General features: G+C 72.1%; 56 protein-coding genes and 1 pseudogene. 25 read left to right on the top strand and 32 right to left on the bottom strand.

Features of this window, described 5'->3' with window-relative positions:
* From NMK44_RS35230 to NMK44_RS35220, 3 genes are all read right to left on the bottom strand, one after another.
* A partial coding sequence (locus NMK44_RS35230; protein ID WP_254744297.1) for a putative T7SS-secreted protein occupies positions 1–281 on the bottom strand: 281 nt, incomplete at its 3' end.
* Positions 278–844, bottom strand: coding sequence for a hypothetical protein (locus NMK44_RS35225; protein ID WP_254750893.1), 567 nt, complete (start codon positions 842–844; stop codon positions 278–280). The genes NMK44_RS35230 and NMK44_RS35225, both read right to left, overlap by 4 nt.
* A complete protein-coding gene (locus NMK44_RS35220) occupies positions 841–1,230 on the bottom strand; it encodes an SseB family protein (RefSeq protein WP_254750891.1) in 390 nt (129 codons plus the stop codon). Before NMK44_RS35220 ends, NMK44_RS35225 begins: the two co-directional genes overlap by 4 nt.
* 359 nt (positions 1,231–1,589) lie before the next feature.
* On the opposite strand from NMK44_RS35220, the gene NMK44_RS35215 reads away from it, so the two are divergent.
* Complete coding sequence (locus NMK44_RS35215) at positions 1,590–2,837, top strand: DUF1266 domain-containing protein (RefSeq protein WP_254750889.1); 1,248 nt, start codon at positions 1,590–1,592, stop codon at positions 2,835–2,837.
* A gap of 58 nt (positions 2,838–2,895) precedes the next feature.
* On the opposite strand, the gene NMK44_RS35210 is transcribed toward NMK44_RS35215, so the two are convergent.
* Positions 2,896–3,516 (bottom strand): cyclodeaminase/cyclohydrolase family protein, encoded by a 621-nt coding sequence (locus tag NMK44_RS35210; RefSeq protein WP_254750887.1) that lies wholly within the window; start codon positions 3,514–3,516, stop codon positions 2,896–2,898.
* A 278-nt stretch (positions 3,517–3,794) separates the two neighbouring features.
* Here NMK44_RS35210 and NMK44_RS35205 point away from each other — a divergent pair, with 278 nt between their 5' ends.
* Positions 3,795–4,655: an RICIN domain-containing protein gene (locus NMK44_RS35205; protein ID WP_254750885.1), complete on the top strand. Its 861-nt coding sequence runs from the start codon at positions 3,795–3,797 to the stop codon at positions 4,653–4,655.
* A gap of 20 nt (positions 4,656–4,675) precedes the next feature.
* On the opposite strand, the gene NMK44_RS35200 is transcribed toward NMK44_RS35205, so the two are convergent.
* From NMK44_RS35200 to NMK44_RS35190, 3 genes are all read right to left on the bottom strand, one after another.
* Positions 4,676–5,152, bottom strand: a complete 477-nt coding sequence (locus NMK44_RS35200) for a class I SAM-dependent methyltransferase (RefSeq protein WP_254750883.1) — start codon at positions 5,150–5,152, stop codon at positions 4,676–4,678.
* Positions 5,153–5,445: 293 nt separating this feature from the next.
* Positions 5,446–5,607 (bottom strand): hypothetical protein, encoded by a 162-nt coding sequence (locus NMK44_RS35195; protein ID WP_254750881.1) that lies wholly within the window; start codon positions 5,605–5,607, stop codon positions 5,446–5,448.
* A gap of 146 nt (positions 5,608–5,753) precedes the next feature.
* The gene (locus NMK44_RS35190; RefSeq protein WP_254750901.1) at positions 5,754–8,492 is read right to left on the bottom strand and encodes a helix-turn-helix transcriptional regulator; all 2,739 of its coding nucleotides are present in this window, start codon (positions 8,490–8,492) and stop codon (positions 5,754–5,756) included.
* Positions 8,493–8,603: 111 nt separating this feature from the next.
* On the opposite strand from NMK44_RS35190, the gene NMK44_RS35185 reads away from it, so the two are divergent.
* Together NMK44_RS35185 and NMK44_RS35180 are read left to right on the top strand one after the other, a co-directional pair.
* Positions 8,604–9,500 (top strand): MBL fold metallo-hydrolase, encoded by an 897-nt coding sequence (locus NMK44_RS35185; RefSeq protein WP_254750879.1) that lies wholly within the window; start codon positions 8,604–8,606, stop codon positions 9,498–9,500.
* Positions 9,491–10,639, top strand: coding sequence for a carboxylesterase/lipase family protein (locus NMK44_RS35180; protein ID WP_254750877.1), 1,149 nt, complete (start codon positions 9,491–9,493; stop codon positions 10,637–10,639). Before NMK44_RS35185 ends, NMK44_RS35180 begins: the two co-directional genes overlap by 10 nt.
* A 33-nt stretch (positions 10,640–10,672) precedes the next feature.
* Here NMK44_RS35180 and NMK44_RS35175 read toward each other — a convergent pair whose 3' ends face one another.
* From NMK44_RS35175 to NMK44_RS35165, 3 genes are all read right to left on the bottom strand, one after another.
* Positions 10,673–11,671 (bottom strand): NAD-dependent epimerase/dehydratase family protein, encoded by a 999-nt coding sequence (locus NMK44_RS35175; RefSeq protein WP_254750875.1) that lies wholly within the window; start codon positions 11,669–11,671, stop codon positions 10,673–10,675.
* Between the two features lie 2 nt (positions 11,672–11,673).
* The gene (locus NMK44_RS35170) at positions 11,674–12,663 is read right to left on the bottom strand and encodes a Gfo/Idh/MocA family protein (RefSeq protein ID WP_254750873.1); all 990 of its coding nucleotides are present in this window, start codon (positions 12,661–12,663) and stop codon (positions 11,674–11,676) included.
* 236 nt (positions 12,664–12,899) lie between these two features.
* Positions 12,900–13,448 carry a TetR/AcrR family transcriptional regulator gene (locus tag NMK44_RS35165; RefSeq protein WP_254750871.1) on the bottom strand — a complete coding sequence of 183 codons (549 nt, stop codon included), beginning with the start codon at positions 13,446–13,448 and terminating at the stop codon, positions 12,900–12,902.
* 175 nt (positions 13,449–13,623) lie between these two features.
* On the opposite strand from NMK44_RS35165, the gene NMK44_RS35160 reads away from it, so the two are divergent.
* Complete coding sequence (locus NMK44_RS35160) at positions 13,624–13,905, top strand: antibiotic biosynthesis monooxygenase (RefSeq protein WP_254750869.1); 282 nt, start codon at positions 13,624–13,626, stop codon at positions 13,903–13,905.
* A gap of 73 nt (positions 13,906–13,978) precedes the next feature.
* Here NMK44_RS35160 and NMK44_RS35155 read toward each other — a convergent pair whose 3' ends face one another.
* Positions 13,979–15,217: an MFS transporter gene (locus NMK44_RS35155; protein ID WP_374215388.1), complete on the bottom strand. Its 1,239-nt coding sequence runs from the start codon at positions 15,215–15,217 to the stop codon at positions 13,979–13,981.
* Positions 15,218–15,695: 478 nt separating this feature from the next.
* On the opposite strand from NMK44_RS35155, the gene NMK44_RS35150 reads away from it, so the two are divergent.
* Complete coding sequence (locus NMK44_RS35150; protein ID WP_254750899.1) at positions 15,696–16,625, top strand: SDR family oxidoreductase; 930 nt, start codon at positions 15,696–15,698, stop codon at positions 16,623–16,625.
* A gap of 31 nt (positions 16,626–16,656) precedes the next feature.
* Here the strand turns inward: NMK44_RS35150 and NMK44_RS35145 are convergent, their stop codons facing one another.
* Positions 16,657–17,538, bottom strand: coding sequence for a fructosamine kinase family protein (locus NMK44_RS35145; RefSeq protein WP_254750865.1), 882 nt, complete (start codon positions 17,536–17,538; stop codon positions 16,657–16,659).
* A gap of 293 nt (positions 17,539–17,831) precedes the next feature.
* Between NMK44_RS35145 and NMK44_RS35140 the strand changes: the two genes are divergently transcribed.
* Together NMK44_RS35140 and NMK44_RS35135 are read left to right on the top strand one after the other, a co-directional pair.
* Complete coding sequence (locus NMK44_RS35140; protein ID WP_254750863.1) at positions 17,832–18,635, top strand: class I SAM-dependent methyltransferase; 804 nt, start codon at positions 17,832–17,834, stop codon at positions 18,633–18,635.
* 153 nt (positions 18,636–18,788) lie between these two features.
* Positions 18,789–20,159, top strand: coding sequence for a phytase (locus tag NMK44_RS35135; protein WP_254750861.1), 1,371 nt, complete (start codon positions 18,789–18,791; stop codon positions 20,157–20,159).
* A gap of 87 nt (positions 20,160–20,246) precedes the next feature.
* Here NMK44_RS35135 and NMK44_RS35130 read toward each other — a convergent pair whose 3' ends face one another.
* The 6 genes from NMK44_RS35130 to NMK44_RS35105 all read right to left on the bottom strand — a co-directional run bounded on the left by NMK44_RS35130 (position 20,247) and on the right by NMK44_RS35105 (position 25,963).
* Positions 20,247–20,954: a GntR family transcriptional regulator gene (locus tag NMK44_RS35130; RefSeq protein WP_254750859.1), complete on the bottom strand. Its 708-nt coding sequence runs from the start codon at positions 20,952–20,954 to the stop codon at positions 20,247–20,249.
* 105 nt (positions 20,955–21,059) lie between these two features.
* The gene (locus tag NMK44_RS35125; RefSeq protein ID WP_254750857.1) at positions 21,060–22,061 is read right to left on the bottom strand and encodes a proline racemase family protein; all 1,002 of its coding nucleotides are present in this window, start codon (positions 22,059–22,061) and stop codon (positions 21,060–21,062) included.
* Positions 22,062–22,063: 2 nt separating this feature from the next.
* Positions 22,064–22,969 (bottom strand): dihydrodipicolinate synthase family protein, encoded by a 906-nt coding sequence (locus tag NMK44_RS35120; protein WP_254750855.1) that lies wholly within the window; start codon positions 22,967–22,969, stop codon positions 22,064–22,066.
* Between the two features lie 114 nt (positions 22,970–23,083).
* The gene (locus NMK44_RS35115; RefSeq protein ID WP_254750853.1) at positions 23,084–24,529 is read right to left on the bottom strand and encodes an FAD-dependent oxidoreductase; all 1,446 of its coding nucleotides are present in this window, start codon (positions 24,527–24,529) and stop codon (positions 23,084–23,086) included.
* Positions 24,510–24,791: a (2Fe-2S)-binding protein gene (locus NMK44_RS35110; protein ID WP_254750851.1), complete on the bottom strand. Its 282-nt coding sequence runs from the start codon at positions 24,789–24,791 to the stop codon at positions 24,510–24,512. The genes NMK44_RS35115 and NMK44_RS35110 overlap by 20 nt, the downstream gene beginning before the upstream one ends.
* Positions 24,788–25,963, bottom strand: coding sequence for an NAD(P)/FAD-dependent oxidoreductase (locus NMK44_RS35105; RefSeq protein WP_254750849.1), 1,176 nt, complete (start codon positions 25,961–25,963; stop codon positions 24,788–24,790). The genes NMK44_RS35110 and NMK44_RS35105 overlap by 4 nt, the downstream gene beginning before the upstream one ends.
* 165 nt (positions 25,964–26,128) lie before the next feature.
* Here NMK44_RS35105 and NMK44_RS35100 point away from each other — a divergent pair, with 165 nt between their 5' ends.
* The 4 genes from NMK44_RS35100 to NMK44_RS35085 all read left to right on the top strand — a co-directional run bounded on the left by NMK44_RS35100 (position 26,129) and on the right by NMK44_RS35085 (position 29,829).
* Complete coding sequence (locus NMK44_RS35100; protein ID WP_254750847.1) at positions 26,129–26,743, top strand: HAD family hydrolase; 615 nt, start codon at positions 26,129–26,131, stop codon at positions 26,741–26,743.
* Between the two features lie 167 nt (positions 26,744–26,910).
* Complete coding sequence (locus NMK44_RS35095) at positions 26,911–27,369, top strand: hypothetical protein (RefSeq protein WP_254750845.1); 459 nt, start codon at positions 26,911–26,913, stop codon at positions 27,367–27,369.
* 105 nt (positions 27,370–27,474) lie between these two features.
* Complete coding sequence (locus tag NMK44_RS35090) at positions 27,475–29,076, top strand: molybdopterin-dependent oxidoreductase (RefSeq protein WP_374215387.1); 1,602 nt, start codon at positions 27,475–27,477, stop codon at positions 29,074–29,076.
* A gap of 90 nt (positions 29,077–29,166) precedes the next feature.
* Positions 29,167–29,829: a fasciclin domain-containing protein gene (locus NMK44_RS35085; protein WP_254750841.1), complete on the top strand. Its 663-nt coding sequence runs from the start codon at positions 29,167–29,169 to the stop codon at positions 29,827–29,829.
* Between the two features lie 88 nt (positions 29,830–29,917).
* On the opposite strand, the gene NMK44_RS35080 is transcribed toward NMK44_RS35085, so the two are convergent.
* The gene (locus tag NMK44_RS35080) at positions 29,918–30,685 is read right to left on the bottom strand and encodes an anti-sigma factor (RefSeq protein WP_254750839.1); all 768 of its coding nucleotides are present in this window, start codon (positions 30,683–30,685) and stop codon (positions 29,918–29,920) included.
* Positions 30,682–31,266 (bottom strand): sigma-70 family RNA polymerase sigma factor, encoded by a 585-nt coding sequence (locus NMK44_RS35075; RefSeq protein WP_254750837.1) that lies wholly within the window; start codon positions 31,264–31,266, stop codon positions 30,682–30,684. Before NMK44_RS35075 ends, NMK44_RS35080 begins: the two co-directional genes overlap by 4 nt.
* A gap of 278 nt (positions 31,267–31,544) precedes the next feature.
* Here NMK44_RS35075 and NMK44_RS35070 point away from each other — a divergent pair, with 278 nt between their 5' ends.
* Both NMK44_RS35070 and NMK44_RS35065 read left to right on the top strand, forming a co-directional pair.
* Positions 31,545–32,285: an alpha/beta hydrolase gene (locus tag NMK44_RS35070; RefSeq protein WP_254750835.1), complete on the top strand. Its 741-nt coding sequence runs from the start codon at positions 31,545–31,547 to the stop codon at positions 32,283–32,285.
* Between the two features lie 157 nt (positions 32,286–32,442).
* Positions 32,443–33,453 carry a hypothetical protein gene (locus NMK44_RS35065; RefSeq protein WP_254750833.1) on the top strand — a complete coding sequence of 337 codons (1,011 nt, stop codon included), beginning with the start codon at positions 32,443–32,445 and terminating at the stop codon, positions 33,451–33,453.
* Positions 33,454–33,551: 98 nt separating this feature from the next.
* Here NMK44_RS35065 and NMK44_RS35060 read toward each other — a convergent pair whose 3' ends face one another.
* From NMK44_RS35060 to rpmG, 3 genes are read right to left on the bottom strand one after another with little or no spacing between them, the layout of a single operon-like run.
* The gene (locus NMK44_RS35060) at positions 33,552–34,706 is read right to left on the bottom strand and encodes a CobW family GTP-binding protein (RefSeq protein ID WP_254750831.1); all 1,155 of its coding nucleotides are present in this window, start codon (positions 34,704–34,706) and stop codon (positions 33,552–33,554) included.
* Positions 34,706–34,960, bottom strand: coding sequence for a type B 50S ribosomal protein L31 (locus tag NMK44_RS35055; RefSeq protein ID WP_254750829.1), 255 nt, complete (start codon positions 34,958–34,960; stop codon positions 34,706–34,708). Before NMK44_RS35055 ends, NMK44_RS35060 begins: the two co-directional genes overlap by 1 nt.
* Positions 34,961–34,990: 30 nt before the next feature.
* Positions 34,991–35,155 carry a 50S ribosomal protein L33 gene (gene rpmG / locus NMK44_RS35050; protein WP_254750827.1) on the bottom strand — a complete coding sequence of 55 codons (165 nt, stop codon included), beginning with the start codon at positions 35,153–35,155 and terminating at the stop codon, positions 34,991–34,993.
* Between the two features lie 138 nt (positions 35,156–35,293).
* Between rpmG and NMK44_RS35045 the strand changes: the two genes are divergently transcribed.
* Together NMK44_RS35045 and NMK44_RS35040 are read left to right on the top strand one after the other, a co-directional pair.
* Positions 35,294–36,304 carry a permease gene (locus NMK44_RS35045; protein WP_254750825.1) on the top strand — a complete coding sequence of 337 codons (1,011 nt, stop codon included), beginning with the start codon at positions 35,294–35,296 and terminating at the stop codon, positions 36,302–36,304.
* The gene (locus NMK44_RS35040) at positions 36,301–37,098 is read left to right on the top strand and encodes a TIGR03943 family putative permease subunit (protein WP_254750823.1); all 798 of its coding nucleotides are present in this window, start codon (positions 36,301–36,303) and stop codon (positions 37,096–37,098) included. The genes NMK44_RS35045 and NMK44_RS35040 overlap by 4 nt, the downstream gene beginning before the upstream one ends.
* A gap of 44 nt (positions 37,099–37,142) precedes the next feature.
* Here NMK44_RS35040 and rpsN read toward each other — a convergent pair whose 3' ends face one another.
* Positions 37,143–37,448, bottom strand: a complete 306-nt coding sequence (gene rpsN, locus NMK44_RS35035) for a 30S ribosomal protein S14 (RefSeq protein ID WP_254750821.1) — start codon at positions 37,446–37,448, stop codon at positions 37,143–37,145.
* The gene (rpmB, locus tag NMK44_RS35030) at positions 37,448–37,684 is read right to left on the bottom strand and encodes a 50S ribosomal protein L28 (RefSeq protein WP_254750819.1); all 237 of its coding nucleotides are present in this window, start codon (positions 37,682–37,684) and stop codon (positions 37,448–37,450) included. The genes rpsN and rpmB overlap by 1 nt, the downstream gene beginning before the upstream one ends.
* A 158-nt stretch (positions 37,685–37,842) precedes the next feature.
* Between rpmB and rpsR the strand changes: the two genes are divergently transcribed.
* The gene (gene rpsR / locus NMK44_RS35025) at positions 37,843–38,091 is read left to right on the top strand and encodes a 30S ribosomal protein S18 (protein WP_254750817.1); all 249 of its coding nucleotides are present in this window, start codon (positions 37,843–37,845) and stop codon (positions 38,089–38,091) included.
* A gap of 111 nt (positions 38,092–38,202) precedes the next feature.
* On the top strand, positions 38,203–39,159 hold the full coding sequence (locus NMK44_RS35020; protein ID WP_254750815.1) for an aldo/keto reductase: 957 nt from the start codon (positions 38,203–38,205) through the stop codon (positions 39,157–39,159).
* On the opposite strand, the gene NMK44_RS35015 is transcribed toward NMK44_RS35020, so the two are convergent.
* The 6 genes from NMK44_RS35015 to NMK44_RS34990 are packed head-to-tail and all read right to left on the bottom strand — an operon-like array spanning position 39,151 to position 44,420.
* The gene (locus tag NMK44_RS35015; protein WP_254750813.1) at positions 39,151–40,173 is read right to left on the bottom strand and encodes a Gfo/Idh/MocA family protein; all 1,023 of its coding nucleotides are present in this window, start codon (positions 40,171–40,173) and stop codon (positions 39,151–39,153) included. The two genes, NMK44_RS35020 and NMK44_RS35015, sit on opposite strands and share 9 nt — an antisense overlap.
* Before the next feature lie 35 nt (positions 40,174–40,208).
* Positions 40,209–40,955, bottom strand: a complete 747-nt coding sequence (locus NMK44_RS35010; RefSeq protein ID WP_254750811.1) for an SDR family NAD(P)-dependent oxidoreductase — start codon at positions 40,953–40,955, stop codon at positions 40,209–40,211.
* Positions 40,955–41,860: an NAD(P)-dependent oxidoreductase gene (locus NMK44_RS35005; protein WP_254750809.1), complete on the bottom strand. Its 906-nt coding sequence runs from the start codon at positions 41,858–41,860 to the stop codon at positions 40,955–40,957. The genes NMK44_RS35010 and NMK44_RS35005 overlap by 1 nt, the downstream gene beginning before the upstream one ends.
* On the bottom strand, positions 41,857–42,738 hold the full coding sequence (locus NMK44_RS35000; RefSeq protein ID WP_254750807.1) for an NAD(P)-dependent oxidoreductase: 882 nt from the start codon (positions 42,736–42,738) through the stop codon (positions 41,857–41,859). The genes NMK44_RS35005 and NMK44_RS35000 overlap by 4 nt, the downstream gene beginning before the upstream one ends.
* A 29-nt stretch (positions 42,739–42,767) precedes the next feature.
* On the bottom strand, positions 42,768–43,376 hold the full coding sequence (locus NMK44_RS34995; protein ID WP_254750805.1) for a hypothetical protein: 609 nt from the start codon (positions 43,374–43,376) through the stop codon (positions 42,768–42,770).
* Positions 43,377–43,385: 9 nt separating this feature from the next.
* A complete protein-coding gene (locus tag NMK44_RS34990; protein ID WP_254750785.1) occupies positions 43,386–44,420 on the bottom strand; it encodes an inositol-3-phosphate synthase in 1,035 nt (344 codons plus the stop codon).
* A 430-nt stretch (positions 44,421–44,850) separates the two neighbouring features.
* On the opposite strand from NMK44_RS34990, the gene NMK44_RS34985 reads away from it, so the two are divergent.
* The 7 genes from NMK44_RS34985 to NMK44_RS34955 all read left to right on the top strand — a co-directional run bounded on the left by NMK44_RS34985 (position 44,851) and on the right by NMK44_RS34955 (position 52,519).
* Entirely contained in the window at positions 44,851–46,101 is a 1,251-nt protein-coding gene (locus tag NMK44_RS34985; protein ID WP_254750783.1) for an MFS transporter, read from the top strand.
* A 253-nt stretch (positions 46,102–46,354) separates the two neighbouring features.
* The gene (locus NMK44_RS34980; RefSeq protein ID WP_254750781.1) at positions 46,355–46,627 is read left to right on the top strand and encodes an acyl carrier protein; all 273 of its coding nucleotides are present in this window, start codon (positions 46,355–46,357) and stop codon (positions 46,625–46,627) included.
* The gene (locus NMK44_RS34975) at positions 46,624–47,979 is read left to right on the top strand and encodes an AMP-binding protein (protein WP_254750779.1); all 1,356 of its coding nucleotides are present in this window, start codon (positions 46,624–46,626) and stop codon (positions 47,977–47,979) included. The genes NMK44_RS34980 and NMK44_RS34975 overlap by 4 nt, the downstream gene beginning before the upstream one ends.
* Entirely contained in the window at positions 47,969–49,192 is a 1,224-nt protein-coding gene (locus NMK44_RS34970) for a MaoC family dehydratase (protein WP_254750777.1), read from the top strand. The genes NMK44_RS34975 and NMK44_RS34970 overlap by 11 nt, the downstream gene beginning before the upstream one ends.
* Positions 49,192–50,517: a hotdog family protein gene (locus NMK44_RS34965; protein WP_254750775.1), complete on the top strand. Its 1,326-nt coding sequence runs from the start codon at positions 49,192–49,194 to the stop codon at positions 50,515–50,517. Before NMK44_RS34970 ends, NMK44_RS34965 begins: the two co-directional genes overlap by 1 nt.
* A 4-nt stretch (positions 50,518–50,521) precedes the next feature.
* Positions 50,522–51,826: a DegT/DnrJ/EryC1/StrS family aminotransferase gene (locus NMK44_RS34960; protein WP_254750773.1), complete on the top strand. Its 1,305-nt coding sequence runs from the start codon at positions 50,522–50,524 to the stop codon at positions 51,824–51,826.
* A 24-nt stretch (positions 51,827–51,850) separates the two neighbouring features.
* A complete protein-coding gene (locus NMK44_RS34955) occupies positions 51,851–52,519 on the top strand; it encodes a TylF/MycF/NovP-related O-methyltransferase (RefSeq protein ID WP_254750771.1) in 669 nt (222 codons plus the stop codon).
* Here the strand turns inward: NMK44_RS34955 and NMK44_RS34950 are convergent.
* A pseudogene (locus NMK44_RS34950) lies at positions 52,473–53,056 on the bottom strand (hypothetical protein); the annotation flags it as partial. The gene NMK44_RS34955 and the pseudogene NMK44_RS34950 overlap by 47 nt on opposite strands.

The following is a 53,056-nucleotide window of genomic DNA, read 5'->3' as shown; positions in this document are numbered from 1 at the left end:
AGCGCACCAGCAGCCGAGGTGAAGTACTTCTGCGCCGCCTCCAGATGCTGCGGCAGTTTGCTGGTGGCGGTCTTGAAACCCTCATTCGCCGCACCCGTCCAGTTCATCAAGGACAGATCGCTGAGCTTGTCCTCACCGTCCTTGAACGCCCCCGCATACGCACGAAGCTTGACCGCCAGAGCCTCAACCGTCCCCGGCGAACCAGGAATCACATCCGACGGCTGCGCATGAGCGGGTATGCGCTCGGCCGCCCCACCCTCCATGGCGTCCTTCTGCGTCATGCGATGGGCGCCTTTCCTCCGCCTTCGGTCACCCAGCCGGGATTGTCACCGTCGACGCGGTACCGCCCCGGACCGGGGACGTCTCCGGTGACCGTGGTTCCGTCGTCGTCCATCCAGGGCTCCTGGTAGATCTCCGGTGGCGGATCGAACTTCGGGCGGTAGCCGTCCTTCCATGCCTCCATCCCGTGCTTGCCGAACGGGAGTTTGGCGATGTTGTCCTCGGTCGGGGCGAAGTCCTTGATACGCAGCAGGTCGGCCAGCATGTAGGCGGCGAGCACCTGTTGCAGCGTCTGCACCACGACCTGGGCCTGGTCGTGCACCCGGCCCATGCCGAAGCCCCAGGAGTGGAGCATCGTCTCCGAGGAGGAGTAGATGTCGAACTCGGCGGCGTTGGCGATGGTCTCCGCCAAGCTCTTCCAGTCCTTCTTGATCTTCCCGGCGGCGAGGACCGACTCCTCCAGCGGGGTCAGCACCTTGCGCACCGAAGCGATCTCCACGCGGTAGCCATCACCCGGCTGCGGGCCGTCCCCGGCCGTACCGCCCCCCTTGTCGTGGTCGGTCATCGGCCGTCCTCCGATGCCTGCCGCGCGGCGGAGCCGTCGCCCATGCCGCCCCCGTTGTCCAGGTCGGCCACGTCGTCCAGTGACCGTGCGTCCAGCACCATCGTCTTCGGGCCCAGCGGGTCGACCAGAGCACGGACTCCCTCCGGGAGCAGCTCCAGCACGTCCTCGAGCGTCGTCGAAGCCCATGCGCAGACGCCTGCGAACAGCGCGAGCCGCTCCAGGGACGTGAAGACCGGTACAACCGGGCCCTCCTGCGTCTCGGAGACCAAAAAGCCCGGCTCGTCCGGTCGTTGGAAGTACAGCCGGACCGAACGCACCGCTGTCAACCGTTCCGAACGAGACATCGAGGCAATCGCCTCATCGCGCACCAAATCGCGCAACGACATGTCTTTCCCCCGTATCACTCCGACGCCACAGGCGCGAGAACACCTGTCGGACATCGTCCCACATGAGGACCCATGGGCCCTTCTGTGATTGCCACAACATGCCCTCTGACCATGGCTTCCTCGAGAGCGGCCAACCGCGGGCCGAACGCTCTTGGAGCGGCCTCGTCCACCACGACGCCGGTCCGCGCCGTACGGTTCCCGAAGGTCCCAGCAGCGACTTCCGAGTGGCGTATTTCGCACGGCGTCCTGTGCCACGACGGCCGTGCGCCCCGTGCGCGGGCCGTGGCCCGGCTCCCCGTTACGCTACGAACCGATCTTGCAGTAGCCGGTTCGGGGCGGGACCGGAGGAAAGGAACCCCATGCACGTGGTGAACGAGGACGAACTCCACGACGAGTTCTTCCCGTCCATACCCTCCCCGGAGGACTCCGCCCGCTGGCAGGCACCCACCGATCTGGAACAGCACCTGTACAAGCTGAGCCGGCGGGACAACGGGTACGCCTATCTGCGCACGCTCGCCACCGAGGGGGTGTACTACCCGGTCCGGCTCGACCACGCCCGCGAGGCGGCCGAGGGCGAGCATCCGATGCTGACCGTCGACACCTCCGACGGCCGGGTGGTGGCGCAGGTGTACACCGCCGGTGTGCTGCCCCGGCCGCATCCGTACCTCGTCTACGAGTACGCCACCCTCGGCATGCTGGCCCATATCGTCCCCGACCACGTGGACGTCCTCGTGGTCAACGCGGCCACCCCGTGCGAACAGTACTTCCTGACCGACGCCGATGAACGGGACGTCTGGCTCGACCTGCACACCGAGCTCTTCGCGCCGGACGACCTGATGGACCGGGTCATCACCCGGCGCACCAGGGTCCCCGGCCCCGGTCCGCTGCTGCACGGGCTGGCGTGCGGTGCCCATCTGTGCTTCCGCAACGGGGACGCCTGGAACACCGCGCACTGGCACGGTATGGGCTACCGGGGCGAGGTGGAGCGGATCTCCCGGGACTGGAGCGTGCACAGCCGTGAGGACTGGCTGCGGATCCAGGAAGACCTTCTGGAGCGGGAGTTGAGCTCCTCCTTCTGGAACCACGTCCTGGAGGCGCGCACCATGCCGCTCCGGGGCGCGAACGGCTCCACCGACCACTGGCGGGACTCCGTGGAGGCGTCACTGCACGCCCGTGCCCGGCAGACCGGCACCCCCACCGACGACACCCGCTTCAGGCGCCTGGTGGCGGAGGCGAGGGAACTGGTGGGCACGATCCTGCGGTACGAGGCCCGCTTCCGCGCGGACGGTCTGCTGCCGCCGGACGGGATCGTCCGCTCGGCCGCCGCCTGGGACATCGGCCGCGCGTCCAAGATGGCCCGCTGGGGTCTGGGCGCGCGGTACGCCACCGAGACCGAGGCGCACACCGCGCTGGAGCGCGCGTCCGCACGGGCCCGTACCGTCTATCGCTCGTGGGAGGAGTTCTCCGCCGGTTACATCCTCGGGCGGTGCCTCCACTTCGACGAGGAGCACTTCGGATCCTGGTACACCACCGTCCTCGACGCGCACCGGGAGCTGACCACCGACCCCGACAGCCCCTGGCTGACGGTGCCGTTCAGCACGCCCTGACGGGCTCCCGGGCACCGCCGGTGTCTTCCGTGGCCCGCCGCGGCGTACTCGACGGATGTCACGCGGCGATCTGCTCGCGTACCGCGGCGGTCAGCCGTTCCGCACGGGCCACCAGGGTGGGGACCCGCGCCGCCGCCGCGGTCAGCTCCCCGTAGACGAGCTCGTCCCGTACCCCGCCGAGGTTGATCTCGACCTTGACCCTGGCGGTGGTGGCCGCGGCCCGCGCGGCCTCCGCCGCGGCGGCCACATCGCCGATGACGGTGCGGTTGGCCACCGGCAGCAGCTCCTCGGCCAGCTCCACCACCACCTGCGCCACCCCGATCACCTCGGCCGGTGGTGTGGCCGCGGCCGCCAGCGCCCGGGCGATCCCCACCGCCCGCGCGGCCCGCGCCTCATCGGTGTCCTGGGGCAGTTCGTGGGCCTCGGCCACCGCCGTGAAGGCCGCGGTGTCGGTCTGCGCCAGCCGCAGTGCGTCCTCGCGCAACCGGTCCGCCTCGGTGGCCACCCAGGCGACGGTGTCCCGGTGCTCGGCGTACCCCTCACCCGTGCTGTGGCGGGCCACCCTCCCGACCAACGCGGCGGCCTGCGCCGCGTGCAGTGCGGCGACGGCTCCGCCGCCGGGCGCCGGTACCCGGGCGGCGAGTCGGGTCAGGAAGTCGTCGATCGTCCGATCACGCATGAACCCTTCGTCCTCCCGTCAGGGAAACAGCCCATGTGCACCATCCGCCCCCGAATCCTCCCACGCCGAGTCGCCGGGGCGGGGCTTCCGCGGCCACCCGCGCCGGGCCGCGTATGGCGATCCATGGACCGGCACTGGGCGCGGCGGGGTTGACCTGGTACAAAGGCCACTCGAATCCGGCAACACCGCAAGACCGAGAAGAGGCACCACCCATGACGATGTGTCGATTCTGCGATGACCCGTCATGCTCCGGCGGCGCCGGATGCGAGGGGAGGTCGGTGTTCGAATCCGGTACCGCACCGGCTCCCGGGTCCCCCGTCTTCCTGCCGTCGGCTCCGTCCCAGCCCGACCCCGACGCGGTGGCCGCGTTCGACCCGGAGCGGATACGGTCCTCCGGCACCCCGGGACGACGACGGCGCGCTCAGGCGGCGGGTCCCGGAGACCGGGAACCCCGCCGTGGCGGCCGGGTGCGGATCGTGGCCGTGGTCCTGGTCGCGGCCACCACCACCGTCGCCGTCCTCCTCTATCCGGACGAGGAGACACCGAACACCTCCTCCTCGCCGACCCGCGCCGCCACATCGGTGCCCAGCCTCCCGCGGGACACGGCTCCCGCGGCCACCACCTCGCCCAGCAGCCACCGGCCGTCGAAATCGCCGAGTCCGTCGGCCACACGGGCCAAGAAGGCGCCGCACCGGCGGGCCGCACCCACGGCGTCGAAGTCCCCCACACCCACCCACAGCAGTGCGCCCCGCGTCGCCGCGTACGCGTACGTCGGGGTCCGGTCGAGGCTCTGTGTCGATGTGCCGCACCAGGAGGGCATGCCGCTGCGCCTCGCGCCCTGCGCGGGTTCGAGCGGTCAGACGTTCACCTACACGGAGGCGGGGGAGCTGCGGGTGTACGGGGACACCTGTGTGACGGCGACGGGGGAGGAAGGCGCCCTGGGAGCACCGGTCGTCCTCGCCGGGTGCGGTGGCGGGGACCGCCAGCAGTGGCGGCTCGAAGGCGACGGCACCATCCGCCAGCACGGGACCTGTGTCGACGCGTTCAACGGATACAGCGACCCGGGGACACCGCTGCAGATGTGGGAGTGCGCGGCCTCCACCAACCAGCAGTGGACCCGCACCGCACCGTCCGCCTGACACCGACGGACGTCCGCCGACTACGTGCCGCCGAGGAGCAGCACTGCGAAGTCGTCCGCCGCCAGCTGGTGTGCGGTGCCGGCCCAGTCGGCGGTGAGCTGAGCGATCTCGTGCTCGTCCAGGGCGATGTCCCGCCGGTCCGCCGGGGTGCGTTCTGCCCGGGGTGTGATCACCACGAGTGTGCCATCGGGACGCAGCAGGTCCGCGAGCGTACGCAGGGTGCGTAGGCGGTCCTTGAGGAAGGCGTAGACCAGGCGCAAGGTGATCAGGTCGTATCCGTCGTCACTCAGCCCGGACAGGTCGTCACCCTCGATGTCCCGGTACAGCCAGCGCACGTTCGCGGCCCCGGCGCGCTCCACGGCGGCCCGCCGGACCGCGCTGGGGGCGAAGTCGACGGCATCGACCTGGTAGCCGAGCTCCGCCAGATGGGCGGCCAGCTCCCCGGTGCCACAGCCGACGTCCAGCGCACGGCCGCCGTCCGGTGGGGGCGTGTGCACGGAGAGCAGGGCTCTCTCGGCGTCGCTCAGGGGACGGAATCCGCGGCCCCCGGCGTAGTGCTCATCCCATTCACTCCGTACGACACACCCCAAGGCAGGGCCTCCTCTGACGTGGATGGTCAACGAACCGGGCCGGATATCGAACACATGTATTTGAGTCGAGGTGCGATCGGCATGACGGAGCGATCGACGGGAGGTGCAGCGGCCACGCGCCCTTGCCTCACCGGGATCGGCCCGGAGCCACGATGGCCGAAACGCCGCGCCTGATGCGCACGTGACGGATGGGGCACCGGTCAGCGGCCGTCGAGGAGCAGGTGCAGCAGGGTGACCACGCCCACGCCGACCAGGAGCGCGGTCCCGAACGAGGGGTGCTCGAAGGCGATGTACACGGTGACGCCGCCCGCCAGCAGTAGCAGCGCCATCCGCTGGTCCATACGACCGTTGTGACCGTTCATGAGCCGGGGCCCTCCCGAAGCGATACGGGCCCACCCGAAGGGCCGGGCGTGCCTCATGGAGGGGAGAGCCGGTCCCGGCGGAACCATTACGCGGGTTCGGCGTCCGGCATGGTGTGACGCTCGTCACCAGGGCGGCGGGTGGCTCGCTACACCCCGCAGCCGACCACGGCGGACGATGTCTCGACCAGGTCCCGAAGCTGGGAGCGGGCGGTCACACCCAGCTTCGGGAAGCTCCGGTAGAGGTGGGAGCCGACCGTACGCGGGGAGAGGAAGAGGCGCTCGCCGATCTCCCGGTTGCTCAGCCCCTGCGCGGCCAGCCGGATGATGTGCTGCTGCTGCGGGGTCAGCGAGGTGAGCGCGTCCGGTGCGGTGGGGGTGGAGTCGACCCCGGCGGCGCGCAGTTCGGCGTTGGCCCGGTCGATCCAGGGACGGGCGCCGAGGCGGCGGAACATCTCCAGCGCGGTGTTCAGCCCGGTGCGGGCCTCGGTGACGCGGTGGCGGCGGCGCAGCCACTCGGCGTGGTCCAGGAGGATCTGCGCGCGTTCGAAGGGCCATTGGACTCCGACGGGGTCACTCAGGGCCGTGTCGAAGTGCGGCTCGGCCCGGTCCGGTTCGAGCAGCGCACGGGCGCGGTGGAGGAGGATGCGCAGCCGCGGTGACGGCTCGTCCGCGACCCGTTCGGCGGTGCGTTCCACCACGACGGCGGCCTCGGCGCCGTTGCCGGTGCGTACGGCCGCCGCCGCCAGTTCGGCGATCGCGGGGAGGGAACAGGCGTAGTGGACGGGGTTGCCGTCGGCCGTGAACAGCAGCCGGAAGTGTTCGTACGCGCTCATCTGGTCGCCGTCGGCCACCGCCGCCATGCCCAGGGCCCAGCGCGCGCGTACCGCGACCGCGCGGCTGCGGTGCGGATCGATCAGGGACAGTGCCGCCCCGGCGCCGTCGCGGGCCTCCGCGGTCTGCCCGGTGAGGGCCAGGACGGCGGAGTCCAGCGACCGTACGGCGGCGTCCAGGTGCGGCAGCCCGGTCCCGGCGGACGTGCTGTTCGCGGCGGCGAGCCGGGCCTGCGCCCAGAGTCCGTGGTCCAGATAGGCCCATCCGGCCGAACAGCCCAGCCCGGTGGGCAGCGCGCCGCGCAACCGCCAGCGGTGGAGCGCGTCGTCGAAGATCCGTACCGCGAGTGCGGTCTCGTCCAGCAGCCACGCCATGGCACCGAGCGAGGTGAGCACGGCCGGGTCCCCGCCCGCCCGTTCCATGAGTTGCGGCAGCGCGGCCACCCGCTCGGCCCTGTGCTCGGTGGGGTCGGTCACCGCGAGCGTCCACGGGTCGCCGTCGGCCCGTGCCCGCACCGCGAGCCGGTGTTCCTCGTCGCCGGAGTAGAAACCGGCCACGGACGCCGTGGCCACCGCGATCCGGCGCAACTCCGGGGCTTCCGCCGCCCGCAGCAGCGAGGACAGCGCGCCGTCGTGCTCGGCGGTCAGCGTGAGCACCTGCCCGACCCGCAGCGACGCCTCCGCCACCAGGGCCGGATCGTCGGTGAGCGCCGCCGCGCCCGCGGCGAGCTGACGCACCCAGCCCGGCTGCCCGGTGGAGGCCGCCGCACCGGCCGCGCCCACCAGACGGCGGGCCCGGTCGTACGCGCCGGGGCTCAGTCCGGCGGCGCGTTCCAGCGCGGTGGCGGCCGCGGTGTGGCCACCCCGCTCCAGGGCCCTGGCCGCGGCCCCCTCGAGCGCGGCCGCGATCTCCTCGTCCGGCTCCTCCGCGGCGGCGGCCAGATGCCAGGCACGGCGGTCGGGTTCCGCGGTGAGCGACGCGGCGAGCCCGCGGTGCGCCGCGCGCCGGTCGGCCAGCGGTACCGAGTGGTAGACGGCGGACCGGATCAGCGGATGGCGGAACCGGGCCCGTCGGCCCCCGCCCGCACCGCCGGTGATCTTCAGCAGCCCGGCGGCCTCGGCCGGGGCCAGTTCCTCGATCCGGCCCGGTACGGCCCGGTCGTCCGCCGCGACCAGGAGGAGTGCCCGCCGGGTGGCGTCGGGGAGCGCGTCGAGGTCGGCCGCGAAGAGCCGCAGCAGCCGGTCGGTGGGCGGCAGCAGCTCCTCGTCGGCGGTGTCCGTACCGCAGGCGCCGTACGCACGGGCCAGTTCGACCAGGGCCAGGGGATTGCCCGCGGCCTGGTCGAGGATGCGCAACCGGCGGCCGCCGGTGGGCGGGTGCGGCTGCCGGTCCAGCAGGAGGCCCGCGGCGGCGGTGTCCAGCGGAGCCAGCGCAAGCGTGGGGAACCCGGCGAACGGCGCCGTGGCCCCGGCCCCCATGGCCGTGCCGTCGCCCGTGGGGCTCCTGGTCCCGGCGAGCACCGCGAGGGGTTCGTCGTGGATGCGGCGGGCGGCGAAGGCCAGTGTCTCCAGTGTGCCGGTGTCGACCCACTGCACATCGTCGACGACCACGAGGAGGGGTGAGCGGCGGGCGAGTTCGGAGAGCAGGGCGAGGAGCGCCACACCGAGCAGCAGCCGGCCGGGCGGTCCGGACCCCGCGGATTCCCCGGCCCCGGTACGTCCGGTGCCGGGGTCCTCCGGGTCCGCGCCAGCCGGGTGCGCGCCGTCCGGGACCGTGTCCATCAGCCCCATCGCGCCCAGCAGTGCGGACCGCTGTCGTGCGGGCAGCGAGGCCGTCTCGTCCAGCACCGGTCGCAGAAGCTGGTGCAGCCCCGCGAACGGCAGGTCCACCTCGCTCTCGCTGCCCGTCATCCGCAGTACCCGGCCCCGGCCCCGGTGCCGCTCCGCCGCGAGGTGCAGCAGTGTGCTCTTGCCCGCGCCCGGTTCGCCCGTGAGGATCAGAACACCGCTGGTCAACCCGAGCACGGCCGCGCTTTCGCTCTCCCGCCCGACCATGGTCACCGTCCGACTCTAACCCGCGTCCTGCCGCACACCGTCCGACTGCGTCCCACAGGTGCAGTCGGATGACTGATGCCTCCGCCACCGCTGCTGTCGCAGGCTGGGGGCATGGACACCATCACCCTGGGAAATGTGGAGATCACCCGTGTGGTCGAGCTGCCCACCAAGGGCCTCGCACGCGATTTCATCTTCCCCGACGTGGGCATCGAGCACTGGCGCGCCCATGAGCACTGGCTGGCCCCGGAGTTCCTCGACCCCGCCGCGGACGAGATCCGCACGATGATCCAGTCCTGGCTGATCCGCAGCGAGGGCAGGACGATCCTGATCGACACCGGTATCGGCAACGGCAGGGAACGCCCCGCCATGCCGGTCTTCCACCAGCTGAACACCGACTACCTCGGCAATCTGGCCGCGGCGGGGGTCCGCCCCGAGGACGTCGACACGGTGATCTGCACCCATGTGCACGGTGACCACGTCGGCTGGAACACCCACCGGGTGGACGGCGCCTGGCGGCCCACCTTCCCCAACGCCGAGTACGTGATCTCACGGGCCGACTTCGACTACTGGAACCCGGCGAACGGCCACCGGACCCGCTCCGGCGACCGGAACGCGAACGTCTTCGAGGACAGTGTCACCCCCGTCCACGAGGCCGGACAGACCGTGCTCTGGGAGGGTGACCACCACGACATCGGCGGTGGGCTGCGGATCGAGCTCGCGCCCGGCCATACGCCCGGTTCCGCCGTCGTCTGGCTCGGCTCCGGTACGGACCGGGCGGTGTTCGCGGGCGATCTGCTGCACAGCCCCCTGCAGATCGTCGAGCCGGACTGCTGCCCGTGCTTCGACGAGGACGAGGCAGCGGCCCGTGTCTCCCGGCGCAGGGTGCTGGAGGAGGCCGCCGACCGGGGCGCCCTGCTGTTCCCGGCGCACTTCCCCGGTCCCGGCGGGGCCGAAGTGCGGCGTGAGGGCTCGCGGTTCACGGTCAAGGAGTGGGCGGCGTGGCGGTGAGGGTGTTCCGCAACATCCCGTATGCGGCAGCCCCCACCGGCGCCGCCCGGTTCGCCGCACCGGTCCCCGTGGACGGGGTCCCCGGCGCCGACGGACCGGGGCCGACCGCCCCGGCGCCCGACCGGAGCTTCGCACTCGATCTGGGCCCCGTCGTCGGACCGGGCTGGGTGCGTGGTGAGGACTATCTGACGCTGAACGTCTGGACCCCGCGCACCGACGGCGGGACACCACGGGCCGACCGCGGGGCACCGGTGATGGTGTTCGTGCACGGCGGCGGTTTCGTCTCCGGCACCGGCCAGGCACCGCTGTTCGACGGTACGTCCTTCGCCCGTGACGGTGTCGTCCTGGTGACGCTCAACTACCGGCTCGGCGCGCCGGGTTGGCTGGATCTGCCGGACGTACCGCGCAACCGGGGCCTGCTCGACGTGATCGCTGCCCTGCGCTGGGTGCGGACGCATATCGCGGAGTACGGCGGGGACCCCGGCCGCGTCACGGTGTTCGGGCAGTCTGCGGGCGCGATGATCGTCAGCGCGCTGCTGGTGACGTCCGAGGCGGCCGGGCTGTTCCATCGCGCGATCAGTCAGAGCGGTGGTCTGCATACGCTCACCGGCGAGGAGGCGACCGAGACCACCCGGGCGCTGGCCGACCGGCTGGGGGTGCCGCCGACCGCCGGGGCGTTCGCGGCCGTCCCCGACGAACGGCTGGTGTCCGCGCTCGCCGGGGTGCCGGGGAGGGGATCACGGCTGTCCCCGCTGGGTGTGGTGATGGACGAGGCCGGACCGGCGCTGCCGGCCGATGTGCTGGTGGGGACCAACACCGAGGAGTCCCGGCTCTACCAGCGGCCGGAGCACACCGCGGCCATCGACGCGATGTTCCGCGACGCCCGGAACCGTCTGGTGGCCCGGTACGAAGGGGCGTTCAGCTACGACTTCGACTGGCGTGGCGGCCCGCTCGGCGCCTGCCACACCGTGGAGCTCCCCTTCGTGTTCGACAACACGGAACTGCCCGCCCTCCGTACCGCCGACGGCCTCCTGGGACCGGACGTCCCGGCCGCGCTCGCGGCGGAGATGCACGGTGCCTGGGTGCGGTTCGCGGCGACCGGTGACCCCGGCTGGTCGGGCCACCGGACCTTCCGCTAGCGTCCGCTCCCCGGCCCCGGCCCCTGAAGTGCCCTACAGGGGCCGGGGCCGGTACGCCTCGATGAGCTTGTCGGTCAGGGCGTTGATGCGGTGGTCGACCGTCCGGCGGGCGGGATCCTCGTCGTACCAGGCGACGATCTCGCGCGCGCCCCGGGAGAACGGGATCCGGGCGGTGAAGTCCGGCACGATGGTGCGGATCTTGGAGTTGTCGAACACCATCGAATGGGTCTTGTCGCCGAGCAGTTCCTCACCCCAGCGGCTGTCGGCGGCGGCGATGGCGTCGGACGGTATGTGCACCAGTCGCGGTTCGACGCCCGCGGCCTCGGCCATGGTCAGATAGATCTGATTCCAGGTCAGCGCCTCGTCCCCGGTGATGTGGAAGGTGTCGCCGAGGGTCTCCCGGTGTCCCAGGAGCCCGGTGAACGCGCGGGCGAAATCGGTGTGATGGGTGAGCGTCCACAGCGAGGTACCGTCGCCGTGCACCATGACCTCCTGGCCGCGCCGCATCCGGTCCACCACCGTCCAGCCGCCGTCGAAGGGGACTGCGGTGCGGTCGTAGGTGTGCGACGGACGGACGACCGTGACGGGGAAGCCCTGGTCGCGGTAGGCCCGGGTGAGCAGGTCCTCACACGCGATCTTGTTGCGGGCGTACGCGGAGAAGGGGTTGCGCAGCGGAGTGGACTCGACGATCGGCAACCGGCGCGGCGGCGTCTGGTAGGTGGCCGCCGAACTGATGAACACGTACTGGCCGGTGCGTCCGCCGAACAGGTCGATATCGGCCTGGACATGCTCGGTGGTGAAGTTCAGGAAGTTCACCACGACGTCGAACTCGTGGCCGCGCACGGCGGCGCGTACCGACTCCGGGTCACGGGCGTCGGCCGTGAGGGTGTGCGCACCGGTGGGGACACCCCGGAGCGAGCTGCTGCTGCGGTTGAGCAGATACAGCTCGGCGCCGAGCTCGGTGGCCCGCCGGGCGCAGGCCGAACTGATGACACCGGTACCGCCGATGAACAGGACCTTGAGATCGTTCACCGTCACTCCCCGGGGAACCGGTTGCCCACGGCGCGGCGGATCTCGTCGAGGGTGCGCATGATGCGCAGCGTCTCGTCCAGTGGCATCAGCGCGGACTCGGTACGCCCTTCCGCCGCACACCGCGCCACCTCCGCGGCCTCGAAACACAGTCCGCCGTCCAGCCGGGGCGGGGTGTACACGTCCAGCACCCCGTTGTCCCGGCCGATCAGCCGGACCGGGGTGGGCGCGTAGAAGTCCCCGTCGAGTTCCAGGCGGGCCCGGGTGCCGGTGATGGACGCGGTGGTGGGGGTGCGCGCGAAGAGGGTGGTGTTCAGCAGGGCGTGGGCCCCGGCGGCGTTGGTGGCGACGATGGACACCTGGCCGTCGACACCGGTGAAGGCCGGGGTGCCGACGGCGGACACCGTGGCGAACTCACCGAGCACCAGGGACGCGAACGACACCGGGTAGACGCCCAGGTCGAGCAGGGCGCCACCGGCGAGCGCCGGTGCGTACAGCCGATGGGTCGCGTCCGGCACCATGTACTGCCCGTGGTCGGCCACGACCGTCCGGATCTCACCGAGGGCGCCGGAGTCGAGCACCTGCCGGACGACGTCGATATGCGGCAGGAAGCGGGTCCACATCGCCTCCATGAGGAAGACGCCCCGCTGCCGCGCCGCGGCGATCAGCCGCGCCGCCTCCTCCGCGTTGCGGGTGAACGCCTTCTCCACCAGGACGTGCTTGCCCGCCTCGATGGCGTTCAGCGCGTGGGTGAGGTGCTCGGAGTGCGGCGAGGCCACATAGACCACCTCGACACGGCTGTCCCCGAGGAGGTCGTCATAACTCCCGTAGGCGTGCGGTATGTCGAAACGGGAGGCGAAGGCACGGGCCCGGCCGAGGTCGCGCGAGGCGACCGCGACAATGCGCTGTGCCGTGTGGCTTTGCACCGCTTCGGTGAATGAGGAGGCAATACCGCCGGGTGCGATGATGCCCCAGCCGAGACTGGGGACTTTCATCGGGTCCGGGGTACGTGGCGGGGGCAGTGACCGGTCGCGCGATGCATCGCGGCCTTGTTCATCGGCGTGGAGAAGACTCGCCACGGGCCCACCCTCCTGTGAAAAGGAAAACGCCGGTGATGCCGTGGGTACGTACGCTCTCCGGCCGGCGGTGTTCACCCAATCCGATGTCTCCCGGCCGGCGCAAGCCCCTTCCGGGGACCGGGATCGCATCCCGGCCGGGGCGCCGGGCCGGATCAGCTCCTGATCAGCTTGACCGCGAGTTCATAGACCTCTTCACGGCTGCGGTCCCCGTGGTCGGCGGCCAGGAAGTGATTGCCGACCAGGAGCGAGAAGGAGAGCATGCAGCGCGCCTCGACCTCGTCCTCGTCGTCGTAGCGCTCGCGGAACAGGGAGCGCAGATAGTCCATCCGCCGGTTGTCGACGCGGCGCAGCCGGTCCGCGACCGCACGGTCCCGCCGGGCCCAGTCGCGGACCGCGAGATCGATCGCCAGCAGCCGGCCGCCGGAGGCCAGCTCACCGGCCTTCCGCATCCTGGCCTCGGTGTCACCGCCCTCGTGCTCGACGCGTGCGAGCAGATCGTCGACGCTTTCGCGCTCCCAGGTGTCGAGCATCTCCTCCAGCAGGGCGCTCCGGTCGGCGAAGTAACCGTAGAAGCCGCCCTTGGTGACCCCGAGGGATTTCGCGAGCGCTTCGACACGGACGGCATCGGGACCGCCGTCGGCGAGCGCCCGCAGTCCGGTCTCGATCCATTTCCCGCGAGGCGTTCGGGTTTCGGCGCCCATGGCTCTTCCCGTCCCTGTTCCTGGTATTCGTCCGTGTGCCGGTATCCGGCGGTGCCACCGGGCGCCGCCATCTGCTATACGGTACCGTATATATGGCGCCCGTCGGAGGCCCCGGAAGGCCGCCGATGGCCGCGACCACGGCTTCATCTGCTGATATCTGCCTGAGGAGAACAGCGTGAAAGCATGTCTCGTGGCATTCCACTATCCGCGGGCCGCGCACCGGGAAGAGTTCATCGACCGCGTCCACCGCGTCGCCGAGGTGTTCCGGGATTCCCCGGGGTGCCTGTCGGCCGAGTGCTGGGTGAACGATGACGCGGTGGTGTCCACGGTGCGCTGCGAATCCGCGACGGCGCTGGATTCGGCGCTTTCCGCGGTGACGGCGAAGGCGGGGGCCGACATCGTTTTCGACGAGCGTGAAGAACGCCCCCGCGAGATCTTCCAGCTCATGTCGCCCTGAGGGTGCCCCGCTCCCGGCAAGGGGCCGAGCCGACCGGCGGCCGCGCCCCGGCCACGTACCGGGGCGCGTCCGGTCAGGACGACAGGGAGGCGCCCGCCCGGTCCAGGGCGATACGCCGTGCACGCGGTGCGATCCGGCCGCGCAGCGCGACCACGGTCAGCAAGGCCAGTGCGGTACCGCCCAGCGGCACCGTGAAGGCCGCGCTCGCGCCGAAGCCGTCCGCCATCTGCCCGGCCACCGTCACGGCCGTGGCCTGCCCCAGCGCCACCGAGCCGGTCAGCCAGGTGAACGCCTCCGTGCGCGAGGTGGCCGGAACCAGGGACTCGACCAGGGTGTATCCGGTGATCAGCGCCGGGGCGATGCACAGTCCGACCAGCAGCCCCAGCCCGCCGAGCGCCAGCGGGGCGTGCACCGCCCACAGGGTCGAGCAGGCCAGCGCCAGCGCGGCGTAGGACACCAGCAGCCGTCGCTGCGGCGAGGTACGCCACGCGATGGCCCCGCAGGCCACGCCCGCGAGCATGTTGCCCGCGGCGAACGTCCCGTACAGCACACCGTTCAGACCCGGTTGGCCGAGCTCCTCGGTGAAGGCCGTCAGGGCCACCTGCATTCCGCCGAAGACCGAGCCGATGCCCAGGAACGCCACGGCCAGGACCCGTACGCCCGGTACGGACAGGGCGGAGGCACGCCGCTCACCGCTGCCCCGCGAGGCCGCGTTCACCGGCGGCGCGGTACGCCGCTGGGCCGCGAAGAGCAGCCCGCCCGCCAGGGTCAGCGCCGCCTCCGCGATCAGCCCGGAGGCCGGATGCACCCCGGTGCTCAGGGCGGTCGCCAGGACGGGTCCGATGACGAACGTCAGCTCGTCCGTCACCGACTCGAAGGCCGCCGCCGTCGCCAGCAGCGGACTGCGCCGTCCGTCCGGTCCGGAGCCGTCCCCCAGCGTGGCCGCCCAGCGGGCCCGCACCATGGGGCCGACCTGCGGTACGGAGGCGCCCGTCGGCACCGCGGCGGCGAACAGCGCCCACAGCGGTGCGTGTCCCAGCGCGAGCGCCGTCAGCAGCCCCGCGGACGCGGCGTGCATCAGTACCCCGGGGACCAGGACCGCGCGCTGTCCGTAGCGGTCGGCCAGCTTGCCGCCCTGCGGGGCGAACAGCGCCATGGAGACACCGGTGACCGCCGCCACCGCACCGGCCACTCCGTAGGAACCGGTGGTGTGGCGCAGCAGCAGCACGATGCTGATGGTGAGCATCGCGAACGGCTGCCGGGCGGCGAAACCCGGCAGCAGGAACGTCCACGCGCCGGGTGTGCGCAGCAGTTGTCCGTATCCGGGGCGCGTGGGCGGCTCGGGCCGCTCGGCGGGCTCGGGACGCCGGACAGGAGGGGTGGTGGAGACCGCGGTTGCCACGGCCAGGCCCTTTCTGCCGCCTGGTAGCGCACCCGAGCGTCATCGCGGAGTGCGCCGAGAGCTGTCCTCTCGCGCAGGACCGGGGTAGATACCGGGTCCGCGCCGAAAGGGGGCAGAAGGACCGCGGCCGCCGAGCGGTCGCGCCAGCTCTGCATCAGGCAGAGTGGTTCGTTGCTTGCCGCCTCATAGTACAGGGAAACCCGGCGCCGACCTGCGGTGTATCCGGGCCGTGGAGGACCTGTGACGGTTCTCACCGGTGCCGTCACCGGCGCCCCTCCCGGCCCCTGCCCTCCCTTCCGGGGACGCCTCGCCGTGCCACACTCGTCGGGTGAGCCGATCACTCGATCACGACGGGCATCTCGCGGACGACGGGCATACGGCACAGGCGGTGCACGGGACACACGGCGGGTCCAACGCGCTGCGCGGACGGGTCGCCGTCGTCGCGGGAGCGACCCGTGGCGCCGGACGCGGTATCGCCGCCGCGCTCGGCGAGGCCGGTGCGACCGTCGTCTGTACCGGCCGCAGCAGTGTGACCGGCAGTGGCGGATCGGACTACGACCGCCCCGAGACCATCGAGGGGACCGCCGAACTCGTGACCCGGCTCGGCGGCACCGGGGTCGCCGTCCGGACCGACCATCTCGACCCCGGACAGGTCCGTCGGCTGGCCGACCGCGTGCGCCGCGAACACGGCGCCATCGATGTGCTGGTGAACAACATCTGGGGAGCCGAGCGGCTCAAGGGCGGCCCTGCCGACTGGAACACCCCGATCTGGAACCACCGTCTCGACGACGGACTGCGCATCCTCCGGCTCGGCCTCGAAACACACCTGATCACCTCGCACCATCTGCTGCCGCTGCTGATCGGGAAGCCGGGCGGTCTGCTGGTCGAGGTGACCGACGGCACCGCCGCGTACAACGCCGGGCGGTACCGCATCTCGGTCTTCTACGACCTGGTGAAGACCTCGGTGAACCGGCTGGCGTTCTCCCAGGGCCATGAACTCGCGCCCTACGGAGCCACCGCGGTCGCCCTGACGCCCGGCTGGCTGAGGTCGGAGATGATGCTCGACAACTACGGGGTGACGGAGGAGAACTGGCGCGACGCGCTCGCCCCCGACCGGGACGGGGGACTGCCGACCGCCCCCGCGAGCTTCGCGTCCTCCGAATCGCCGCGCTACATCGGCCGGGCCGTCACCGCGCTGGCGGCGGACCCCGAACGGGCCCGGTGGAACCAGCAGTCGGTCAGCTCCGCCCAGCTCGCCCGGGAGTACGGGTTCACCGATGTCGACGGCGCCCGGCCGGATGTCTGGGACAGCCACTGAACCGGGGCCGACGTGGCCTGCGTCCGCCGTCTCACCGCGCCACGGCCGCCCCGGCCACCGCGAGCGCCCGCTCGGCATAGCCGCGGCCGAACAGCACCGTGTGCACCAGCAGCGGGAAGAGCTGATGCAGCCCGACCCGCTCCCGCCAGCCGTCGGCGAGCGGTGCCGCCTCCTGGTAGCCCTCCAGCACCCGGTCCGGATACGGGCAGCCGAACAGGTCGAGCATCGCCAGATCGGTCTCCCGGTGTCCGCCGTGCGCGGCCGGGTCGATCAGCCGGACCCGTCCGTCGGCACCCCACAGCACATTGCCGCTCCACAGGTCGCCGTGCAGCCGGGCGGGCGGTTCGGCCGGGCCCGCCAGCTCCGGCAGCCGCGCGCAGACGCGTTCGACCACCCCGGCCTCGGCGGGGCGTACCGTGCCGTCGTCGACCGCGCGGCGCAGATACGGCAGCACCCGCCGCTCGGCGTACCAGCGCGGCCAGTCCGTGCCCGGCACATTGCGCATCGGGGCGAGCCCGATGTACGCGTCCTCGGGGCCGTCGGGCGGCGGCGCGCCGAATGCGGACGCACCGGAGGTGTGCAGGGCGGCCAGATCGCGGCCGAACCGCACGGCCGCTCCGGTGTCCGGCGGGCCGGTCGGAATCCGTTCGGTGACCAGCCAGCGCCTGTCGTGGCCGTACACCGCCGGAACACGGACCGTTCCCGTGTCGGCCAGCCAGCGCAGCCCCGCCGCCTCGGCCCGTACTGCGCCGGGGCCGTCGGCGCGCTTGACCATGACCACCTGCCCGTCGCCCAGCGCGACTTCGGTGAGCGCGCCCGACAGCGGACGCTCGGCGGTCACCCGGCGGCCGGTGAACCGCTCGGCCGCCGCGGCCGGGCCTCCGCGCTCCCCGGCTTCCGCGCGGGCGGTCATACGGCGGTCGGCGTGGCGGACGGGGACCGGCAGGCGTTCCCGGTACGGACGAAGCAGAGATGCACGGGGACCAGCGTAGGGGGACCGGGCCACCGGCCACGAGCCCTCCGGCACGCGCCGTCCGTCGTGAGTCGTCCGCCACGACAGGAAGGGCCGGGGTGACTCGGCCACAATGGAGGGCAGGGGGCCAGCCGCTCGCGGCGGCCGTTCGCGGCCGGCGGGCGCCACCCGGAGGCGGTGACCGACCCATGTGCGCAGACCCCCGGCCCGGTGCGCGGGATCCCGGACCCGCCATGACGGGCCACTACGGCCAGGAGGTGTTCCCGCCCGAGCGGACCGGCGAGGACGACCGGATCGACCTCGGCGCGCTCACCTACGACAGCGTGACCCTGGACCGCCTGCGGCACCTGGGTGCCGGGCCCGGATGGCACTGTCTCGACGCGGGCGCGGGGACCGGCACCGTCGCCAGGCGGCTGCTGACCGAGACCGGTGTCGACTCCGTGCTCGCCGTCGACCGCGACCCGCGTTTCCTGACCGCGCACCCCGTCCCCGGGCTCGAGGTCATGGAGGCGGACATCACCGCGCCGGAGTTCGACCCGGGCCGCTTCCACCTGGTCCACGCCCGCTTCGTCCTGATGCATCTGCCCGCGTGGCGCCGGCTGATCGGCAAGTTCGCGCAACTGCTCGCACCCGGCGGGGTGTTGGTGCTCAGCGACGCCATCGACCTGATCACCGCGACCGCGCCCCCGACGCCGTACAGCAGGGCCATGGCCGCCATGTGGCGGGGGCTGCGCGACACCATCGGCACCGATGTCTCCTGGGTCGCCGAATACCCTCGGCTGCTGCGCACCGCGGGGCTCACCTCCGTCGCCGCCGAGGTCCATGTGCCGCCCCTGCTCCCCGGCAGCCCCATCAGCCGCTTCTGGGCGGAGACCTGGAACCGGGCGAGGGAGGCGATGGTGGCCACCGGCCAGGTGGACGACGCCGGGATCGACGCGGCCATCGGCTATCTCGACTCGCCCGACTGCGCCGCGCTGTCAGCCGGGATGATCACGGCCTGGGGCACCCGGCCCGGCCCCGGGACGACCGCACGGTGACCACGGCCGCCCATCCCCTCCGGGGCGTACGGCGGCGCTCACGTTCACGGTGACCACGGGACTCCCGTTGCCCGTGGTTGTGGAGATGTTCACCCAACCCCCCTACGCTCCCGGTGTTTTGTCCGTGATCCGGCAACACATCCGAGGAGAGCCGTGAGATCTGCCATCCGCAGAACCGCTCACCGCACCGCCCCCCGCTCACGACGGACCACCGCCCTCGCCACGTTCACCGTCCTTGCCTGCGCATCGACCGCGGTGGCGGCCGGGGACCCCCGGCCGCCGGAGGTGGCCGCCGCCGTGGAGACCCCGGCCGTCCACGACGACGCCGCCGGTGGCAAGGCCAACGCCGACGACCCCGCCGTATGGGTCGATCCCGACCAGCCCGGCCGCAGCCTCGTCATCGGCACCCTCAAGCAGGGCGGGCTGGACGTCTACGGACTCGACGGCGCCCGGCTCCAGCACATCGCCGCGCCACCGGCGCCCGGTGACGACGCGGCACCCGGCCGCTTCAACAACGTGGACATCGTGTACGGCTTCGAACTCGACGGTGAGAAGACCGACCTGGCTCTCGTCAGCGACCGTGGCCGGGACCGGATCCGGGTCTACGCCGTCGACGGCGCGGCCCTCGCCGACGGGAAGGCACCGCTGCGCGATGTCACCTCCGATGACGTCGCACCGGTCTTCGCCGGGAGCGAGGCGGAGGTGGACGAGCAGCACACCGCCTACGGGCTGGCCGCCTACAGCCACGACGGGGACGCCTACGCGGTGGTGTCCCAGCGCGCCGAGACCCGGATGGCGCTGCTGAAGCTGACGGACGACGACGGCAAGGTCGGCTACAAGAGCAAGGACAGCGTCGACCTCCCGGGGACGTTCACCCTGCCCAACCAGAAGAAGTGGACCCCGTGCGCGGACCCCGGGGAGCACGCGCAGGTCGAGGGCATGGCGGTCGACCAGGAGGAACACATCCTCTACGCGGCCCAGGAGGACATCGGCCTGTGGCGGGTGGACCTGGACGACGAGGAGTTCGGCAAGCCCGCGCTCATGGACAAGGTCCGCGAGTACGGGGTGCCGTGGACGTATGACACCGAGGAGGAGGAGTGTGTGATCGACACCTCCGCCGACCCCGGCTACGGCGGCCGCCACCTCGCCGCGGACGCCGAGGGGGTCACCGTCTACCACGCGAAGGACGGCAAGGGATACGTCCTCGCTTCCAGCCAGGGTGACAGCACCTTCGCCGTCTACCGCCGTGACGGGGACAACGCGTGGGTGGGCTCGTTCACCGTGACCGACAGCCCGGCCACCGACGGTGTGCAGCACTCGGACGGTTCCACCGTGGTGAACGTCCCCCTCGGGGAGCGCTTCCCCCAGGGCATGTGGGTCTCCCAGGACGGTGAGGCCACACCGGCGGACGGGGACCGGGAGAGCACCGGCTACAAGTTCGTGCGGTGGGACGCGGTGGCATCGGCCTTCCCCGACCGGCTGCTGGTGGACACCACGTCGTTCGACCCCCGCGACACGGACTGACCGGCCGCCGTCCGGTGACCCGCCCCGGCCAGGACGTACACCCGGTACCGCTCAGGGCCGGGGCGGGTCTTCGCGACCGGCGCCGTGTCAGCTCCGGCCGGAGTCGTGGTCCGGCGGGTTCTTCTCGCTCCAGATCCCCCGTACATGGCCGATGTGGCGGCGCATGAGCGCCTCCGCGCCGTCCGCGTCACCGGCCTCGATCAGATCCAGCAACTCCGCGTGCTCATGGGAGGAGTCGAACAGCGCGTCGCCCTCGGTGAGCGTCTTCAGCCCGTAGAGCCGGGAGCTGGTGCGCAAGCCCCGTACCGTCTCCAGCAGCCGGGCGTTTCCGGCCAGCTCCAGCAGGGTGAGGTGGAACTGCATATCGATGGTGACATGCGCGATGAAGTCCCGCTCCTCGGCGGCCTTCTCGATCCCCGCGGCCAGCGGGCGCAGTTCGGCGATGACCGCGGCGGGGACGCCCCGTTCGGTGATCCGGCGGATGGTGGGCACCTCGATGAGCGCCCTGAGCTCGTTGATCTCGTCGAGTTCGGCCGGGGAGAGGGCGGTGACCCGGAAGCCCTTGTTGCGGACGACCTCGACGAGCCCCTCCTTGGCGAGGTCGAGCAGGGCCTCGCGCACCGGGGTGGGGGAGACCCCGAACTGCTCGGCCAGACTGGGCGCGGAGTAGACGACCCCGGGTTTCATCTCTCCCGCGATCACCGCGCCCCGGAGGGTCTCGGTGATCTCCTCGCGGAGGTTGCGGCGGCCGCGGAACGAGGGCAGGCGCACGGTCGTGCCGTCGTCCACGTTCATCTTCGGTCTCCCTCACTGGCTCGGCCGCCCAAGCCTATCCCGCGGGGCGATACGGAACGGACGTCCCGCCCGCCCCCGGGTGTCCGTGGTGCGGTGGCACGCTGGTCAGAGTTCGAACCCTTCCGGGAACGGGTCGTCCGGGTCGTAGTGGTACTGGGCGGTGCCCGTGATCCACGCCCGGCCGGTCACGGTGGGTATCACCGCATCCACTCCTGCCACCTCGGTCCGTTCCACGAGGGTGCCGATGAAGTGGGTGCCGATGAACGACTCGTTGCGGAACTCGGTGTGCAGCGGCAGCAGTCCACGGGCGTGCAACTGTGCCATCCGGGCGCTGGTGCCGGTGCCGCAGGGGGAGCGGTCGAACATCCCCGGGTGGATGACCATGGCGTGCCGGGAGTGGGCGGCCGTGGATCCGGGGGCGGCGAGATACACATGGTGCACCCCGCTGATCTCGGGGTTGCCCGGGTGCACGGGGCGGTCCTGGCCGTTGATGGCGTCCATCAGGGCGAGCCCCGCGTCCATGATCTGGTTCTTGTGCGCCCGGTCGAACGGGATCCCGAGGTCCGCCAGCTCGGCGATGGCGTAGAAATTGCCGCCGTACGCCATGTCGTAGCCGATCTCCCCCCACGGACCGGCCTTGACGGTCCGGTCCAGGGCGAGCGCGAACGCGGGGACGTTGCGCAGGGTCACCGAGCGGGCGGCCCCGTCCGCCACCGCCACGTCGACGACCACCAGCCCGGCCGGAGTGTCCAGCCGGATGGTGGCCACGGGCTCGTGCACCTCCACCATCCCGGTCTCCACCAGGACCGTGGCCACCCCGATGGTGCCGTGCCCGCACATCGGCAGACATCCGGAGGTCTCGATGAACAGCACACCGAAGTCGGCGTCCGGGCGGGTGGGCGGCTGGAGGATCGCCCCGCTCATCGCCGAGTGGCCGCGCGGCTCGTTCATCAGCAGCTTGCGGATGTGGTCGAGGTGGTCCACGAAGTGCCGGCGCCGGTCGAACATCGTCTCGCCCGGGATCACCCCGACGCCACCGGTGATGACCCGGGCGGGCATCCCCTCCGTATGCGCGTCGACGGCGTGGAAGACGCGATTGCTGCGCATGCTCAGCCCAGCCCTTCCGCGAGGGCGGCCTCGGTCGCCCGGCGGACCGTCGCCTCGTGTTCGGGGATGAGGGGGAGACGGGGCTGCCGACAGGGGCCGCCATAGCGTCCGACCAGGTCCATGCTGGCCTTGATGGCCTGCACGAACTCGGTCCGTGAATCCCAGCGGAGCAGGGGGTGGAGGACGCGGTAGAGCGGGAGGGCCGCGGACAGATCGCCCTTGGTGGCGGCCTCCCACAGATCGACGCACGCACGCGGGAAGGCGTTGGGGTAGCCCGACACCCACCCCGGTGATCCGGCGATCGCCATCTCCATGGCCAGGTCGTCCGTCCCGGCCAGGACATCGAGACCGGGAGCCAGTTCACTGATCCGGTAGTAGCGGCGGATGTCCCCGGAGAACTCCTTGACGGCGCTGACGAGGCCCTCGTGCCACAGTTCGGCGAGCAGCTCCGGCACCAGGTCGACCTTGGTGTCATGCGGGTTGTTGTAGGCGACGACCGGGAGTCCGGCCTTCGCCACTTCCCGGTAGTGCGCCACCACGGCGCGCTCATCGGCGCGGTACGCGTTCGGCGGGAGCAGCATCACGGCCGCGGCGCCCGCTCCGGCGGCCTGTTCGGCCCAGCCGCGGGCCTCGTCCGCGCCGTACGCGGCCACACCGGGCATCACGGTGAAACCCGCGGGGGCTGCGTCCACGGCGGTGGTGACCACACGGGCCCGTTCCGCGTCGGACAGCGTCTGGTACTCGCCGAGGGAGCCATTGGGGGTGACGCCGTGACAGCCGCTCGCGGCGAGCCAGCTCACGTGCTCGGCATAGGTGTCGAAGTCGACGTCCAGTCCGCTGGTCGTTCCCTCACGCAGGGGAAGGGCCGTCGCGACGAGCACACCGTGCCAGGGTTTCACCTGTGTCATCAGTGGCCTCCACTCTCGGGTGACGTGGGTGTGGTGGGTGGTGACGTCCTCGTGGAGCAGTGCAATATCACATTACACAGTGGGCGTTGTGCTGTCACGGGTACGCCCGCCGTCTCAGGCTTCGTTGCCGGCTCCGTCCGCCCCCGCGGCCAGCACCCCCAGGGGCAGGGGCTGTGCGATGGGTCTGCCCGCCATACCGCGCAGATCGTCCGCGGTGACCTCGCGCCCGTCGGCCTCGGCGACCAGCCCGGCGGTGGCGTAGCCGCACACCCGGCCCTGGCACAGCCCCATCCCGGGCCGGGCGCAGAGCTTGACCGTGCGGGGATCCGTGGCCCCGAGCTCCGTCACCGCACGGCGCACCGCCGCCACGTCCACCTCTTCGCACCGGCAGACCACGGTGTCCTCCTCCAGCCACGTCCGCCAGCCGCCCGGTACGGGATACGCCCGGTGCAGGGCGGCCGCGAAGGACCGCTGGGCGGCCCGTCGCCGCAGCAGCCGCGCCAGTCTCCGGCGGTCGGGTCGGGCGCCCGTGGTGGCCCAGGCGGCATGCAGCCCCGCCAACTCGCCTTCGATCAGCGACAGTCGGGCGCCTCCCACACCGCATGCCTCGCCCGCGGCGTAGACCCCGTCCACGCTGGAGCGCTGCCGGGAGTCCACCCGGGCCACCAGACTGCCGTCCCCGTCGCGCTCCATCGCGCAGCCGAGCTGGACCGCGAGCTCGGTCTGCGGGGTGAAGCCGTAACCGACCGCCACCGTGTCGCAGTCCAGGGTGCGGGCACTGCCGGGCAGGGTCCGCCATCCGGCGTCCAGCCGGGCCACCGTCACCCCGGTGACGGAGTCCGTGCCGTGGGCCGCCACGACCGTGGTCCGGGTGCGGTAGGGAATACGGTGCCGGGCGAGCGTCCGCAGATATCCGGCGCCCTCGGCCAGCTTCGCGGCGTTGCGGACCACCGTGAAGGGGTGGCGGCCGAACGCGAGCGGGCGCCCGGCCTCGAACACCCCCACCACCTCGGCCCCGGCCTCGGCCAGCCCCGCCGCCACCGGCAGCAGGAACGGCCCGGTGCCCGCGACCGCGATACGCCGCCCCGCCACCACCCCCTGCCCCTTGAGGAGCGCCTGCACGGCTCCGGCGGTGAAGACGCCGGGTGTGGTCCAGCCGGGGAAGGGCACCTGCCGGTCGTAGGCCCCGGTCGCCACCACCACCGTCCGGCCGCGGATCTCATACGGCCGTCCCGCGTGGAGGGTGTGCACGGTGAACCCGGCGCCGGTGCGCTCCACATGCCAGACCGTATGGCCGGACCGGTGGTCCAGCAGGTCGCGGTGGGCGTCGAGACCGTCGCGCAGCCGCCGGAAGCGGTCCCAGTCGTGGTGCGCCGCCCCGTCGTCACCGGCGCGATGGCGCCAGTACTGGCCACCGGGCCGCGGACCCGCGTCCACCAGCGCGACCCGGGCACCCCGCGCCGCGGCGGCCACGGCCGTGGCCAGCCCGGCGGGACCGGCCCCCAGCACCACGATGTCGTGGACGGCGGCGGGTCCGGGCTCAGCAGGCGAGATCGGCACGGCCCGCCCCCTCCTGGGTGCGCACCACATCGCCGGGGTGCGCCTCGATGACACAAGCGCGCTGGTTGGGGCTGCCGTTGATGGTCACCAGACAGTCGAAGCACACCCCGATACCGCAGAAGACCCCGCGCGGCCGCCCCTCGACGCGGGTCACCCGCCAGGAGCGGATGCCTGAGGCGATGAGCGCGGCGGCGACGCTCTGTCCGTCCTCCGCCGGGACGGCCCGGTCGTCGAAGCTGAAGGTGAACGGCGAGGTGCTCATGCGGTGGCCTCCGCGAAGCGCTGGGGACGGAACGGAGTGAGATCGAGATCGGGTTCGGCCCCGGTGAGCCGCTGGGCCAGCAGATGGCCGGTCGCGCTCGCCAGGCCGATCCCGGCTCCTTCGTGGCCGCAGGCGTGCAGCAGGCCGGGAGCGCGGGGATCCGGCCCGATGACGGGGAGGTGGTCGGGGCAGTACGGGCGGAAGCCCAGATAGCTGCGCAGCAGGGAGACCCCGGACAGGAAGGGGAAGAGCCCGATGGCCTGCGCCGCCAGTCTCCGCAGCACCGGCAGTGAGATCTCGCGGTCGAAGCCGACCCGTTCGCGGCTGGCACCGATCAGCACGGTTCCGCCCCGGGTGCCCTCGACCACCACCGAGGTCTCAAGACCCGCGTCACCGCTGGCGACGTTGGCCACGTACTCCGCCGTGTAGACCTTGTGCCGCACCACCCGTGGCAGCGGTTCGGTGACCAGCACGAAACCCCGGCGCGGCAGTACCGGCACCGGTGCCCCGGCCAGCCCGGCGAGTTCCCCGGCCCAGGTGCCCGCGGCGTTGATCACCCAACGGGCGTGCCGCACCGGCGCGGTGGGGGAGTCGGTCCGCACTCCGATGACCGCGTCGTGCCGGTCGCGTACGAAACCGGTCACCCGGGTACCGCAGTGGACCCGCGCTCCGCGCCGGCGCGCGTGGCGCAGCAGGTGGGCGGTGGCCAGGACGGGCTGGACCTGGGCGTCCTGCGGATAGTGGGCCCCGCCGACCGCCTCCCGGGTCAGCCGCGGCTCCAGCGCGAACAGTTCATCCGGTCCGATGTCGGTGGCGTGGACCCCGCTCGCCCGCTGTCCCGCGGTGAACCGTCGCAGACCCTCGGCGGTCTCCGCCGATCCGGCGACCACGACGCCGCCCTTGGCCTCGTACTCCAGCGCCTCCGCGCCCAGTTCCGCACCGAGCTCACGCCACAGCCGGGACGACAGCAGCGCCAACTCCAGCTCCGGTCCGGGCGCCTTGTCCGAGACCAGGATGTTTCCCTCGCCCGCGCCGCTGGTGCCCCCGCCGATCGCGCCGCGCTCCACCACCTCCACCCGCAGTCCGGCGGCCGTGCAGTAATACGCGCACGCCGCTCCCACGACGCCTGCTCCGATCACGAGGACATCGGGACGGGAAGACGTATCAGTCACGTCGGCATCATGTCATATACCACTGATAATGCCAGTGGTCTCACCAAGAGTTGTATGCAGGATTCCGGTGAACCTGGGGTATGACCCTATGACGTGTGCATGGCGCGGCAGCCCGCCGTGCCCGCACACGGCCGGTAACCCCCCACAGAGAAAAGGTCATCCGCCATGACGAGGACACCTGCCCGGAAGATCACCGCACGGCTGCTGCTGGCCCTCGGTGGTCTGACCGCGATGGCCGTGTCGGCCACCGCGGCACAGGGCGCCGAGCGGTTACCGCGTGACAACGCGGCGAACCACCGTGGTTGTGTGGTCGTGTACTTCGACCTCGGTGAGACGCTGATCCACACGGCCGACGACGGGAGCATCCGGTACATGCCCGGAGCGGCCGAGCACCTGCGGGCGCTGCGGGCCCGGCACATACCGGTCGGCCTGATCACCAACGTCCCCTCGTCCTGGGGGAAGACCGACGCCGAGCGGGCGGCGAAGCTGAAGACGGTCGTCGCCGAGGACTGGAAGGACTCACGGCCGTTCGCCTGGTCCGACTTCGGGGACCGGATCCTCACCCCGCGGACGGAGGCCGAGCGCAAGCCCGCCGCGACCCTGTGGGAACGCGCCCGGGGCACCTCGGGCGGCTGCCGCCTCGTGTACCAGGCCGAGACCACCGACGAGATCGACGCGAGCCGCTCGCTCGGCTATGTGCCCTACCTGGTGGGCCGTCCGCACTGGCCGTTGTTCATGCCGGTCCAGTTGATCTCGGCACTGGCGCACCTCCCGAACTGACGCCGGGGGCCACGGCGTTACCGGCTCCGGTGGGTCACGGCGGGTGACTCACCGGAGCGTCCGCCTCCGAAACCGCCGCGGAGGGAACCGCGGGGCGCGGTTGGGGGTCTTGCCAGGGGCACGGACGAATATCCCCGGCCGGACGGCCTTCACGGAGGAGAGACGGAATGACCAGCCGCAGCCCGGGAGCGCGCCACGATGAACGCCCGCAGCAGGTGGAGACCGCCTACATCCTCTCCCTCACGGCCATCGCGCTCCAACTGGTCTCCTGGGTGATGGGGTCGTTCGTCATCGAGCCCACCGGCTTTGACGAGATGCGCCAGGAGGTGGGCCAGGACCAGGTCGTCCAGCAACTCGCCCTCTCCGCGGTCGCCCTGTGCGTGATCTGCGTGCTCTGGGCGCTGCTGGCCGTCAAGATGCGGGAGGGGCAGAACTGGGCGCGGCTGGTGCTCGCCGCGGCCACCGCGCTCAGCGCGCTCTTCCTCGTCAACAGCCTGAGCATGAGCGGCTACCCCTGGGATGAACTGGTGGGGGCCGCCCCCGATCTGGTGGCCTACGGTGCCATCGCGATGATGTTCCTGCCGTCGTCCAACGCGTACTTCGTGGATGACACGGTGGAGCAGTAGATCGGGTTATCCGTAGCCGGACGGCTCCCGGCTTGGCGCCGGGGCATGTTTCACACCATCGGGTGATCGACCAATCCGCCGGGTGGCCCGCCCCGGATTCCCCGTGTGAGTGCGGGAAGCGAGAAGCAGACAAGAACCCCTCGGGGAGAGCGTCCGCTGCTGGGTGCCGTGAGCGGCGCGGTGGCGGGCTTCGCGGCGCTGGCCGTGGCGGAGCTCGTGGCCGCCGCGGTGCGTCCGCAGGCGGGTCCCGTCGTCGCGGTCGGCGGCGCCGCCATCGACGCTGCGCCGACCCCGGTGAAGGAGTGGGCGGTCCGGCGCTTCGGCACCGATGACAAGCTGGTCCTGCAACTCGGCATTCTGGTGTTGCTCGCCCTCTTCGCCCTCGTGGTGGGGATGGTGGCGACACGGCATCGCCGGGCGGGCGCCGCGGCCGTGCTGCTGTTCGGTGCGGTCGGGGCCGTGGCGGCGACGGGCCGCCCGGACTCCACCGGGGTAGTCGACGCCCTGCCCTCGGTGGCCGGGGCGCTGGCGGGCGCGGTTCTGCTGTACGTCCTCGCGGGGCGCCTCACCACGGGTGGTGACGGTCCGGGGGACAGCTCTGCCACGGCCCGGTCCGGTGTCGACCGGCGCCGGTTCGTCGTCCTGGCCGCCACGGCGGCCGTGGCCTCCGCCGGAGCCGGTGCGCTCGGGCGGTGGCTCACCACCGCCCGTACCCGGGGCGCCATCGCCTCGCGCGACGCGGTCGTGCTGCCCGCACCGGCCTCCGCGGCGAAACCGGTGCCCAAGGGGGCACGGCTGCGTGTTCCCGGCGTCAGCCCGTTCCTCACCCCGGTCGGGGACTTCTACCGGGTCGACACCGCGCTCGTGGTGCCCAAGGTCGACGCCGGCACGTGGCGGCTGCGCATCCACGGCAAGGGGGTCTCCCGGCCCGTCACCCTCAGCTTCGACGATCTGCTCCGACGCGAGCTGATAGAGCGTCATATCACTCTCACCTGTGTGTCCAACGAGGTCGGCGGGCCCTATGCGGGCAATGCACGCTGGACCGGGGTACGGCTGGCCGAGCTGCTGGCCGAATGCGGTGTGGCACCCCCGTCGAAGGGCGGCCCGGCCGATCAGCTCGTGGCACGTTCGGTGGACGGCATGACGCTCGGCAGCCCCGTCGAGGAACTGATGGACGGGCGGGACGCGCTGCTGGCCGTCGGCATGAACGGCGAACCGCTGCCCTTTCGCCACGGCTTCCCCGTGCGGATGGTGGTCCCCGGTCTCTACGGCTATGTCTCCGCGTGCAAGTGGATCGAGGACATCGAGCTGACCACGTTCGACGACGACGAACCGTACTGGGTCCAGCGGCACTGGGCACGCCGTGCACCGATCAAGACCCAGTCCCGCATCGACACCCCCAAGCCCTTCGCGCGGCCCCGGTCGGGGACGGTCATGGTGGCCGGTGTCGCCTGGGCCCAGCACCGGGGCATCCACCGCGTCGAACTGCGGATCGACGACGGCCCCTGGCGGAACGCCGACCTCGCCGCCGAGGACACCCGCGACACCTGGCGGCAGTGGTCCATCCCCTGGCAGGCCACCCGCGGCTCGCACACGCTGACCGTCCGCGCCACGGACGGCACCGGCGAACTCCAGACGTCGCAGCGCACCCGCACCGTCCGCGACGGGGCCAGCGGATGGCATTCGGTCGTGGTCAACGTCGACTGACCGAGCCACTTTCCCCTGTCCGATGTCCGCGTTGCCGATGCCCGCCGAGCAAGGAAGCTCTCGGGCCCAACCCATCAGGAGAACATCACCATGAACACCCGTATCCGTATCCACCGTGCCGTCGTCGCCGTGGCCGCGCTCACGCTGCTGCCGGTCGCCCTCACCGCCTGTTCGGACGACGGCAAGGACAAGGAGTCCACCGGTTCCTCCAAGGCGTCGAACCCGGCCTCGGACAAGGACAGGACGAAGGGATCCGACGGCGCCCCGGGCGGCGGGGACAAGCCGTTCGGCGCGGCCTGCTCCTCGGTGCCCAAGGAGGGCGCGGGTTCCTTCGACGGCATGGCCAAGGACCCGGTGGCCACCGCGGCTTCCCACAACCCCGCGCTGTCCACGCTGGTGTCCGCCGTCAAGAAGGCCGGGCTGGTCGACACGCTGAACAACGCCCAGAACATCACCGTGTTCGCGCCCACCAACGATGCCTTCGCCAAGATCCCGAAGGCGGACCTCGACAAGGTGCTGAACGACAAGAAGCAGCTCACCAAGGTCCTCACCTACCACGTGGTGGGCAAGAAGCTCGCTCCGGGGGACCTGGACAGCGGCTCGTTCCCCACGCTGGAGAAGTCCACGCTGCGCACCAGCGGCTCCGGGGAGTCCTACACCGTCAATGACACGTCCAAGGTGGTGTGCGGTCATGTGAAGACCGCCAACGCCAACGTCTACATCATCGACACCGTCCTCATGCCCAAGGGCTGACCCGGCGGGCCGGACCACCACAAGGACCCCGCGCACCCGGTGTGCGCGGGGCCCTGTGCCGTATCCGTCCGGCGAACCGGCCGGGCCGTCAGACGGGGAGGTCCAGCAGCGCCAGCGGCGCCGAGGTGGGCTCGGCCGAGCCACCGGCCGGCTCCACGGTGATCCCCATCCCCGAAGCGTGCCGGACCGGGCCCCGCAACAGCACCGCCTGCACCGACGCGCGTGGCATCACCCCGGCCGAGCGCATCGTGCCCCCGCCGTCGTCGAACCACAGCTGGTAGACCTTGCCCTCCGGCGGTGCCGCCAGCCCGTCCGCGAGGAACGCGGCCCGGTCCTGCCGTTCGGACACCACGACCGTGCCGGTGGCGCCACCGGCCAGCTTCACGCCGCGGGACCGTGCGTCCGGCGCGGCCAGCACCGCGGCGAGCGCCTCCGACCGCCGCTCGGCCTGCCGCACCTGCTGCCGGGTGTCCCGTACCTGCTCGTGCTGCCATACCGCGATCCCGCCCAGCCCGGCTGTCACGGCCACACAGGCCGCCAGCGCCCATCGCGCCCGGCCGCCCGCCACCCGTCGCGCGACACCCGTCCGGTCATCCCGGGAATCACTCTCGGGCGGTGTGACGGGCGGCTCCTGCCGCACCCCGCCGATCCGCCGCAGCACCTCGTCCTTGACGGCCGGCCGGACGGGAGCGGCCGAGGCCAGTCCCAGCCGGGCCGCGGTGGCGCTCAGCTCGCGGACCTCCTGCGCACACACGTCGCAGTCACCGAGGTGGTGTTCGAACGCGTGGCGTTCGTCCCCGGAGAGCGCGTGCAGCGCGTAGGCGCCGGTCAGCGTGTGCAGTTCGGCGGTGGTCATACGGTGACCCCCAGACAGTCGCGCAGCCGGATCAGCCCGTCGCGCAGCCGGGTCTTGACCGTGCCGAGCGGCAGCGCGAGCAGTTCGGCAACCTCCCGGTAGGTCAGCCCCCGGTAGTAGGCCATGGTCACGGACTGCCGCTGCAGTTCGGTGAGGGTGCGCAGACAGCGCCGTACCTGTTCGTGTTCGAGCCGTGCCTCGACCTGTTCGGACACCTCGTCGTACTCCGGGGTCCGGTCCAGGAGGGCCGCCCTGTGGTCACGGGCCGCGGACGCCTCCACCGACCGCACCCGGTCCACGGCGCGCTGGTGGGCGAGGGTCAGGATCCAGTTGACGGCCGTGCCGCGGTCCCGGCGGTAGCGCGCGGCGGTGCGCCACACCTCGACCAGCACCTCCTGGGTGACCTCCTCCGACTGGGCCCGGTCGCGCAGCACGCCGCGCACCACGCCCAGGACGGGAGCCGCCACCACGTCGTAGACCGCGGAGAACGCCTCCTGATCGCCCCGGGCGACCCGGGCCATCAGCTCCTCCAGATCCGGCCGCGCCGATGGGTTCGTCCCGATGTACACGGGCTCTCTCACGTCGTACCCCTCCAGGACAGATGTCGATGCGCGGGTAATCCGTAGCCGCGGGCCGAAGGGCTTGCCGCGAACCGTGGAGATGGTGTGTGATCCGGGACGATACCGGCGTGGCGGGATGGCGCGGCGCGGCGCCGGAGGTGATGACGGGCCCCGCGGCCGGGGCCATCCGGGGTGTCCGGGGGTGAAACGGGGAACCAAGCCGGACGGGGGAGCGTTACGGATCACCCGGGAACTGTCGGCCGCCGGGGCCGGAGGTCCGGGCACCGGAGAGGAACGCGATGCGAGGACGACGACGGCTGCCGATGGGCACCGCTGCCTTCCAGGCTCCCGGCAGGCCGTCACCGGAAGGGTCCGCGCTGTGCGTCCTCGCGGGTCCCGCGGACCCCGACGCCGCCGTACTGCTGCTGCACGGGGGCCGGGAGTACGGACGCCGGCCCACCCGGCCCTGGCAGCTCGCGGCGGTGCGGATGCGTCCCTTCCAGCGGGCGGTGGGCCGGGCCGTGCCGGACCGGCGGCTCTTCGTCGGCACCGTCCGCTATCGCCACCGGGGCTGGAACGGCACCCTGGCCGACCCCCTGCGGGACACCGAACGGGCACTCGCCGAACTGGTACGGCACGTCGGCGACGTGCCGGTGGTGCTCATCGGCCACTCCATGGGCGGCCGGGCCGCCCTGCGCGCCGCGGCCGACCCGCGCGTGACGGGAGTCGTGGCCCTGGCGCCGTGGTGTCCGCCGGGCGAGCCGGTGGCGCAGCTTCGCGGCAGCACGGTGGTGATCCTGCACGGCGACCGCGACCGGCTGACCGATCCGCATGCGTCGGTCGACCTGGTCCGCCGCGCCCGCGAGGACGGCGCCCGCGCCGGAACCCTGCTCATCACCGGCGGCGACCACGCGATGCTGCGGCGCGGTGGGGTGTGGCACCGCACGGCGGGTGACGCGGTGGCGGGGATCCTCACCCCGGCCGCGGCGTCCGGACTCATCACCGGCGCCCTGGACTCGGCCGTCCCCGGCCGGATCTGACACATCTGCTCCCGCCGCGATGATGCGGCATCGGCCCGGGCCAGGGCCGATGCCACCCCGCCCGTGCTCCGCTGTCGGCGCCGTGTGGCATCGTCTGGTTCGGCACGGCACAGAGGACACGGCGGAACACGGCGGGGAGTTCGGTATGACGGGGGCCTTGGACGAGGCACGTGTGGTGGATCTGGCGCGGCGGCTCAAGGGCGCGGAGACCGGCGGCTGGAGCGCATCGGCGGTCCGCGCGCTGGCCGAGGAGATCGGCCGGGGGACCGACGGGGCGGCCGCGCCCCGGGTGCGTACCGTGGAACGCCACGAGGAGGACTACGTCCATGGCGGCGAGGAGTGCATCGGGCTGTATGTACCCGTCGCGCTGCCGGAGGACGGGGCGGCGGAGAAGGCGGCCGCCTTCCGCGACGCCGCCGAGATCCTGACCAAGGAGTTCGGGCCCGCGTCCATCATGGGGGTCTACGGGGACCCCGGCCCCTTCTACCGCGCCACCCCGCTGTGGGGCAGTCCGTTCCTGCGGTGGCGCGGTGGTGAGGACACCCTGGAGCTGCATCCCGGCGAAGGAGGTCCGGAGCTGCTGCTCCAGCCCACCGGTCCGGTGGAGAACTGGTTCTGGCGACAGGTACACGGCGAGCCCCACGCCGTCGGCGGCTTCTTCGGATCCCGTCGCGTCGCGGCCAACGCGGGCCTCGGGTTCCCGGGCCGCTGGCGCACCGACGACTGGGACGTCTTCGGCCGTGCCCTGGGCGACTTCCTGACCACCCTCCCGGCCGAGACCACCGCCCTGGGTGTGGAACTGGACCTGGGCATCCACGCGTTGGTGCCCGGCACCTACGGTCCGGTCGTGTTCCATCTCGGCTGCGGTGAGCGGCTGGAGATCGCCTATGACCCCGACGGGCTCGACGCGACCGACCCGGCGTCCTTGGGCTGGATCGCCGGGACGACCCGTCCCGCAGCGCTGGACCACTGGATCGAAGCCCCCTACCACTCCGGGGACTTCGGCATCGGCGAGGTGGACGGCGCGGCGCTGAGCCGGTTGATCGTGGACACCCTGCGCGGCCTGGGTGTCGCCTCTCCGAAGGGGCTGAGCCTGTCGGACCACGCCCAGCGGGTCGGGGATTACCACGTCGAGTTCTACGGGCTCACCCTCGGGGAGAACCCGTGACCACGGCACCGCGGTCCGTCCCGGCGGGGGCACGGGGACAGTCCCTCCACCGGGACGTGTCTCCCGCCGGGACGGACGGGCGCGCACCGCACGGGCCGTCAGACGACCGGGTCGAGGAGGTCGTCGAAGGCGTGTGACAGATGGCGCCACGCCTCCCGCCCCGCGGCGTACTCCTGGTCGGTGAGCAGACAGGACTCCAGCGTCCGGACCAGTCCGTCGCGGTCCAGGCCGGGTGAGATGAACACCAGGTGCTGGCAGCGGTCGCCGTGTGCGGTGTGCCAGTCCAGCGCGGCGGCCGCCCGCCGCACCGGCGGGACCATCTCCCAGGCCGCGTCGGGCAGCGCGGCCAGCCACGGGCCCGCGCCCTCCACGCACAGGGCGCCGCCCGCCGCGTCCCAGGCGAGCAGGGTGTCCGGCCGGTCGGCCAGATAGAACCGGCCCCGGCTGCGGGCCGCCGCACAGGTCAGATCCTCCAGCGCCCGGTGCAGCCGGCCGGGGTGGAACGGTCTGCGGTGGCGCCACACCAGGGTGCTGACGCCCGCCTCCTCGGCCTCCTGGGGCAGCAGCGCGCACGCCGGGTGCTGGGCTGCCGCTGCCGCCGCCACGTCGAATCCCGCGAACGCGGCGGATGCCAGCTCACCGGAGCCGACCGGGAGCCGCCGGGCGGTCGGGTGCAACTGACCGAGCAGGGCGCGGTCCTCGTCGTCCGCGTCCTCGCCCTCGACGAGGGCCAGCACGGCGGCGTACTCCAACTGCCGGGCGAAGGTGTCGCCGACCGTGCGCTGGTCGGTGGCCGCGGCGGCGAGCCCCGCCTCGGCCAGGTCGTCACCGTTGGCCAGACACGGCAGCACCAGCGCGGGATCCACGGCCGTCAGCACATTGCTGACCGCGAGCGTTCCGCCGCCATGGGCGGCGATCACCTCCGCCATGGCCCGGGGCTCGACCGAGTCCCACAGTTCCACGACGGCGAGCCGGACCAGGCCGCCGTCCGCCAGCCGTTCGAGTTCGGGGACGAGGTCCTCCCGCAGGGCGCAGCAGGCGCAGTCGTCGACGAGCGGTGCCTCACCCCGGAACAGCTCACCGGACGCATCGCGGACCTCGCGCAGGACCGTACCGCCGGCGGCGGTGGCCAGGTCGTGGTGGAGCGCGACGCTGCCGGGGACGGTGCGCAGCAGCCGGTCCACCACGGTCCGGCGGGCGTCACGGTGCAGCCCCGCGACGATCACCACGGGCAGTGCGGTGTTCTCCGGCATCAGCGCGCCCCGCGCCGGCCGTAGCGGCGCTCGAAGCGTTCGACGCGTCCCGCGGTGTCCATCACCCGTGCCGTCCCCGTGTAGAAGGGGTGGCTGGCGGAGGAGATCTCCACGTCGACGACCGGGTAGGTGTGTCCGTCCTCCCACTGGACGGTCTGCTCGCTCGTCAGCGTGGAGCGGGTCAGGAAGGCGAAGCCGGCGGCCCGGTCACGGAAGACGACGGGACCGTAGGCGGGGTGGATACCGGATTTCATGGCGGATCCCTTCAAGGGGCGGGGGAGTGGTCAGCGTTCTTCGCGGAAGTCGACGTGACGGCCGACGACCGGGTCGTACTTGCGCAGGGTGAGGCGGTCGGGATCGTTCCTGCGGTTCTTGCGGGTGACGTAGGTGTAGCCGGTGCCCGCGGTGGAGCGCAGTTTGATCACCGGACGGAGTTCATCGCGTGCCATGGCCCCACTATATGGCAGTGGTTTTCATTACCAATAAGGGGGTGCCGCGAGTGTGACGGGGAGCAAGATGAAAATGACATCCATGCGCTAAGGTGAGCCTTCGCCAACGGGGGTGGTGCGGTCCCAGGGAGGGGAGTCATGGCGGAGGGCGATGCGCCCGGGAACGCCACGGGCGCTGTCGTCCGTGTGACGTCGCACGCCCTCGTCGCGGCACTTCCGGTGGCGGCGCTCGGGGTGGTCGCGATCCTGTTCGCGCCCGAGATCTCCGGCGGACTGGACCACCGGGCGGTGGCGGCCTGGCGGACGGTGTTCACCGCGATCGTCATCCAGGGGGTGCCGTTCCTGCTGCTCGGCACCCTGGTCTCGGCCGCGATCAGCGCGTTCGTCCCGGCGTGGGTCTTCACCCGGGTGCTGCCGCGTCATCCTGCCCTGGCCGTGCCGGTCGCGGGCGCCGCGGGCGCGGTGCTGCCCGGCTGTGAATGCGCCTCGGTCCCGGTGGCGGGCAGCCTGATGCGACGGGGTGTCACCCCGGCCGCGGCGCTGGCTTTCCTGCTGTCCGCCCCGGCCATCAACCCCGTCGTCCTGATCGCCACCTACGTGGCCTTCCCCGGTGCCCCGGCGATGGTCCTCGCCCGTCTCCTCGCCTCCCTCCTCACCTCCGTGGCCATGGGCTGGCTGTGGCTGAGGGCGGGCCGCGCCGAGTGGCTGCGGCTGCCGAAGGGGCCCGCCGGACGCGCGCCCGGAGCGAACCGCGCCGAGGAGTTCCGGCTCTCGCTGCAGCACGACTTCCTGCACGCGGGCGGCTTCCTGGTGGTGGGCGCGGCGGCCGCGGCCACCTTCAACGTCGTGGTGCCGCACTCCGCGCTGCGGCTGTTCTCGGACTCCCCATGGCTTTCGGTGCTGTTGACGGCGCTGCTCGCGGTGGTCCTCGCGGTGTGCTCCGAGGCCGACGCGTTCGTCGCCGCCTCGCTCACCGGCTTCTCGCCCACCGCCCGGCTCACCTTCATGGTCGTCGGGCCGATGGTGGACCTGAAGCTCATCGCGCTCCAGTCGGGCACCTTCGGACGGGGGTTCGCGCTGCGCTTCTCGTCCGCCACCTGGGTCATGGCGGTGGTGTGCAGCGCGCTCATGGGGTGGTGGCTGCTGTGAAGCGCAACATCCAGGTGCTGCTGCTCCTGTTCCTCGGCGTCGGTCTGCTGCATATCGCCCTGCTGACCGATCTGTATCTGCGCTACGTCCGGGCCGGGCTGCGGCCCGCGCTCATCGCTTCCGGTGTGCTGCTGCTGGCGCTCGGCGCGGTGAGCGCCGCCCGCGACGGATTCCCGTTCGACCGGCCGCGGACGGGGCGCGACCGGGGCGACGGCCACGGCGACGCGGGCCATGACCAGGGCCACGCGGGCCACGGCCATGGCGGCCGGGGTCCCCGGGTGGCGTGGCTGCTGTACGTACCGGCGCTGACCATCCTGTTCATCGCACCGCCCGCCCTCGGTTCGTACACCGCCGCCCGGGGCGACGCGGAGGCGCCGAGGGCGCCGGAGGCCGCCGCCGGTGACAGCCTCTTCCCGCCGCTGCCGCGCACGGGCGTGGTCCCGATGTCGCTCAACGACTTCACCGGCCGCGCGGTCTGGGACACCGGCGGCACGCTGAAGGGCCGTACCGTGCGCCTCACCGGGTTCGTCACCCCCGGCCGCCACGGCGGCTGGTACATCAGCCGACTGGTCATCAGCTGCTGCGCGGCCGACGCACAGGTGCGCAAGGTGCGGGTGCACGGCGCCACGCCGCAGCGCGCCGACACCTGGGTGACCGTGACCGGCACCTGGCATCCCACCGGGAAACCCGGTGCGGGCACCGCGAGTCCGGCCCTGGACGTCACCGCCGTCCGGCGGGTGCCGGAACCCGTGGACCCGTACAACGATGTGGTGGCCCCACGGGCGGGAAACTGAGACGAGCAGTGCCCCGCCCGGAGGTGCCGTGAGGTGCGGGCGGGCTACCAGCTGCTCTTGGTCACACCGGGCAGTTCACCCGCGTGTGCCATCTCGCGCATCCGCACCCGGGACAGGCCGAACGCGCGGAGGTGGCCGCGGGGCCGTCCGTCGACGGCGTCGCGGTTGCGCACCCGGGTGGCGCTGGCGTCGCGCGGCTGACGGCGCAGCTCCCGCTGTGCGGCATCGCGCTGCCCATCGGATGTGCCGGGGTCGGCGATGAGGGCCTTCAGCGCCGCGCGGCGCACGGCGTAGCGGGCGACGATCAGGCGTCGCCGCTCATTTTTGGCGATCTTGCTCTTCTTCGCCATCAGACCTTCCCTCCCCGGGCACGGATCCGGACCACGGCGGCCTCGATGCCGATGGTGTCCACGGTCTTGATCCCCTTCGTGCTGAGGGCGAGCCGGATATGGCGGCCCTCGCTCGGCAGCCAGTACCGCTTGCGCTGGATGTTGGGGTCGAACCGGCGCGGACTGCGGCGGTGCGAATGGGAGATGTGGTTGCCGAAGCCGGGTCGGCGGCCGGTGAGTTGGCAGTGGGCGGACATGGCCCTCCCGTTTCTCGTGGGCGGTCGGTACGGCAGCACCGTAGCAGCTAGATGAAAATGAAAACCAACGCCATGTATGCTGTGCGGGACCTCTACGGATCCCCCACGGCCTCACGGCCCTACGAACGGCCTCACGGCCCCCACGGAAAGGACCGCTCATGACCCGCCGAACCACCGGCTCCACCGCCCGTCGGGGCGCCCCGCGCCCCCGCGTCAATCCGCTCGACGCCGCGGGCATCACCTACGTCGACTACAAGGACACCGATCTGCTGCGGAAGTTCATCTCCGACCGCGGCAAGATCCGCAGCCGTCGGGTGACCCGGGTGACCCGACGGCAGCAGCGGCAGATCGCCCGTGCGGTCAAGAACGCCCGGGAGATGGCCCTCCTCCCGTACGGCTCACGCTAGGGCGCCCTTCAGGGCGGCGGTCTCGTCACGGTGGCGCGTGCTTCCTACACTGGTGCCCGGCTCGGCTGCGAGGGTGTTGTCGGTGTGCGCCACGTCGAAGGGGTCGGGGACATGCGTGCGTTGGGGTTCGGAGCGGCGACCATCGGCAACCTCTACCGGGCGGTCTCCGACGACACGGCGCGTGCTGCCGTGGACGCCGCCTGGGACGAGGGAATCCGCCATTTCGACACCGCGCCGCACTACGGGCTGGGTCTGTCCGAGCGGAGGCTGGGCGCCGCCCTCGCGGACCGGCCGCGGGACGCGTTCACCCTGTCCACCAAGGTGGGCCGGTGGCTGGAGCCCTCCGGCCGCGGCGGCAGCGATCTGGAGACCGGCGGCTACGACGTGCCCGCGGATCTGCGCCGGGTGTGGGACTTCAGCGCCGACGGGGTGAAACGCTCCCTGGAGGCGTCACTGCGTCGGCTGGGGCTGGACCGGGTGGACACCGTCTATCTGCATGACCCGGACGACCACTGGACCGAGGCGCTCACCACGGCCTACCCGGCCCTGGCCGAACTGCGCGCCCAGGGTGTGGTCGGCAGGATCGGGGTGGGCATGAACCAGTGGGAGATGCCCGCCGCCTTCGTCCGGGAGACCGACCTCGACGAGGTGATGCTGGCGGGCCGCTACACCCTGCTCGAACAGACCGCCCTGGAGGGGCTGTTGGAGCTCTGCGCCGACCGCGGGGTGTCCGTGGTGGCCGCCGCGGTGTTCAACACCGGGCTGCTGTCCCGCCCCGAGGTCGCGGACGACGCCCGCTACAACTTCACCCGGGCGCCCGGGGACCGGATCGCCCGCGCCCGCGAGATCGCCGCGGTGTGCGCCCGCCACGGTGTGGTGCTGCCCCGGGCGGCGATCCAGTTCCCGTTCGGCCACCCCGCGGTGTCCTCGGTGGTCATCGGCTGCCGTACGGCCGGGCAGGTCCACGACGCCGTCTCCTGGATGGATGCCCCGGTCCCCGCGGAGCTCTGGGCCGATCTGCGCGCCGAGGGCCTGCTCGGCCCTGAGGTGCCGGTGCCCTCACACTGACACCGGCACACCCCCGTCGCGGACCGAGCGGTAGGCCGCCTCCGCCAGCCGCACCGCGTAGGCGGCGTCCTCGGCGGTGACGGCGGGGGAGCGCCCGGAGCGCACCGCGCGGACGAAGTCGGCCGCGCCGCGGCGCATCGACGCCGTACGCCAGCCACGGGGATCGGTGGACACTCCGGGCAGGGCCGTCCCGAAGTCCGACGCGTCGCGGTAGAAGGTCGCCACCGGATCGGTGAGCTGGTCACAGACCACCGATCCGGCCTCGCCGTAGATCTCGAACCGCTCGCCCCACGGCACCTCGACATTCAGCGCGATCTCGACGGAGAAGTGTCCACCGCCCGCGAACCGGCCGGTCACCACCGCCCCGTCCTCCACCGTGGTCCGCGGTACGCCGTGGTCCACCGACCAGTGACGGGTGGTGGCCTGGAGGGAGACCACCGGTTCGAACATCCACCGCAGCACATAGAAGAAGTGGGTCGCCGCGTCCAGCACGGCGGCGAAGCCGAAGTCCTGGTGTTTCCACGCCTCGTCAGGATCGGCCAGCTCGGCCACGGCGGAACCGGAGATGAACGCCCGGACCAGCCGGACACCGCCGATCCGACCCGAGTCCAGCAGCTCCTTCACCCGTAGATAGCTCTCCACGAAGCGGCTGTTCTCCGACACCGAGAGCACCACCCCGCGCGCCCGCGCGGCGTCGATCAGCTCCCGGCACTCCGCCTCCGACACCGCCAGCGGTTTCTCCACCGTCACATGTCTGCCCGCCGCGATGGCGTCCGCCACCACCGGGCGGTGCAGCAGATGGGGGAGCAGGATCACCACACCGTCCACCCCGGGATGCGCCAGCAGTGCGGTGTGGTCGGTGAATCCGGGCACCCCCAGCCCGGTGGCGACCGCGTCGGTCTTCCGCTTGTCGATATCGCATACGGCCACCACCCGCGCCTCGCCCGGCAGCGCCAGATAGCCCTCCAGATGGGCCGGGCTGACCCGGCCCAGCCCGATCACACCGATCCCCATCGGCCCCGGCGTCCCCGGCCGCCCCGTATCGCCGCTCATTTCGCCACCCATCCCGAGTCCACGAGCAGATCCGTGCCGGTGATGAAGGACGCCTGACCGCTCGCCAGGAAGACGATGGCGTGCGCCACCTCCTCAGGCCGCGCCCACCGCCCCAGCGCCTGTTCCCCCTCGCGCTCGGCCTTGACCCGCTCGAAGGGCTGCCCCAGCCGGCGGGCCTCGATACCGATGTCCTCGCGCAGCATCGCGGTGTCGACCGAACCGGGGGAGACGGTGTTGACGCGGATGCCCAGCGGCGCCAGCTCCCACGCCAGCCCCCGGGACATCGACAGCACCGCGCCCTTGCTGGCTGCGTAGACCGCGTGCTGGGTCTGGCCGATATGGCCCGAGATCGACGCCACGTTGATGATGGTGGCGCCGTCCCGCATCAGCGGTACGGCCTGACGGCAGGCCAGGATCGTCCCGCCGAGGTTCACATCCAGGGTGCGGCGGTAGTCGGCCCAGGTGGTGTCGAGGAAGGGCTTCACCAGCACCGTCCCCGCCACGTTCACCAGGATGTCGATCCGCTCAAGACCCTCGAAGGCCCGGGACACGGCCGCCTCGTCGCTGACGTCGGCGATCCGGTGCTCGAACCGCTCCGGGGCCTTCGCCACCACGGCGGAGGGCTCGGCCGGGGGCAGCACATCCACCCCCACCACCGAGTAGCCCTCCTCCAGCAGCCGGTCGGCGGTGGCGGCGCCGATCCCCCGCGCCGCGCCCGTCACCACGGCTGTTCCCGCGCCCATCAGCTCTCCTCCGTCCGCGGTGCGGGCCACCGGACCCCGGCGGCCCCGGCGGTCAGCGGGGTGATCCGGGTGTAGTCCTCGTCCGCGTGTCCGCCGTCGGCGAGCGACTGCCACACGTCGCGGGCGCGGCTGAGCATCGCCGGATCCATCCCGCGCCCGTCCGCGAGGTCCAGCGCCACCTGGGCGTCCTTCGCGTACTGGCCGACGGTGAACCGTGCGGTGTACCGGCCCGCCCGGGCGAAGAGGGGGATCTGCGCGGTGGTGGCGAACGAGGTGCCGCTGCCGGCGTTCAGCACCTCCAGCAGGACGTCCACATCCAGCCCCTCGGCCAGACCGAGCGCCAGCCCCTCCGAGGCGGTGGCGAGGTTGGCGGCGGCCAGCAGGTTGTTGATGGTCTTGGCGATATCGCCGTCGCCGGGGCGCTCCGAGACATGGATGATCCGCTCCCCGAACACCTCCAGGACCGGCCGGACGCGCTCCAGCAGTGGCGCGGGTCCGGCGGCCATCACCGTCAGCACCCCCTTCTCGGCCCCCGCCACCCCGCCCGCCACCGGGACGTCCAGCAGCGCCGCGCCACGCTTCTCCGCCTCCTCGGCAAGGCCCCGGGTGACCTCGGGGTGCGAGGAACTCATCTCCAGCCAGCACGCGCCCGGTTCCATCGCGGCCAGGATCTCCGGCGCCACCGCCGCCACGACCGCGGCGTCGGGCAGGACGGTGAGCACCGTGGTGGCGCCGCGCACCGCCTCCGCGCAACCGGCCCCGGTCCGTACGCCCCTGGCTTCCGCTCCGGCCGTCGCCCGGGCCGATGGGTCGAAGCCGCTGACCCGGTATCCGGCGTCCACCAGCCGTCCGGCGACGGCGGCGCCGAGACGGCCCAGTCCGACGACGGCCACCCGCCCGCTCATGATGTCCTCCGGGTGGCCAGATAGGTGGCGGCGTAGTCCGCCTCGCCGTGGCCGGCCCCGATGGCCCGGTCGAACTGTCCCACCACCGTCTCCACCACCGGTACGGGCAGTCCGGCCCCTGCGGCGGCGTCCAGCACCAGCCGCAGGTCCTTGCGGGCCAGCCGCAGGGTGAAGTCCGGCGGGAACTCCTCGCGGTCCATCGCCGCACCCTTCAGCCGCACATACGGCAGGCTGACCCCGCCCTGCTCGATGGTGGAGAAGAAGGTCTCCGCCTCGAACCCCATCGCCTTGGCGAAGGCCACCGACTCGGCCAGCACCTCCACCAGGGACAGCAGCCAGGTGTTGACCACCAGCTTCAGCCGGGTGCCGGTGCCCGCCGGGCCCAGCCAGAGGGTGCGTTTGCCGATCGCCTCGAAGACCGGTTCGCACACCTTCCGTGCCTCGTCCGGACCGGAGGCCAGCAGCACCAACTGCCCGTTCTCCGCCGGGGTGCGGGTGCCCAGCACCGGGCAGTCCACGAACACAGCCCCGGCGGCGCGGGCGGCATCGGCCCAGCCCTCGGTGTCCTGGACGCCGACGGTGCTCGACTGCACCCATACGGCACCCGGGCGCATCGCCTCCAGCCCGCAGTTGTCGCGCATCACCGAGGACACGGCGGCGGTGTCCGACAGCACGGTCAGTACGAGGTCGGCGCCGGCCACCGCCTCCGCCACCGTGCCGGCCACCCGGATCCCCGCGTCCGCCAGGGGTTTGACCCGTTCGGCCGTTCTGTTCCAGACGGTGACCTGGACACCGGTCGCCGCCACGTTGCGGGCCATCGGAGCCCCCAGTGTGCCGGTGCCGAGCACCGCCACCCGGGTGGCCGGGGCTGCCGCCATGGGTTCCGCCTCGCTTCCGTCCGTCGGGTTCACCGCGTGGGCGCCTTGCTGATCAGTTCCAGGAGGACGGGCTCGAACCGCTCGGGATCGGCCCGGTGGAGCGCGTTGATGTCCTCGGCCACCGGCTCCAGGTCGAGCACCTTGACCGTCCCGCCGAAACCGCAGGCGGCCAGCCGCCGCACCACCCGGTCGACGAAGTCGCCGACACCGTCGGGGTAGGTGTCCGGGTCGTCCCACTCGGCGACGATCACCGCCGTCGAGGCCGGTGCCAGATGGCCCGCGTCCAGACAGTCGACCTGCTCGGCGCCGGGGAAACCCGCCGCGGCGAACTCCCGGTACCACAGCGTCCAGCAGGTGGACTCGCCCTCGGTCAGCAGGACGGTGTCGCGCCGCCGGGCGAACTCCCGGCTCTCCGGCCGCCAGTAGGCCGTGACCGGCCGGTCGCCCTCCTCGAACGTCGACCCGGTCAGTCCGGTGACCTGCCAGCGGTGGCGGGCCCGGCCCGGACGGCCGTCGGGGGTGAGGTAGTCGATGTGGACCCCGCCGCCGGGGATGTCCCGCAGGCCGTAGCCGGTCAGCACCTCGACCGGGATGCGCTTGAGGGCGGACAGCTCACCGACGCTGGTGAGATCGCTCATGACGCCGCCTCAGCCGTCGTTCTCGGCCGACAGCTCCGCCAGCGCCTCCCGCGCGTGGCGGCCCTGGAGCAGGGGATCCTCCACCAGGGTGGGCGACTTCAGCAGGGGGGTGGCCGCCACCGGGAATCCGCCCTCACCGCGCCGCCGGGCCACCGCCGCGATCCGCACCAGGTCGATGATCACGCCCGCCGCGTTGCTGGAGTCCTGCACCTGGAGGGTGACGTCCAGTCTGACCGGCATATCGGCCCAGCCGCGCGCCTCCACCGACATATGCGCCACCTTGCGGTCACCCAGGTGGGAGACGAACCCGGCGGACGGGATGACCGTCACCGCGTCGGTCCGCCGCACCTTCTGGCGCAGCGCCCGGTGCTTGGACGCCTGTTTCCCCTCGCCGTGGGTGCGCAGATTCTCGAAGTCGGCGTTGCCACCCATGTTGACCTGGTACGAGCCGCTGAGGGTGAGCCCGCGCTCCTCCAGCAGGGCCAGCAGGGAACCGTGCACGATCGAGCTGCCGAAGTGGCTCTGGAGGTCGTCGCCGACCAGCGGAACGCCCTTGGCCTCCGCCTCGGCCCGCAGTTCGGGCAGACCCGCCATCGGATCGGGGGTGCAGTTGACGACCGCGACCCCCGCCGCGAGCGCCGCCCGGCCGTAGGCGCGTGCCACCTCCGGCAGTCCGGTGGGCAGGGAGTAGAGCAGGACCTCCGCCTCCTGCTCCCGCAGGATCTTCGCCACCTGGTCGATCCGCGCCTCGTCCTCGGGATCGGCGATCCCCGGAACGACCTCCGGATCCTCGGCCGGCGGCGGCGCGTCCAGCTCCGGGTAGTTGTTGGGCGCGGCGAAGAGGGCCTCCGACAGAGGCCGGCCGGTCTTGTTGTCCGCGAGGTCGAAGGCGGCCACCACCTCGATGTCCGTCACCCGTAACCCGCCGAGCAGGGGATGGGTGACCCCCGGGAGGGGCCCGTCCGCGCCGGACCGGCGGTAGTACCCGATGCCCTGGACCAACGCGGAGACGTTGTTGCCCACGCCCGCGACCGCCAGTTTCATGACTGTGCTCCTCACTGCTGGACCGATGGGTTGATCCGGGGGTCGCCGAGGGGTTCGGGGGAACGGGGAGAATGCCCGCGCGCCGTGCCGAAGGGAAAACGGGACCGGTGTGAGAACCGGTGGAGGACACCATGCGGAAGAGTGAATTCCGCTGTATCGCGGCACGCCTCAGTAAAGGAAAGTCGAGCTCATACAAGAGACACAGCGGTTGAGGACCGGAAAATGCGCAGACGCGCCAACCCCCGCGTTGTTCACGGTCGACCGCCCTCCAGGAAACCCGATCGACCACGGGCCGTGCAAGACCCCGATCGTGAATCACCGGCCCGCTCATGGCGTGGCCACTACGCTTCCTCCGCGTGGACAGTCCCCTACGGCGAGTGATACACGTCGTGCCCATGTGTGCCCCTGAAGCCCGGAACGGAGTCCGCCGGTGAGCGCCGGGACGGAGGCCGCCAGGACCCTGCGGAGCAGACCCGCGGTCGCCTACATGTCGGGTGAGTTCCTCTCCCAGAGCGGTACCTATCTGTCCGTCACGGCCCAGGCGTGGGTGGTCCTCGAGGCTGGGTACCAGCCGCTCGCGCTCGGTGTGCTGATGGCCGCCCGCTACGCGCCCGCCGCCCTGCTCGGCCCCGCCATAGGCAAGTACGTCGACAGCCGCGATCCGCGCCGGCTGGTGCTGCTGGCCAACTACGCCCAGGCGCTGCTCGCCCTGGCCGTGATGGCCCTGGCGTTCACCCCCGGATCGCTGCTGTTCATCCCCTTCGTCATCGCCGGATCGGCCAGTCAGGTCTTCGCGATGCTCGAACACGCCGGGCGGATGGCCTATGTCGCGGCGATCGTCCCGGACGGGGTCCGCGCCCGCTTCGCCGGTGCCACCAGCTCGGCGAGCACCCTCGGCCGTATCGTCGGACCGGCGTTCGCCAGCCTGATCCTCACCGCCGGCCCGTCCGGACTGTGCTTCGCGGTGGACGGGCTGACCTTCGTCCTCGCCGCGCTGCTGCTGCCCAGGCCGCGCTACGAGGTGCGCATCGCCGGGCCCAGCCCGCTGCGCGAGGGGTTCCGGTACATCTGGTCCCTCCCCAAGGTGCGCGATCTGCTCATCATCTTCTCCCTGGTCAGCCTGGTGTCCTTCAACGTGGCCACCATGGTTCCGCTGGTGGTCCGGGAGGACTACGACAACGACCCCTGGGTGCTCGCCGCGTTCAACATCGCCTTCGGGATCGGGTCGTTCCTCGGCGGCGCGGTACGGGCCTGGCTGCGGACGAGCGCCGCCACCTCCGCCTTCCTCGGTCTGCTGCTGTTCGGCTCGGCGTTCGTGGCGTTCGGGCTGACGCCCTCCCTGGCGGTGGTGCTCGCCCTGCTGTTCGCGGGCGGCTTCGGACGGCTGATTTTCACCGCCTCCTCCGAGGCGGTCCTCGCCGTCGGCGTCAGCCAGGAGCGTCGCGGGCTGGTCGGCAGCCTCTACGCGGTGGCGTTCACCGGGACCACCCCGCTGGGCGCGATCCTGGTGACCTCGCTCTCCGGGCACGTCGGCACCGGTGCGACGCTGGTGGTGTGCGGGCTCGCGGCGATCGCGGGCGGGGTCGCGTACGCGGTGTCGCTGGCCGTCCACCGGGGCCGCGGCGGTGCGGGCGCGGCGGGCCGGCCGTCCGCCCGGCACGCCGAAACGGAGAGGCGATAGCCACCCGAAGTCACCGGCGGCCACCGCGACTTCGACCCTTGACTCCCGAGCGTGGCCGTGTCTACGCTCAAATGGAAAGAGCTTGCGTCGGAGGCTCGATTCTGAGCCTTTATCAGACATCCGGCGAATTCGGGAAAATCGGCGAGAGATATCCGGCACGGCAGCGACTGTGACCGGATATTGCTCTTTTCCGCCTGTCCGCGCCCCTCGGTCCGCGCGCCCGAACCCGTCGAGAACGAACTGGAGGTTCGGCATGCCTTCGCGTGACCCGGTGGCCCCGGTGTCCGACTTCGACCGGCGGCTCGCGGAGGCGTTCCGGGAGGGACTGGACCTCCCGGCGGACACCGATGTGACCGCCCTCGCCTTCGAGCAGCACGAACACTGGGACTCCCTGGGACACATCTCCCTCGTCGCGGCCCTGGAGGAGAGCTTCGGGACGGCGCTCGACGAGACAGACGTGCAGGAGATCACCAGCTACGCCGCCGCCGCGGAACGCCTCCGGACGCGCCACCCCGACGGCTCGTGAGGCAGGCGATCCTCGGCTGGCTGGACGAACCGTCGGCGGCCACCGCCGTGGTGGACGCCGACACCGACCGGAGCTGGAGCTACGCCGGACTCGCCGACCGGGTACGGCGCCGGGCCGACGGTCTGCGCATCGGACGGAAAGGGCTTGCGGTCTGTCTGACCCGTCCCGACATCGACACCGTCACCGGCTATCTCGCCGCTCTCGCCGCCGACCACGCCGTGCTCTTACTCGACGGCACCGCCGGTCCCGCCTCCGTCGACGACGTCATCCGCGCCTACCGCCCGGAGTTCGTCCTCGACGGCGACCGCACCGCCCGTCTCGCGGGCGCGGCCGATCCGGTCCACCCCGACCTGGCGGTCCTGCTGTGCACCTCCGGCAGCACCGGAAGCCCCAAGTACGTCCGGCTCAGCACCGCCAACCTCGATGCCAACGCCGCCCAGATCATCTCCTACCTGGGCCTGGGCCCCCATGAGCGCGCCGTCCAGAGCCTACCGCTGCACTACTCCTACGGCCTGTCGGTGCTCAACTCCCATCTGCTGGCCGGGGCTTCGGTCGTGCTCACCCGGACCAGCCTGGTGCGCAGGGGCTTCTGGGACACCGTGCGGCGCACCGGATGCACCTCCTTCGCCGGGGTGCCGTCCGCGTACACCATCCTCGGGCGCACCGGGTTCGAGCGGCTCGCGTTGCCCGCGCTGACCACCCTCACCCAGGCGGGCGGCCGGATGCCACCGGAGACCGTGCTGCGCTTCGCCCGCGTCATGTGCGACCGGGGCGGCCGGCTCGTGGTGATGTACGGCCAGACCGAGGCCACCGCCCGGATCGCCTATCTGCCACCGGACCGTGTGCTGGACAAGCCCGACCGCATCGGTGTCCCGGTGCCCGGCGGCGCGCTGACCCTCGCCGACGACGGTGAGCTGATCTACACCGGCCCCAATGTGATGCTCGGCTACGCCCGTGGCCGCGCCGATCTGGCCCGCGGAGACGAACTGCGTGGCCGGCTGGCCACCGGGGACCTCGCCCGGGTGGACGACGAGGGGCTGTTCACCGTCGTCGGACGCAAACGCCGGGTGGCCAAGCTGTGCGGACAGCGCATCAACCTCGACGAGCTGGAGTCACTGCTCGCCGCGCACGCCACGGTGGCCACCCTGGAGCTGGACGAGAAGCTCGTCATCGCCCGTGCCCCGGGCGCCGGCGCGGCCACCGCCGGGGACCTGGCCCGGATCGTCCGTGAGCGGATCCGCATCCCCACCCGGTACATCCGGGTCCGGGACGTCGGGAGCATCCCGAGGACCACGTCCGGCAAGACGGACTACGCCCACTTGGAGGATGAGCTGAGCGCCGATGACGTATGACACCCAGACCCGGTCCACCGCCCCGGCGGCGGACGCGGCCATCGCGGAACTGGTCCGCGCGGGCGGACGGATCGCCGGCCATCTGGCACCGGATGTCGAGCCCGGCGTCGGCGTGGCGAGCTGGATCAACGTCAGCCGGTTCGTGGAGGCCACTGGCGACGAGAACCCCCTCTACACCGATGTGCAGTACGGCGCGGGCTCGGTGCACCACACCATGCTCGCACCACCCGCGTTCGTCCTCGCGGTACGGATGCCCGACTCCTCCGGCGGACTGGACCTGGACCGCCACGGGCTGCTGGATACCCTCAGCACCCTCCGGCTGACCTGGAACGACACCATCCGGCTCGGTGACCCGCTGACCGGCCGTGTCGAGATCACCGGACTGGCGGGCCACCACGACGGGGCCGGCCGCCCGTTCGCCCGGGTCACTTCGGCCGTGGACTACCTGCGCCACGGTGTTCCCCTCGCACGCGGCAGTTGCGAGGTGGACCTCACTCCGCGCGATCCGCAAGCCCCCGCCCGGTCCGTCCACCGCTATGACGACACCGAGGTCGAGCGGATGGTGCATGAGCTGGAGACCGAGGAGCCACCGCGCGGCGGACGCCCCCGGTTCTGGAGCGACACCGCCGTGGGCGAGACGGGTCCCACCCTCCTCAAGGGGCCGCTGTCCCTCGCCGAGCTGATGGTGTGGGTGTTCGCCGAGGGCCGTCCGGTGCGTGCGGGCAACCTCCACCACGACCATCTCGCGGACCTCCCCGGACGGCAGATCACCAACCCGGTCACCGACTGGCCCGCCTGGGACCGCGCCGACGCCTGGCTGGACTCCGCGACCGCGCACACCGCGGGACTGCCCGCGCCCGCCGCCCGCGGCGGACTGCTGTTCTCCCTCGCCGGGCAGTACGCGACCCACTGGATGGGCGACGACGCGTTCCTGCGGCGGCTGGAGGCCCGGATCACACGGCCACTGGTGTACGGCGACGCCCTGCGGCTCACCGGCACCGTCACCGACCGCTACACCGCCACCGACGAGGCCGGCGTGCGCCACCACGCGGTGACCCTGCGGATCGCCGGGGTCAACCAGCGGCACGAGACCGTGCTGGACTGCGCGGCCACCGTGTTCCTCCCCGAGCGGGGCAGGATGGTGACGCTGCCCGTGGCCGGCGGGCTGACGCCCGTCGGCGGACCTTCATCCGACCACCCCGGGGGCGTGTGATGCAGAGCTTCGACGAGGCGCTCACCGAGTTCATCGACCGCAGCCGCGAACTGCTCGGCCGGGAGAGCCCCGAGGACCGTCCGCCACCGCATCCGGCACCCCTGGACCGCGACGCCGTCCCGGTGCCCAGCGCCCTGATCCTCGACCCCGGTCTGATCCGCCGCTACGCCGCCACCATCGGCGACGACAACCCGCTGTACACCGACCCCGGCTACGGGGAGGCGTCATGGCTCGGCAGCCAGATCGCCCCCGGCACCGTACTGGTCCATGTCCGCTACCCCGGTGACCACGGCGCACAGCGCGCCGAGGGCTATCCGGTGGCCAACTTCCTCTCCGGGGTCGCCTGGGAGTTCTACGACGTCCTGCGCCCCGGGATGCGCTTCACCTCCTCGAAGGTCCCCCGGGAGATGACCATCGGCCGGGCGCGCCAGGCCCGGGTGATCTCGCACCACTCGGAGACCTTCTACTGGGACAACAGCCGGGAGCTGGTGGCCAAGGCCTACGGACGCCTGATCCACCTGCCGGTGGAGGAGATGGGCGGCACCCGGGTGATGCCCGTCGAACGCCTGGGCAAGCGGATGTTCTACGACCACCGACCTCACCGCTACAGCCCGGAGGAGACCGAGGAGATCCTCACCGCGCTGCGGCGGCGGACCCGGCGCGGTGCGGAACCCCGGTGGTGGGAGGAGGTCACCGAGGGCGAACACCTGCCCCGGATCGTCCAGCCCCCGTACACCGTCCGCGACGAACTCACCTACCAGTCGCTCCACCACGGGCTCAACGCCGCCTTCGACCGCACCCGGCTGGTGCGCGCCTTCCGCCCCGCCTTCCGGCGCTGCCGCCTCAACCCGGACTTCGCCAGGACGCATCCGCTCACCGGCTGGCCCTACACCGCCTACGACGAACACGAGGACCGCCACCTCGCGGCCTACCGCTGTGAGCCGCTGCCGTTCGACTTCGGCATCCAGCGCGCCCAGATCCCGCTCCGGCTGCTCACCGACTGGGCGGGCGACACGGGGTTCGTGCACCGGATGTACACCTCGATGCGCAAACCCGTCTTCTACGGGGACACCGTGTTCTTCACCGGCAGGGTGCTGCGCGCCTACCGGGCCGAACGGTCCGACGACACCGGCCGCACCGCCACCTATCCGGCGGTGGCCATCGAGATCACGGGCACCAACCAGCGCGGTGAGGTGCACTGCCTCGGCTACGCCACCGTGTTCCTGCCCTCCCGGACCTCCGGTGTGCCCCGGCTCCCCGTACCGCACCCGGAGCGGCCCGGGTACGAGCCGTTCGACGTCCACCGCCGAGCCGATTGGTACTGACGCCATGGCCACCCTCGCCATCGCGGGCGGGACCCCGCTCATCGCCCCGTACCGGCACCGGTCCTGGCCCGACATCACCGAGGACGACCGCCGCGCGGTGGACCGGGCGCTGCGGCGCGGTATCACCGCCGGGCCGAACGCGCCGGAGCTGCGGGCGCTGGAGGAGGAGTACGCCGCCTACGTGGGCGTCCGCCACTGCGTGGCCACCAACGCGGGCACCGCTTCGCTGCACGCCGCCCTGGCCGCGGTCGGTGTCCGGCCCGGCGGCCAGGTCATCGTGCCCGCCTACACCTTCGTGGCCTCCGCGCTGGCCGCCGTCCACCAGGGGGCCGACGTGGTCTTCTGCGATGTCGACCGCCGCTCGTTCAACCTCGACCCCACCCTGCTCGAAGCGCTGATCACGGACCGCACCCAGGCCATCATGGCCGTGCACATCCACGGTGAACCGGCCGATCTCGACCCCATCCTCGCCATCGCCCGGCGGCACGGCGTCCCGGTGGTGGAGGACAACTCCCAGGCGCATGGCATCCGTTACAAGGGCCGGGTCACCGGCTCCTTCGGCCAGGCGTCCGGGGCCAGTATCAACCAGTCCAAGAACCTCTCCGGCGGCGAGGGCGGGCTGTTCACCACCGATGACGAGGACCACGCCCGCACCGCCCGCCGCATGGTCCTCTACGGCGAGGACGTCCTGCCCGAGGTGGTCCGCCCGTACTGGTCGCACGGCGTGGGGTGGAACTACCGCGGCCAGGAGATGGTCTGCGCCCTGGCCCGCAGCCAGTTGCGCCGGCTGGAGGAGTACAACACCCGCGCCCAGGCCAATGCCGAACGGCTCACCGCCGGGCTCACCGGGCACAAGGGCATCCAGCCACCCCTGCCCAGCCCCAACGGCGGCTGCTCGTACTGGAAGTACGCGCTGCGGGTGTGCCCGGAGGAGCTCGGCTTCGAGGGCGATCCGCGCGATCTGCGGGACCGGGTGCTGTACGCGCTGCGCGGCGAAGGCGTCGAGACGGGCATCTGGCAGCCGCAGCCGGTGCCCGCGCAGCCGGTGTTCCGCCGTGCCACCCAGGTGTGGCACCCCCGCACCGACGCGGTCCCGCTGCGCCGCTGGGACCGCTCCGCGTTCCCCGTCGCGTCCGAACTGTGCGACATCACCCTCAACCTGGGCACGGTGCGCCACCCCCTCTACGTCCAGGACCCCGCGCTGATGGACGACTACATCCGTGCCGTCGACAAGGTGATGGCGAACCTGGACACCGTGCTGACGGCACCCGTCGAGTACTCCCCGCGCCCGACCGACACCCCCTGCTGAACCACCCCTCACCCCGGAGGTCCGGTGAACGTCACGGAGACCATCGCGTTCCTGCGCAGCAACTCGCTCACCTTCTCCGCCCGCCCCGGCAAGCTGGAGGTGGTGCACACCATGGCCGACCGGGTGGAGGCCGCCGGAGTGCCGGGTGTCTTCCTGGAGGCCGGGGTGGCGATGGGTGGATCGGCGATCGTGATCGCCCGGACCAAGGCACCGGACCGGCCGCTGCGGCTGTACGACGTGTTCGCCATGATGCCCCCGCCCGGGGACCGGGACGACGCCGCCTCACACGCGGACCACACGGCGCTGCTGGAAGGTGTGGTGGGCCGGGAGGCGGACCGGATCTACCTGGAGCACAGCGGCGATCTGCTGGCCTTCACCCGGGAGAACATGCGCCGGGTGGGCATCGACCCCGACCGGGAGGCCATCGAGTTCATCAAGGGCCTCTACGAGGACACCCTGAGGATCGACGAGCCGGTGGCCTTCGCCCATGTCGACTGCGACTGGTACGACTCGGTGCGGCTGTGCACCGAGCGGATCGCGGACCGGATGAGCCCCGGCGGCATCGTGCTCTTCGACGACTACGTGGTCTACGACGGCTGCCGCCGGGCGGTGCACGAGTGGCTGGGCCGGGACGACCGGTTCCGCGTCATCCACGCCGACCGGACACTGGCCGTCCAGCGGACAGCCGGATGACGGTGACCCGGGCCATCAGACCGGTGCGGTACGGCCCCAGGTCCAGGTCGGACGCGGAGGTGTAGAAGTGGCCCCAACCGCCCCGCCAGCCGGGGGAGTCCGGATAGCCCAGGATCATCCCGGGGTCGTCCAGAGCGCCGAGGCGGACCACCCGGTCCGCCTCCACCCCGCCCGCGTTGCCCAGGTCCTGGGAGGGCATCGGGGCGAAGCCCATCCGCCGTTTGAAGCTGAACAGCCCGGCCTTGGCGATATGGCCGTAGACGTTTGGCTCGGTGCCGAGACTGGTGGCGGTGAACCCTCGCTCCCGGCTGGCGCACACCGCCCGCAGATACACCGCCCGGGTCAGCCCGGTGTCCCGGGGCCGTCCGGCCACCGTGGCATACCGGATCTTGGTGTACGGCGCGGCGGGAGCGGCCACCACCAGGCAGCCGCCGAGCAGTTCCTCCTCCGCGTAGGCCCAGACCGCGAAGAACGGCCCGGTCAGGATCGCCTCGCGCTGACCACTGGCGTACGGAACACCATGGCGCATCGAGCCGA

The organism is Streptomyces cucumeris (assembly GCF_024295805.1).
In the GTDB taxonomy this organism is placed as follows: Bacteria; Actinomycetota; Actinomycetes; order Streptomycetales; family Streptomycetaceae; genus Streptomyces; species Streptomyces cucumeris.
Note: the sequence above shows the minus strand (reverse complement) of the source record. Positions and strands in the feature narration are given on the sequence as shown.

Coding starts and splice junctions, on each gene's coding strand:
- NMK44_RS35225 (WP_254750893.1), bottom strand. CDS start 844: ATGACCGACCACGACAAGGGGGGCGGTACGGCCGGGGACGGCCCGCAG.
- NMK44_RS35220 (WP_254750891.1), bottom strand. CDS start 1,230: ATGTCGTTGCGCGATTTGGTGCGCGATGAGGCGATTGCCTCGATGTCT.
- NMK44_RS35215 (WP_254750889.1), top strand. CDS start 1,590: ATGCACGTGGTGAACGAGGACGAACTCCACGACGAGTTCTTCCCGTCC.
- NMK44_RS35210 (WP_254750887.1), bottom strand. CDS start 3,516: ATGCGTGATCGGACGATCGACGACTTCCTGACCCGACTCGCCGCCCGG.
- NMK44_RS35195 (WP_254750881.1), bottom strand. CDS start 5,607: ATGAACGGTCACAACGGTCGTATGGACCAGCGGATGGCGCTGCTACTG.
- NMK44_RS35190 (WP_254750901.1), bottom strand. CDS start 8,492: ATGGTCGGGCGGGAGAGCGAAAGCGCGGCCGTGCTCGGGTTGACCAGC.
- NMK44_RS35185 (WP_254750879.1), top strand. CDS start 8,604: ATGGACACCATCACCCTGGGAAATGTGGAGATCACCCGTGTGGTCGAG.
- NMK44_RS35170 (WP_254750873.1), bottom strand. CDS start 12,663: ATGAAAGTCCCCAGTCTCGGCTGGGGCATCATCGCACCCGGCGGTATT.
- NMK44_RS35165 (WP_254750871.1), bottom strand. CDS start 13,448: ATGGGCGCCGAAACCCGAACGCCTCGCGGGAAATGGATCGAGACCGGA.
- NMK44_RS35145 (WP_254750865.1), bottom strand. CDS start 17,538: ATGACCGCCCGCGCGGAAGCCGGGGAGCGCGGAGGCCCGGCCGCGGCG.
- NMK44_RS35140 (WP_254750863.1), top strand. CDS start 17,832: ATGACGGGCCACTACGGCCAGGAGGTGTTCCCGCCCGAGCGGACCGGC.
- NMK44_RS35130 (WP_254750859.1), bottom strand. CDS start 20,954: ATGAACGTGGACGACGGCACGACCGTGCGCCTGCCCTCGTTCCGCGGC.
- NMK44_RS35125 (WP_254750857.1), bottom strand. CDS start 22,061: ATGCGCAGCAATCGCGTCTTCCACGCCGTCGACGCGCATACGGAGGGG.
- NMK44_RS35120 (WP_254750855.1), bottom strand. CDS start 22,969: ATGACACAGGTGAAACCCTGGCACGGTGTGCTCGTCGCGACGGCCCTT.
- NMK44_RS35110 (WP_254750851.1), bottom strand. CDS start 24,791: ATGAGCACCTCGCCGTTCACCTTCAGCTTCGACGACCGGGCCGTCCCG.
- NMK44_RS35100 (WP_254750847.1), top strand. CDS start 26,129: ATGACGAGGACACCTGCCCGGAAGATCACCGCACGGCTGCTGCTGGCC.
- NMK44_RS35095 (WP_254750845.1), top strand. CDS start 26,911: ATGACCAGCCGCAGCCCGGGAGCGCGCCACGATGAACGCCCGCAGCAG.
- NMK44_RS35085 (WP_254750841.1), top strand. CDS start 29,167: ATGAACACCCGTATCCGTATCCACCGTGCCGTCGTCGCCGTGGCCGCG.
- NMK44_RS35080 (WP_254750839.1), bottom strand. CDS start 30,685: ATGACCACCGCCGAACTGCACACGCTGACCGGCGCCTACGCGCTGCAC.
- NMK44_RS35070 (WP_254750835.1), top strand. CDS start 31,545: ATGCGAGGACGACGACGGCTGCCGATGGGCACCGCTGCCTTCCAGGCT.
- NMK44_RS35060 (WP_254750831.1), bottom strand. CDS start 34,706: ATGCCGGAGAACACCGCACTGCCCGTGGTGATCGTCGCGGGGCTGCAC.
- NMK44_RS35055 (WP_254750829.1), bottom strand. CDS start 34,960: ATGAAATCCGGTATCCACCCCGCCTACGGTCCCGTCGTCTTCCGTGAC.
- rpmG (WP_254750827.1), bottom strand. CDS start 35,155: ATGGCACGCGATGAACTCCGTCCGGTGATCAAACTGCGCTCCACCGCG.
- NMK44_RS35045 (WP_254750825.1), top strand. CDS start 35,294: ATGGCGGAGGGCGATGCGCCCGGGAACGCCACGGGCGCTGTCGTCCGT.
- rpsN (WP_254750821.1), bottom strand. CDS start 37,448: ATGGCGAAGAAGAGCAAGATCGCCAAAAATGAGCGGCGACGCCTGATC.
- rpmB (WP_254750819.1), bottom strand. CDS start 37,684: ATGTCCGCCCACTGCCAACTCACCGGCCGCCGACCCGGCTTCGGCAAC.
- rpsR (WP_254750817.1), top strand. CDS start 37,843: ATGACCCGCCGAACCACCGGCTCCACCGCCCGTCGGGGCGCCCCGCGC.
- NMK44_RS35020 (WP_254750815.1), top strand. CDS start 38,203: ATGCGTGCGTTGGGGTTCGGAGCGGCGACCATCGGCAACCTCTACCGG.
- NMK44_RS35015 (WP_254750813.1), bottom strand. CDS start 40,173: ATGGGGATCGGTGTGATCGGGCTGGGCCGGGTCAGCCCGGCCCATCTG.
- NMK44_RS35010 (WP_254750811.1), bottom strand. CDS start 40,955: ATGGGCGCGGGAACAGCCGTGGTGACGGGCGCGGCGCGGGGGATCGGC.
- NMK44_RS35005 (WP_254750809.1), bottom strand. CDS start 41,860: ATGAGCGGGCGGGTGGCCGTCGTCGGACTGGGCCGTCTCGGCGCCGCC.
- NMK44_RS35000 (WP_254750807.1), bottom strand. CDS start 42,738: ATGGCGGCAGCCCCGGCCACCCGGGTGGCGGTGCTCGGCACCGGCACA.
- NMK44_RS34995 (WP_254750805.1), bottom strand. CDS start 43,376: ATGAGCGATCTCACCAGCGTCGGTGAGCTGTCCGCCCTCAAGCGCATC.
- NMK44_RS34990 (WP_254750785.1), bottom strand. CDS start 44,420: ATGAAACTGGCGGTCGCGGGCGTGGGCAACAACGTCTCCGCGTTGGTC.
- NMK44_RS34980 (WP_254750781.1), top strand. CDS start 46,355: ATGCCTTCGCGTGACCCGGTGGCCCCGGTGTCCGACTTCGACCGGCGG.
- NMK44_RS34970 (WP_254750777.1), top strand. CDS start 47,969: ATGACGTATGACACCCAGACCCGGTCCACCGCCCCGGCGGCGGACGCG.
- NMK44_RS34965 (WP_254750775.1), top strand. CDS start 49,192: ATGCAGAGCTTCGACGAGGCGCTCACCGAGTTCATCGACCGCAGCCGC.
- NMK44_RS34960 (WP_254750773.1), top strand. CDS start 50,522: ATGGCCACCCTCGCCATCGCGGGCGGGACCCCGCTCATCGCCCCGTAC.